The following is a 50,353-nucleotide window of genomic DNA, read 5'->3' as shown; positions in this document are numbered from 1 at the left end:
GGCAGCCGCTCCGGATGCGTTCATTGTCCATATCCCATCCCAGCTGGTGACGGACGTGCAGGCCACCGTGCCGCGCGCGCTGCTCCCCGAGTTCATCGCCGACGTGATCCGCCAGCGCTCGCCGGGGATCGGGCGGATCCGCAACCTGCGGGTGCTGTAGGCGTCCGCGCGATGTGCGGGTCGAATGTCCGCTGATCGACCCGCATCGGACCGATCCTGGCGGTCCACAGCCTTAGTTCGTGAAGGACCTTGTATGAATTTGCCCGCTAGCCTATCCCCTGCAAACATTGCGCTAGAAAATCGCATCGTCCGCAGTCATTTCAGTACGCAAGCCGAAGTGCAGCAGCTACCGTTGCTCGCCTGGCGGGATCGGGTGGGACATGTCATTGATGTGGTGCTGCCCCCGCTCTCTGAGCTCGGAAAACCTTTCCAGGCGTCAATCGATCGCTACCAGGTCGGCGCGGTCATGTTTACCGATTGCCGCTCGGACATGCTGGTGCTCGAGCGCACAATGGCCCGGATTTCGAGGGATAAGCTTCGCGACTTCAGTTTCCTCGTGTTTCTGGAGGGTAATGTCGAGAACGTTTCAGTGCGCGTGTCGGGGCGCGGGGGGGCGCCTTCCCTTGGAAGTATCCTTGCGATAGATATGAGTCAGCCCATTCGCATGAAGCGCAATGCATGCAGGGTGATCAATTTCTTTGTGCCCGGCGAGCTGGTGCAAGAGGTATTTCCCGATCCCGGAGCCATCCACGGCCGTACGATCCATGGTACGACGCCGCTCACGCGGCTCATCATCCAGCACGTTGCGACGCTTGCTCAGAGCATTGGGTGCATGAGCGCTGACGAGGCGGATGGCGCCATACGCGCAGCGGCCCAACTCCTTGTCGCAGCGTTCGGCAAACAGGCCCGGCTGAGCGGCAATGCGAGGTCGGCAGCCCGCGCCGCCATGTTTGGCCAGGTACGGCGCTATATCCAGTCGAACCTGTATGAAGCAGACCTCTCTCCCGAGCGCGTTCTCGACGCGTTGCAGCTTCCCCGCAGGACTCTGTATCGCCTGTTCGAACATGAAGGCGGTCTCGGGAGCTATATCCGTCATCTCAGACTGCGCCGTGCAGCCGATGATCTGGCATGCAACCCGAACATGACGGTGACGAATATCGCCTACGGACTTGGTTTTAAAAGCGCTTCGGACTTCACGCGCGCCTTCCGGCGAGCCTACGAAATGGCCCCGCAGGATTTCCGGGCTTTGGTCGGTACGGTGGCTTAGGCGCGCCGATTTTCTGTCGCCGACGCGAAGGTCGGCGACAGAAAGTGTGGGTACCAGTTCAGATTTCGAAATGCTGTTCCTTGAACAGCATCAGTGCACAAAAACTCACCGCGCATGCCGGGGCGACATACCAGGCTACAGACATTGGATCGCCGGTCCATTTGATCAGACCTGTCACGATGAATTGCGCGGTACCGCCGAACAGGGCGACCTGGAGCGCATGCGACACGGCCATGCCGCTGGCGCGCACCCGCGCAGGAAGGGCTTCGAGCACAAGCAGGGCGACCGCGCCGGCGCCAAACGCCACCATTGTGCTAATGAGCCCGACGCCGCACAGGACAGGCAGCGCGCTGGTCGCACGGGTAATCATCAGAAAGACGGGATAGACCAGAAGGGTCGTGCATCCGCAGGCGACGAGGGCCAATGGTTTGCGGCGACGCAAACTGTCTATCAGACGGCCCGCCAGCGGTGGAATGACGACCAGCAGCAGCGCGGACAACGCGGAAGCCCGAAATCCGGTTGCGGCGGGCATGTGCATCACGCGAGTCGCATAGCTCGGCATGAAGTAGACGATCGCGTAGACCGGTATGCTTTGCCCCATCATCATCAGAATTGCCAGCAGGATCGTCGTCCCATGTTCGCGACGCAGTTCGGTGAGCGGAGGGCCGGCATGGGTGGCGGCGTTGTTGAGAATCGGATCATCGCGAAGCCGGTGGCGAACGTAGAGGCCGACTGGGGCGATCAGAAGACCGATCGCGAATGGGATTCGCCAGCCCCACGAAGCAACAGCAGACGGTGATACCGTGCTGGTGATTAGCAGGCCCAAGCTTGCGCCCAGCAACGCGGCCGTCCCCTGGCTGACGAGTTGCCAACTGACCAGATAGCCGCGGCGTGACACCGGTCCCGCCTCGAGCACGAAGGTCGCGGCGACTCCGATGTCGCCACCAAGGGCGAAGCCCTGCAACGATCGAGCGGCGATGACAATGAGCGGCGCAATCACGCCTATGCTGGCGTACGACGGGCACAGGCCGAGCGCGGCGGTTCCCAGAGCCATCATCCAGCTGGTCCTCGTCATCGCGGCGCGGCGTCCCACGCGGTCCGCGTAGGTGCCGATCATCATCGCGCCAACAGGCCGCATGAAAAAACCGACGCCGAATGTGCCGACGGCCCACAGTAATGAAGTCATCGGATCGTTCGCCGGGAAGAACCGATCGCCGATCACCACCGCGAAAAATCCGAAAACGGTGAAATCGAACATTTCGAGGCCAGTGACAAGCGATGCTGCTACAACGGTTTTGAGAAGCTCGCGGCGATTTTTCTGGTTTCCGGCCGGCTGGGCGCATGCCGCGTCCAGGGGCGTGCACATTTGTTGTTTGGTCATCAACTAAGACGCGTGAGCTTCGGGTTGAACGCGCAATCCTTGCTGCGCGACGCATCGCAAAATACCACGCGCGCCCGATCGTTGCTCGCCTGCGCAAGCGCACTTTTCATTGCGATCTGCGGCCGGTGAGCATGCGACAGGCGCTGTAATGCCCAATGCGGACATTCGCCAACGTTTGCGTCGTGAAAAACAAGCCTTCGTAGAGAGTGGAAACCGCTAATTCGCGCAACACCGAAGTCGATGGCATGGACTGGTTTCGAGAGGAGGTTGTTGCGGCAGATTGCCGAGCGGGCGGTCGAAACGTAGTTGGCGATTGGCTCATGTTGGCCCTGAAACGGACCTTCGGAGATCTCGGCCGACCGGCGGCATGGGAGCGCGACGGCGACATTCGGAGAAACTAGCTGATGGCAGGAATGGAATATAGCTGGAAAGCGCGATTAGCGTGAAATATCTCGAAAACTGGCACGCACGGTAAAGCACACCAAGCGGAAATCGGTAAAACTTGCGGTGCGTTAACGCAAACGAGCCGCGAAGATTAAGCGGCCATACTCAAGAAGCGCGAGGAATTTCCAGCATGAAGAAGCCGACGAGTCATCGTCCCAGACTTAGGCCTGAGGCGTTCGATCTTCCAGGGGTTTGAGGATGCCCGACAATCAGTCAATCCTGTCGCCTTGGTCGGATCGCCTGATATTGCGTCCCTCCTCGCAGCTGGGGGCACGCAGAATCATATGACGTACAGCGACGCCGGGATCGTCCCATCAAGTTGGATTGACCCTGATAATTTGCGCGGCCACAGTCTATGGGCGGAGTTAGAAAGGCAGACCCTTCTGAAAACATGCTGTCAGCAGGTGATTCGCGCGACCGCCGACGCGGCCCGCGTCTCTGACGTCGAGAGTGGCGATTATGTCTGCCTGCAGGGCGACGCCGACTCGCCTCTCATACTGGTTTTATCTGGCCAGCTCAGAAAGTGCTTTGCGTCGGAAGAAGGGGATGAGATCGGGATACGGACTGTCGCGGCTGGCGAGTCAATTGGCGAGGCAGCAATAGTCGGAGATGTGCCCATTCCCGCGAATATCATCGCCAGCCGGAAAAGCACCATTGCCATGCTGAGCCGTGTTCGGGCGCGCCAGTTGTTCGCTGATTCCGAGGTGTCGCGCGCGCTGACCCGCTCCCTGGCCGCGCAGGTTACACGCTTTGCGCACCGTTACGCCCAACAGGGGCTGCCGCGAGCGGCGGCGCGGATCTCTGCCGTGATCGTCTCGGAGATCAGTAGCGCGGATCTCCTTTCGGCGGTTGAACTCCCGAATCATGCAACGATTGCGGCGATGGCTAATGTCAGCCGTGAAACTGTTTCGCGCGTACTGGCCTCACTCGAGCGCCGGGGTGTCATCGTGAAACAGGGACGGCGGATTTCCATCCAGGATCGTGCGGCGCTGCGGACAATCGCTATGGGGTAGTTTTAGCATGCCTGAATTTGCTGGCCGACCAGCGCGTCGCGCGCGCTTGGTCGCACGAGAAGAAAGGTCTATTTCGTGCGGGTCGGTGCGCTGTGGAGCGTCGACGGTGAAGTCGAGCTAGACAAGATATTCTCGCCGCCCAGTGCGGGAGTAATGCGCCCACAAGGCTTCCCCTACGTGCTGCGCGCGGCCTAAAGCGTTTCATCCGTCGGGTCGCCCAATTTGAATGACGCTGTGGCCCGATGACCGGCCGTTCGGGGGGCGCCTCGCGATTGTCTCTTCATGGCCCAGGATTGCGGTAGGGATGCCCATTACTGAGCACCCCCGCACATACATGGACGCCCCCGGTTTGCCAAGCTTTCAATCTGTGACGGCTCAAAGGTAGAGATTGCACTCATACATCCGGACTTTCGGTGCGGCGTTGCCGCTGTCCCTGATGGAATCCGCTGGCCAGGTTCTCAATAGATCCGTGTGCTCGAGGCACGCTGTGCGGGTCAGATTTTCTTGGCCACGGTCTTACCAGTTTTGCCATCAATTCATGATCACCTGAGCAATCGATAGAGCTGGTCCGCTACGGGGTTACGGTGGATTTTTCAAGCCGCTCTGACTACGCGACTGCGATAACCGTCGCGTAGTCAGAGCGGAACTCGCGGTCACTGGACAGCAACGCCCAGATAATTCGGGCGTTCTTGTTAGCCAGGGCAACGGCCGCCACATTGGCGTTACGCCGCTTAAGCAGCCGACTCAGCCAGCCGTCGTCGGGAGTCTCCTTTCGCTGCGCCGCGTAGATCACCGAGCGTGCGCCCTGGATCAGTAGCGTTCGAAGATATGAATCCCCTCGCTTACTCATCCCCAATAGCACCGTCTTGCCGCCAGTGGAGTTTTGCTTGGGCACTAACCCGATCCAGGCACTTACCTGTCGGCCATTTTTGAAACTCTTGGCGTCGCCAATAGAAGCCACCATCGCACTGGCCGTGATCGGCCCTATGCCGGGAACCCTGGCCAGCTTGCGGCTGCCATCGTTCGTGCGATGCCAGATGATAATTTGATTCTCGATCTCATGGACCTGACGATCAAGCTCCTTCAATTGCTCCAGTAGGCGCTGCACAAGCAGACGGAACGAACCCGGCAACTCATTGCTCGCATCCTCAATAAGCTCCAGTACGCGCTTGGCGATGTGGGCGATGCCCTGCGGAATTACAAGCCCGAATTCCGCCAGCAGTCCGCGGATCTGGTTGGCTTGCGCCGTCCGCGCCTTTACAAATCCTTGACGGACGCGATGCAACGCCAGCACGGCCTGTTGCTCGATGTTCTTGATCGGCACGAAACGCATGTTTGGTCGGCCAACCGCTTCGCAGATGGCTTCAGCATCAGTCACATCGTTTTTGTTCGTTTTCACGTAGGGTTTGACGAATTGTGGTGCCATTACCCCTGCCGACGCTTCGCGGACATCCTCACGGACGCCTGCGCATGGCCCGGGGCCGATGTGGTTCGCTATCCCTTCATCGCAGTGGACTTGCACCACTTACTCCTTGCCGGTCTCCCGGCGCACCTGTGTCAAAACGCACGCCGCTTCGACTCAGCGCAAAAAACGGCTTGTCAGAACGCCCTATATCGGCCTCGCGGCACCTCGGAAGGGGTAAAGCAACCCACCAAAACCTAGTGATTTTGAGTTTTGACACGGCCTCGGCCGGTGGAGACAATCAATTTACTATGGACAGCGAAGCGAGTCGAAAGAGCTACCGTGTCTTACACGCGGATCCGCTCGACCTCGTCGAGGCTGATCTCGTCGCGGCGTCGGTCATAGAGCTGCGTGGTGCGCGTGGACGAGTGGTTGGCCATCGCCGCGGCGTTCTCGAGCGTACCGCCGTTCTTCAGATAGGCAGTGATGCCGGTCGCGCGGAACGTGTGATTGCCGATCGCCGTGCCGATGCCTGCGGCCAGCGCGCGGCGCCGCACCATCGCATACGCATTGGCCTGGGGTAGGGCGGTGGTGCTGAGGTGCCCGGTGCCGCGCGCAATCGTGCGGAACAGCGGCCCTTTCGGATCACCGCCAACACCGGTCCCGTCCAGATACGCGTGCAGATACGCTTCCAGCGTGTGATGACACGGCATGGCGTGCGCCTTGCCACCTTTTTCACGCAGACGCACCCACAGGCGCCGCTGCTGCACATAGACATCGTCGACCCGCATCGCCAGCGCGGCGCCCACCCGTGCGAACGAAAACACCATCAGCGCGATCAGCGCCCGGTCGCGCAGGCCAATCGGGGTCGTCACATCGATGCTGTCCAGCAGCTGGCGCGCCTCGGCCGCATCGAGCACCGGCGTTTTCCCTTTTTTCGTGGTGTGGCTGGGACCTCGCACTGATGAGGCCGGGTTGTGCGGCACGATCTGGCCGGTCACGAGCCAGTCGAACAGGTGCCGGATCGCCGCGAGCCGCAGCTTGACCGTCGGCGCCGAGAGCGTCTGCGTCTGCCGTTCGATCCACGCCGCGACATGCAGCGGCTGCACCTCAGTAATTGACGCTACACCGGCAGCGGCGCACCAGTCCAGAAACTCGCTGGCCGCGCGCGCGTACGCGCGGCGCGTGTGCGGATTGCGGATCGCCGACGCAAAGAACTCCATGAAACGGACGCCGGCGCGCCCGCCGGCCGCTACCATGAGCGCTGGCGTGGTGATGCCATTGAGCGTGACGAGCGGGTTCATGATCCTCAGTTACGTTTCGCGCGCCGGGAGCCCGGGTTGCCGTCTTCGCCTGCATCCGGTTTCGGAAGGGCGGCGACGAGCGCCCGGTTCTGCTCGTGCACGCGCACCAGCTCCGCGTTCAGGTCGTCCACGCGCCGCTCAATCTCGGTCGCACGCGTCTCCGCCCGCGTGGCGCGCTCACCGGCCGTCCCCGCGTCAGCCAGCGCCGCCTCGAGTCGCTCCGTCGTCTCCCGCGCGGCCCGCTCCAGCGCCGCGCAACGCGCCCTGGCGACGTCGAGCTCCTCATTCAGCTGATCGGCCAGATCGGCGGCCTCCTGGCGATCGGCCTCAAGCTGGACCCGCTCGGCCTCGAGCGTGTCGCGATCCGCGGCGAGGCGCGCATTGGCGAGCTGCAGCGCGAGGCTCCAGAGTTCGGCGCCGAACTCGTTAAGCCGCTCCGTCAGGGCCGGCGGCGCCGGGTCGGTGACCGGTGCCGCCTTCGCCTGACGCCTCGCCTTCCATTCGGACATCGCCTCCTGGATGGTCGTGAAGCTGCCGCCACCCACCGCCTTGCGCACGGCGGCCAGCGTCGGCGGCTTGCCTGCCTGGTCGAGCTCGTCAGCGACGGCCCAGATCTGGTCTTTGGTGATGGCCATGTTGGTGTCCATTTTCTCGGTGAGAATGTAGTATTTGTACTATACTACAAAATACAACATACTACAACATGCACGTTCCCGCCGCGATGGGATTGCCCCGGTGCCCCGTCAGCGCTGGCCCGGGCCGTACCGGCCGGGTGGCCCCGTCATATATGTGATAAAGGACATTATCACATATAGCCGCGCAAAAAATTGCGATGCGAGCCTGGCACAAGGAAAGCAGGTTCGCACCGCGCGATTCCAGTTATCTCACTGGAATTTGCAGACAGGTGTCAGATGAGACCGAACGTAGTCGCTTCCAGCTGAGCATGAGTCTTAGCTAGCTGAGCATAAAATTTCTTGTCCCATGCCGTCTGACACTCCCATTCGAAAAAGCGTAATTCAACTTCCTGTCTCGTCCGTATAACTTGCAGGGCCGCATTCATGACGACAGATACATCAGAGTCCTTCGCAATCTTCCGTAGGCAATCGTCAGTAAACACTGCAAAACGTGACCGACATCATATTGATGTAATGAATTCAGATGCTCAAAATTGTATGCAGACAACATGAATTCACCTTATACATCTATTCATTAAAAATTAAGCAAAGCGTTATGCTTAAATAAAAGCGCTGATATCTGTTCCAAATCGTACCGACAGCGCTTTTGCAACATTCTTGCTGATATCCCGACGACCAGCCAGAATGTCGCTGATGACGGTTTGTGAAGCGATATCGGCCAGATCCTTCTGCTTAAGATCATGCGTGTCCATGAGGTACCGCAGTACCTCACGGGGTTCTGCGGTCGGAACTTCAACGTGGTGAGTCTCCCATACCTCAATCAGGTCGGTAACTACCCCAAAAATGTCATGCAAGGGGCTTTCTTCCTCGTCCCCCAAATGATCGGCCAGTTCGTTGGCGAGGGCGACCATCTTGTCATAGTCGTCCTCGTTACGAATTGGTTTGATAAAAACCTGGTCCTGTAAAACAGACCAGGTTTTTACTATTTCGGGAACGCCTCCCGAATGGCTATGGATATTCATTTCCGTCTATTTTTCCTTGTCCATTCGTCATATTCCTTGTGCGTGAGCACATGACGGATGAACAATTTTTGCCGGTCAAAATGGACTGTGGCTACTACGCGAAAATTGTTTCCACCCACATCAAATACGTAAAACTGGGTTGGAACGTAGTCAACCGAGCCAAATGTCGTTTTCAAGCCGTTGAGGTCATCGGTCTGGCACTTACTTGCCAGCGTGTACCAAAGCAGCAGAGAACTTTTCGCGGCAGGGTGTTTTTCAATAAAGTCTAGAACCGCTTTCTTGGAGAGGACCCGCATGTTTTTCCTTGTTAAAAATTCGTACGTTGTTCATGGCTTTTCTCCTTGAAGTGGGACGTAGCCCCGGTAATAATGTGCTGCCCATGCAGCACAGGTACCACTATAGGCGCCCAGCAAAAATATCGCAAGATGCAATATTGCTTTTTGCGATATTTTTTTACTTCATCCGGTCGGGCGTCTCTTGGAGGGGCCCCCTGTCTAGGCTCTATCGATCTCGAACCGGTGGGGCCGTGCCTTTGAGTTGACTGCTGTCGCACCAACAAGCGATGAACCTGCGTGGGTGTGTAAGGGAGTATCCTGCCGGAACCAAGCTCAGAGCAGTATTCAAAGGCAAGGAATACTTGGGCGAGGTCAAAAACGGAGCATTCCTGTTGGACGGTGTTGAGCACACTTCGCCATCGGCTGCGGCCTACAGCGTTACCCAGTCATCAGTGAATGGCTGGACTTTCTGGCAATGCTTCCGTCCTGGGGATACCAAGTTGGATTTCAATCGACTCGCTGCGCGTGTGAAGAGAGCATCCGCCTCGCGGATTCGCAAGGATATTGGTCTGGAATTCGATGTCGAGTGTTGGTGGTAGTACTTGTTCGCTTGGTCGAGCACGTACTATCCGTGCGAGCGAGCTATCGCGCATTTGCCCTCTCTTCCACAAGTCGCGTTGCGCCAAATGACCATGTCCAAATGGATGAGCGAGGCAGTAGTTAACACAAAACCTGTTGTCGGGCGTTTCGGGCCGTATCTAACGGCCCGCGATAAACTGTCTGTGGCGGGCGCACAGGGTGGTACCCGCCTCGGCCGGGGCGAAACGTGCGATGGGCTGCCGTCTGCGGGGTTTTGCCGGTTTTTCCTGACACAAGAAAAAATCGGCCTATTCACATGTCAAGGAACACTCGTTCTCAGTCGATTTCGCCAACACTGCAGCCTGCCTTGACGCTTGAGATACCGACAACCGGCCTGCGCGAGTTCATCACTGATCTGGCGAAGCGTCATGGCGTGACGTATGTGAGGGACGGCTATAGCGCATTGGCAGAGGTCATTACGCGGCTGTCCGATGATGAGGCTGTGCCCGACGAGACCGAAAAGCTGGTCATCGCACTTCGCCGCGCAGAGGTCATCGACGGCCCGACAATGGTGACGCTGCTCGGCCGCTACCTGGACGAGCTGCGCGAGCGTAATACCGAATGACTGTTAGCAGGCGGTTCGGGCCGCACCTATCTGCTAGGCCCGGGCTTCAATGAGAATCGACCATGACGAAAGCACCCAAAATCCGCTTCGGCCTGATGAAGGGAAAGATCAAGATCGCTGACGACTTCAATGCGCCACTCGATCCGCTCACCTTCACCGATCACACGCAAGCGACAACCGCCGCTGAATCGGTGACGCTGCACGAGGCGTTCCAGCGCGTGCGTCAGATTTCGCCGGAAGAAGCGGACCGGTTCAAAACCGATATTCGCGAACTCCGCGAATTTTTCCAGACCGAGGCCGTCTCCCGGAGCGTGCCGCTGCTGGTCGAACTGACGGACGGCACGCGCACAATTTCGGTTGGCGTTTCCGACCGCGCGCAGTTCAACGAGCGGTTTGTGCGTGCCTGGCACGGCGAGCACGTCGGAGAGGCCGTGACGTTTGCCACGGAAGCACTGTTACGGCAGGCTCTGGGGCCGGACCTAACCGCGCCGGAAACCTTCGAGTGGGTCCGGCAGTTCATGGACGATGAAATTCCTTACGAGCGGTTCATCGCGGGCCGCGACGCCATGCGCTGAAGAGCTACCGCCTGCGCGTATCGTCCGCGCACGCCAGGGGCGTCACGTCCCTGGTGATGGCCTTGCCCGCGACAGGTTATAGGCCGATTGCAGGTTGAGTAGAGAACGACAATTATCTTGGCGGGCGGCCATCGTAATTGACAATCTACAGTTGAGCCAGCCCTGGGCCTCACTCCCGAAATATCGCTCCAGACGCAGTGCCGTGTCTGCTGCACTCAGTATTCCGGGTTATCGCTTGGTTTAGGCCCCGCCTTGTATCGTGCCGCCGCCGCTTTCGAAATGTAAACGGGAGAATTTTCTTCGACTTCCGATTTCGGCAAACCGTTAGTTTTCATGTCCAGCAATGCCGCCGCCACATCAACAGGCGGCTTATTAACTCCCGATTGCGCTTGAACTGGCGCTACCGCCTGAGCAAGCGCCTTTGGAAGCGTCAGAGGAGCAATTGCCACCTGAACCCCTTGCGCCTGACCTCGCGCCTTTCGCGCCCGCTGCAATGCCTTGCAGAATCCATCGAAACCCATCGTCAAACCGTGTTCCGCCTTGATCGCTTCGAACACCTGTTGCCGAGTCACTCCACGACCTAACGCCACTTCGATTTCGACCAGCATGTTTCGAATCACAGACGATTCGCTTTTCGGTTTCAGGTTCGAAAAATCCATTTCATCCTCGCTTGTCCTCACTCAGTCCCCACTATGTCCCATTTTGTCCCTACAGTGTCCTCACTGGGAATTCTACTTGTCCTCATTTCGTCCCGCAATGTCCTCGATTTGTCACTGGCTTGTCCCTCATGTGTCTCTGATTTGTCTTCAGTGTGCCGTAACCGCGTTGGGGAACAGATCGAGACGTGTTTTTGCCTCCGAATCGCGGCCCAACTGTACCGGCCCTGTACTGTTTTTCGTGGTTCGCAACTGCCCTTAAAGAGCCATACACAATACGCAAGTGCCTTCGGCACGTGCAAAAACCCGCAAACCCACGACCAGCAAGGCTTCTCGCGATTCCAATTCGAAAAAATGACGATAATTTGCGTCCGACAAAAGTCGGACGCAAAATCATTGAATGCCCGTCAGACAAGGGTTTGTTTGGCTGAAAACTGGCAAACGCGGCTTCAATACTTGTAACGTTATGACTAACCACACACGATTCACAGTCCGCTGCACCGTCGCAGAGCGGGCTGAACTCGAAGTCAAATCGGGCGGTGACCTCTCGAAATACGTCCGCGCCACTCTATTCGAGGGCCAGTCGCAGGCTATGCTGGACCTCCAGGCGAGGGTGGAGGAGCTGACCGAAACGGTTCAGGTTCTAAACCACAGGCTGGCCCAGACTGGCGAAGAAGTATGGGAGCTAAGTAGCAGGCAGACCCGCACTGGCGAGGAAATAGGGGAGGCCTTGGCGAAAGCCGCGCCACCCCCGCAGGTGCAACCGATCGCAGTACCGGCCCAGGACAATTCCCGCCTTGAAGGCATGATGCTGGAACTGTTGCTACTGCAACGAGCGGTCCGGGGCCGCCCCGATCTTGACCGCGCACAAGGTACGGTCGAGAAGCAGAATCTGCCGGTTTGGGAGGACAAACCGTTTGTGCCATCAATCACGACCGAGCGCCGGCCGCCGGCAGAGGTTGAGAGGCAGGAGGCACCGGCCAGGCGGGGTGTCGGGCGGCTTTTCGGCGGGAAGTGACGGCATGCCCCGTTCATCCCGGCGAAGAACTACATCAAACCGCTGGGCCTTAGCGTCAGTGCGCTCGCCAAGGCGCTGCCCCTCCCGTTCTCACGCCTGCGTGATGTGGTGGCCGGCAAACGTGCCGTCACGGCGGACATGGCACTGCGCCTGGAGCGGTATTTCGGCAGCGAGGCCCAGGGATGGCTCAACCGGCAATCAGCCTATGACCTGTGCATCGCCAGGCAAGTCGCGGGCGGGAGCATCGCCAGGGACGTAATGCCCCTGGGCTCGCGCGGTCGATAGTGCTCTCCTCGACCGTTCGTTTTGAGGTTATTGGGGAAACGGCCCGGTTGAGCGCTCCCGAACCGGGCCGTTTCCCCAATAACCGACTAAGGATTACGCCAACAAAGGTCATAGTCCAAGGAGAAGTCTAGGGGCGACAGCGCGCAGCAACCCCAAGCCAGGTAAGGGCTACGCGAAAGGTCATAGTCTAGGGGGAGCCAGTAGCGCGCAGCACCCCCACGGTCGAAGGTTAAAGAATCCGGGTAAATAAATAGTCCTTTCCTGGCACCCCTAAGCAGCCGGTCTAGGGCCTTTGCCATTTGCTCATACGCGGTATCTAAGCTCACCTTGAACGTCTTAGCGTAGTCAATGGCGGATAGCTTGACCGTCCAGAAACTCTCGTGGTGAGCGCGCGGGCGTCCGTGGCGTCCGTATTGGCTAAGGCCGCAGATAGTAGGCGCATCTCCGAAAGGTTCAGGTTAAACGCCGACCGCACAATAACGTTCGCTTTTGGACAGGTCGTAACGCGGATCATAATCTAGGGGTTTACCCATATCAGACAACAAACAATTGCTGCCTTCGCCCTTAATATTAAGGGTTTGCTTACCTAGACTGTAGTCACTGGTTACGGACAGGGCTGTTCGTAGCAGGAAGACAAAATTTCGAGGTAAGTCGTCATGAAGTCGCTCATCCAAGCCGTTGTTGTTGCCGCCGTACTTGCTGCTCCGGTCGTGTCGTTCGCTCAGTCGAATGCGCCTGTCACCCGCGCGCAAGTTCGCGCCGAGCTGGTCCAGCTCGAAAAAGCTGGCTATCATCCAAGCGACGGCGACCGCACTACCTATCCCGCTGACATCCAGGCTGCCGAAGCCAGGGTAGCTGCGCAAAACGGCGCGGCAAGCGGTTACGGTGGTGGTGTGAGTGGCTCGTCGGCATCGGGCGCACCCGCAGTAGCTCGCCCTGCATCCAATGACGGCATGAAGCCGGTTTACTTCGGTCAATAAACCGGTGAGGTTCGCGGGTCGCCGGCGACCCGCCCGTTCGCCGGGCTGGATAGCGTCAAGCAGGACGTCCGGTTTACCGACAAACATCTTGGCCGGTCGGCCGAGGTGATTGTCGCTGCGTCAGGGGAGCATGGTTGTCGCTCCGTTCGGGTTGTCAGTGGGTAATTGACGGCGGCGCTCTTTCTGTTTGTCGCTGGCTGTGCGGCGCCGATAGCTTTCGACATTCAGCTCAAAGATCGTCGAGTGATGGACGAGCCGGTCGATGGCCGCCACCGTCATGCCGGGGTCCGGGAAGACGTCATTCCAGCCGGAGAATGGCTGGTTGGCGGTTATCAGAAGACTTTTCCGCTCGTATCTTTCGGCGATCAGCTCGAACAGCACGCTGGTTTCGGCCTGGTCCTTCCTCACATACGACAGATCGTCCAGGATGATCAGGTCGAACCGGTCGAGTTTGGCGAGCGCCGAAGGCAGTTGCAAACTTTGACGTGCGACCTGGAGCTTCTGCACGATTTCGCCGGTCCGGGTGAACAACACGCGATAGCCGGCATCGATCAGGGCATGTCCGATTGCGCTGCCAAGATGACTTTTCCCGCCTCCAGGCGGCCCGAACAGGAGAATCGTGGCGCCTTTCTCAAGCCACGAATCGCCGGTGGCCAGCGCCATCACATGCGCCTTTGAGACCATAGGCACAACACCGAAGTCGAAGGTGGCGAGCGTCTTGGTCGGATCCAGATGTGACTCGGCACGATGACGTTCGATTCTTCGTTTGGCGCGCTCGGCAAGTTCATGTTCGAGCAATGCACCGAGTAACCGCGACGCCTGCCAGCTTTCCTTGTCCGAGCGTTCAGCGAAGTCCGGCCACAACCGGCCGATCGTTGGCAGGCGCAGTTCGTTGAGCATAAGTGCGATACGGCCAGTATCGTAGGCGGCGTTCATGCGAGCACCTCCTCATCGAGCAACGTATCGTAAAGCGCGGCGGACGGCATCTCGACGACAACCACCGGACACTCGGCCTGGCGCGGCGCGAACTCATCGAACAACACCTTCAGATCGGGCAGTTCACCGAGTTCGAGCAAAGCATCGAGCCGCTCGGCCAGTTGCGCCTCAACGCCGTGGTGCCCGGCGAGTTCAAGCAGGCCCACCATGGTCTTGCAGGCGCTACGCGGCGTCAGTGCCTGATCCAGCCGTTCCCAGGTGCGACGATAGGCTTCACGCGGAAACAGATCGTCACGGAACGCGAGACCCCTGAAGGCCTGCGGCTTGCGTTTGAGCGAATCGATGAAGTGCCGGTAGTCGATGCCGCGACCGCGCCGCTTGCTGGTGTGCGTGGCCCTCGTCGTGCTGTGCACGAGCGCGCCGGACAGATAGCAATCGAGCCGGTCACTGTAAAGGCGCACCTTCAGGCGATGGCCGATCAGCCGCGACGGCGCGCTGTACAGGACGCAACGTACGGTGAAGGTTCCGCAACGGGTCACGCGCGCCTCTTCCTCAACGAAGTCGGTGGTACGGTGCTCAGGCAGATCCAGCAGGTGTTCGCGCTCGATCTGGAACGCTGCAGCATTGCGCCGGTTGCGGTGCATTACCACCCCGCGCACGAACTCGTCGTACGCGGCGCGGTCTGCGAAGTCGCGGTGACCGCGCAACTCCAGAGCCTGATCGACCTGATCCTTCAGATAGCGATGCGAGGATTCGACGCTGCCATTCTCATGACCCATGCCACGGTTGTTGCGCGTGCCTTGCATCCCGTAGTGTTCGAGCAGCGCTGCATAGCGAACCGTGAAGTCTTCCTCTTCCTGCAGGTTTCTGAACGCCGCCGACAGACTGTCGGAACGGTGTTCGCGTGGGCAGCCGCCGGCCTGCCAAAGCGCGTTCTGCAGTCCCGTCGCGAGCGCCTGGAAGCTCTCGCCACCATCGACCACGCTGGCGTATTCCCAGCGCGAGAACGCCAGCACGAAGTGATACAGCAGGTGGTTGAACGGGATGCCACCAATCGTTACGCACAACTTGTCCATGTGCGTGAAGTCCGACAGGCCTCGCGCGCCTGGTTGATACGTTTGAGGGAAGAACACTTCCTGGTTCGGCCCTTCGAGCGCGCGCCACTGGCTGACATGCCGCTCGAACGTGCGCCGCATGCTGTCCGGAAAGCGTTCGGGATGGTCCTCCTGCAATTTGCGCAGCAGGGTGATCGCCTTCAGCTTTGGCGCAGCGCGTAGCAATGGCACCACTTCGCTATCCCAGACATCGGCGAACGGATCTGGGCGCGAGCGCCAGTAGCGCCGGGGCTGCTGCGACGGTAGCCCGGCTTCGTGTTCGACACGCCGCGCCGTGCGCTCGCTCATGCCTGACTTCGCCGCAGCAAGCTTCTGCGGATGGTGTTTGCGATGGTTCATGTAGAGGCGGACCTGCAGGTCGGTAATGCGGCTTCCAGACATGGGCTGACCGCCTCTTTTTAGGTTCAGTCAGCCATCCTAAGCCTCGCCGCTCCGGCGCCGCCGGCAGTTCGTCGTCTCCGGCGGCTACGCCGCCTCCGACTCCTCACTACCGGCCAAGATGAATGTCGGTACACCGGACGTAGTCATTGTCGCCGCCCACCGGGCATCGCCCTCTGAGCGCGCAGCACCCCTGCGCGCCTCCATTCAAGGAACTGGCTCGCTATCGCGGCAACGCCCCGGCAGCGGGCCAGTTTCGTATCAACACCTCCGCCGTCGGGCTCCCGATGGCTTCGCCTGGACTTTCACAGTCCGGGCGCTTTTTCGCGTTCATGGCACGAACATGGCCATAACCAAGGATCAGATCTGGGTTGTAGCGGACGAGCTCGACCAGGCTGGCAAGCCGGCGACGCTGGCCGCTGTGCGCAAGGCGGTGGGCGGCGGCAGTTTCACGACCATTCAGGAGGCGATGTTCGAGTGGAAGGCGAAGCGCTAGGCCAAAGAGACGCCGATCACGGCGCCGGCGCCGGAGGCCTTGACGGACAGACTCAACGAGTTCGACGCCGAGCTGTGGGGCATGGCGCTCCAGCTGGCGAATGCGCGCCTGGCGGCCGATCGTGAAGCATGTCGCTGTCGGAGGAATAATCCCCACTTGGGGAAATTACGGGCGGCATTGACAAGGCGAGTGCTGGGCGGCGGCTATGGCTTTGTCCGGACGTCCTGCTTGATGCTGTCCACGAGTGCCGCAATGCTCGGGCGAGCTACTTTTGGCAGCCCCTACCCGTGCGTGCGAAATCACCGCATTACGGGTGGCTGTACATCGCGCTCCAGTCGGCCTTCGACGCGGCCGGGCGTTCTGCTTCCGACGAACCACTGACGACACCACCGTAACCACTTGCCGCGCTGTTCTGTGCAGCCACCTTGGCTTCGGCGGCCCCGGATCTGCGCCGGATCATAGAGTCGTTGTATCTGCTTCATGATGGCTCGCTGTTCATCCTCCGATCGCAAACCGCCACCCACTTAACCGAATGCCACCGCTATCCGTCATCATCGGCGTAGTAGCGCGCTGCGGCCTCGAGCATGCGCCGTCGCTCTGCCCGCACATAGATCGAGGTGGTCTGTAACGACGCGTGGCCGAGAATGGCCTGCACGACATCGGTCGGCATGTCGCGCGCGACGGCTCGCGTGCCGAACGTATGCCGGAAAGCGTGGGCGGAGGTATTGACTAGCTGCACCAGGTCCTCCGCGCTGAAATTGGCCAGCGCAGCAGTGTGTGCGCTCAAGCGTTGCACCGCCATACGCACGAGCCGGCCCAGTGCATCGATTGTGTATGGCACGTCGTCCCCCTCGGCGTCGTGCCGATCGAGCGCCGTGCGGGTCGCCGGAATCCACTGCGGCGCGATTAGCGGTCCCTGTACGCCGGGTTCGTCAAAGTCCCATCCGCGATCCTTCCAGTGAGCCCGCAGCGCGACGATGGTTGCACCGCTCACCGGTACCGTGCGTTGTTTGCGACGCTTGCCGATGATGGTCCAGATTGCAGGCGTCGTGCGACCCGGGTCGGGTGAGGTTCTTTGTGCCGGCCCCGATGACCCACCGCGTGAAGATCCGGGATCGCCACGGACTTCGGCCGGGCGCAGATCTTCGCGCCGCGCCAAGGTGGCCTCGGCGCGGCGTAGCCCGGAATCGCCCATCAGCAGAATTGCCGCGCGGGCGGCCCGCCACTGACGGGCGTCATCCCCGGCGCCGGGCGCTTCCGAACCGGACGCTTCACAGCGCTCGTCGAGTGCTTCACGCACGTGCGCCCACAGTTTCGCCGGCAGCGCCCGGTGAACCTGCATCGACGATTCACGTGTGATGGTAGCCGGTTCATGAACCGCGCTCCAGGGATTGCCCGCCAGATAGCGCACTTCGACCAGCCACGCAAAAGCGGCACGGAGCACCCGCACCGCGTAGGCCTGACTATCAGGCGACAGGCCTTCCGGTGCGAACGGACGCCAGCGACTGCTGCTGCGGGGTCGTTTTGGCCCGGTGAACCACGGCAACGGCGCTTTCAGGAAATCCTTGTACGCCTCGCAGTCCTCGACGGCGAGCGACGAAAGCGCTTTCTGGCGAACTACCACGCTCCACAGGATCAGCCGCTCAAGTTCGCGCGTATAGGCGCGCAAGGTCGTAGGGCGATCGCGATAGCGGTGCAGATACGCGTGAACCGCCGCGAGGTCGTGTTCGGCGCGGATAAATGCAAAGCTCGTCGCCCGGTTGAGGCCGCGGCTGGTGCCATTCCCGCCCGACAACTCCACCGGCACGGCCAAGTGCTCGAAGGGCGCCAGGCGCAGCTCAGCCGGGTCGCCGATCACGATCACTGCATCCTCGGCGCCCCCATCCGCGCCGCGGTTTGCGCCGTTGGGTCCGATCGACGGAACCAGTGACCCTGTGTCGACGTCCGCCGCCACGCTGACACCGAGCGTCGCCTGATGCCGGCGGAGCCACGCGACAATCGTCCTTGCCCGCAGCGCACCGATGCGCGGCACCGACCGCCACCAGCTGCCACCGCGCGCGTTGCAATAGTCGATCAGCGCGCCGAGCGTGCTGATCCCCTCCCCGCTCAGGCGCTGCGCGATCAGCGGTCGGAACCAAAGGTGGACCGGGTGCGTCACGACCGGGACCGCCGCCGCCAGGGTCGACGCCTGCCCGACCATGCGTAACGTTACGGCCGTCAGCTTGGCGCTGCCGTGCTGCCTGATCGACGCCTTCAGGTGATCGGCGAGGACCGGCGAGCCGTGTAGCAGTGCGAGCTGGACCAGGTCGTCCCGCATTGTGCGCAGATAGCGCTCCATCGCGTCGGCACTCGCCGCATGCGGCGAGTGCTCGGGATCGTAATAGAGCCGCGCGATGGTCGTCGCCGGCAGGCGCTGCACGAACGCGCGCAGCGCGGTGAAGTCAGTGCGCGTGTAGGTGCGCGGCGGCGGCAGGGTCAGCTGTTGCGGTTGATTGGCCATGATTGAGCGCGCCCTTTCTTGCAAATCGACGGAACGCCGAAGGGATGAGTCCAAAGGGTGAGTCTTTTCAGGGAGAGACGGTGAGCTTATTCAGGGGCGCGTCTCTCCCGGCCGAGGACAGCCGCTGGTCCCAGCAGTTCTCCCCATTGCACCGGCTATGGCCCGGATATCATGAGGCGCGCCGCGTCCGGATGCGCCGGATTGACCACGGCATGGCATTCCGCCCGGGCCACCACCGACGGCACCAGCAGCACCGCGAATCTCGCCGCTTCAAGCCAGCGGTGACCGAAGCGGCGCGCCCGGTGCGGATCTGATCCGGTGCATCACGGTCATCTGGCGTCGACGCGTTCGACGGCTGACGGGTGAAAGCACAGCGCCGGCCGCCCGATGGTTGTGCCGATCGGCCCTGCGCTCAGGCAATGCCGATAAAAACCGCCAGCGCGCGACTGACCGCCACCATCGTCTCCTCTTCCAGCCGCCCAAACACCGCGCCGATCTTCTCGCGTGCGACCGTCTGCGCCTTGTCGACCATCACCTGGGACGGCTTCGACAGATTGTTGGCGGCGCTGGGCTCGACTTCGATGCGAAACAGCGGCGTGTCACGGAGCTCGCTGGTCACCGGCAGAATCGTGACCGACGGGTGGGCGTCGAATAGGTCGGACTGAATGATCACCGCGGGGCGCGGTTTTCCGTAATCCCCCTGCAGCGCAATCGTCACCAGGTCGCCCCGCCTCATTCCCAACCCTCGCGATCGGCGGCTGCCTCCCAAAAGTCGAGCGTGCCTGCTTCGTGCGGATCCTCGCGCAAGCGCAATGACTGGCGTCGACACTCCTCGGCAAAGCCGGCGCGCCGGGTATCCGGCACCCAGATTTGCACCGGGCGCAAGCCGGCCGCCCGCAGCGCATTGCGGTGGTTGCGCACGCGTTCGATCAAAGACGCCGCCATGGTGCCCCCGGTTGCTGGATACGTTACATGTAACACTATACACGCCTTCGCGGGGGTCGGTGAGGCGCGCCTTTGCATTCGCTCTCCGCCGGCGTCCGGGCGAATTGCGGTCTAAAGGGGGCCAAAATCCTAGCGCCCCGCGCGAGCCCGCGAAAAGCCGGGGTTTACACCGCGATACCGCCGTTCCAGCCATTAACCGCTTCACTGCTAATGACAATTAGCAGTCAAGGCCTTTTCGCTGCCGGGGCTCCGGGCACGGCTCGCGGCGCTTGGGGACACGTCCGAAAGCCCTTCGACACCGCCGGTGGTCGTTGGGCCCCTCCCCTGACGACGTACCCCGAATCCGACAACCGCGTGTCAAGCGCCGGAGCCCAACCTCCCCGGCAGATCCGGGCGCACGCCAACATCAGCCTGGCGTATGGAGCACAGGGCGTGCGGCTGACTGACCGTTAGCTGAATATTTCGACCGGTACCTGCCTCGCCGATGTTGCCATAAGCGCGTCACCGAGCTTCGGGCCGAGACGTCGTACTGTCGTAGGGTCTTGAGGTCGCGTTGAGCTGGTGAATGTGTATGAAACCGACAGCTGATACCTGCGCCCGGGTGCAGCACTCGACACCTTAGCCGTTCCGTATTACCGGCACCTTTGGCGATCCACCTGCCCGACGAACCGCGTCTTTGCGCCTCTGTGGCGTTCGCATAAATTAGGGGCTGGCTGGGGGCCAACGCTCTCTCAGCGGTGTTCGTCCGGCTCCAGCGTCAGGCGTTGCTGCGGATTTTCAACAAACCGGAATTCCAGCGAATGGACCGCCCTGCCACGCTTGATACCCTTCCAGTCAATTACGAGGTCGGCTTTCTCGTTCAGTTCACCGACTGCCATGTCGATGACCCGTCGCTTGATATCGGCGAACCGATACGTTTCTGGCACCTCCAGCGCCGTGCGCAGGTCGTCCACCGTGATCAGAAGCCGGCCCCGATCTTTCTCCCGCATCAGAAGCTCGAGCAGACGCCACGAATAGATGGACTGCAGACCGCGGGCAAATTCGAGCTGGTAACTGACAAACTTGCGCTGTAGCAGAAAGATATGTGGCGTCAGGTCGGGCGAAAAGCAGATCTCGGCCCATCCTTCGCCGTCGTGGTAGGTCGCCTTCCACACCCACCGCAGTTGCACTCTCTTCTTGCCGTCCGTGTAGCTCAGCTTGCGTTCCAGCAGGCTTGCACAAGCCTCCTTCATGCCCTGATACGCAGCCGCAGCCTGCTTTTCACCACTTCGAGGTGCCAATGCACCCACCGCGGCGAACTCATCGGCCCGGATCCTGACAGAAACATACCCATCCGCCTTGCCATGCTGATAAGGGGATTTACGACTGTCTATGCTGCGCAACGCAGTCATCATCAGACGCTTTTCGTTAAGCGATAGCCCGTGCTGCGCATTCACGAGCGCCCTGCTCATCGCCACAGTGCCCTTTATCCGACCGTCGACTTCGAGTATTTCCTCCGGCGATGTACCTAGCTGGATCGCCATGGACTCAATCAGTTCCGCGGCGTCATCAGGTATGCCTTCCAAGGTCTTGCGCAACGGCCGACCCGTCTCCAGCGTGTTACTCAAAACTATTCTCCTGCGTCCAGCCAGAAGTGACTTCACTCAATGGCGTCACCATGGTATAACGGTGACGCGACAGGCGCAAGTCACCGTTGTGGATAACGGTCGGATAATGTCACGCGCAGACCGGATACTGTCCACTTCGGGTCGGAATTTGTCCACCTTCGGCCGGATTATGTCATCTCTGGACCGGAATCTGTCACCTTTCTGCAATTCGCCCCTAGCGCAATCCCTTGCCCTGCAAGGCTTGGCAAGAACACGCAGACCGTTTACAAAAGGTTTTATAAAGGCGTTTACAAACTGTATTACAAAAGGTCTTACAAAAGAGCCTTGATATATATATTTTCGGAAAGGGAAAGACACATCGCGGTTCATACTCAGGTGATTCCTCAAGGATCATCAAGGTAAGGATTTGAATTGGGACATCTTTCGTAGCACTGCCAGCTGGACGCAGAAAACCCACAACCTATGGTGAGGCCATGAACTCTGGGTAACCGCTCCCATTGAAGCGGACAGTTATCGTCATCTCTCTCTAGCCGGGTCGGAATGTGTCACCTTTGGAATTTCGGTCAGGCGTCTCTGGATTGCTGGTAAGTCTTCATGTAGCCAGTGGGCAACGAAGACAGTGTTCGCGCGCGATTCTTTCACCCCACAGGGCGACGCATACACAGCGTCCTGTGCTGCAATCCTGTGAATGGAAGCGCTAGCGGCCCGTAACGGAGGGCGCGGGATGTCTGGCCGGCCCCTGTTTTTGTAGGCACGGCAAACATGTGACTGGCTCGGACGGCCCGAAAGGATTTATATTCCACCGTTCGCTAAATCTTCGTGCCGTTGTCAGACGAAGGTAAAATCGGCCGTCAGCGACGCTAGGCCGACGATCAGCATCGTCACCTACATGCGAAGCCGTGGTACGAGTCGTGGGCCTGCGCCTCTCTTGACCGCGTTGCCATCCAGCAGGCGCGAAAGCGGGCGTCTCTCCCTTTTCTGCATCCGGGGCTTTCTCGAGAAGAGCGTAAGAACGCGTGTCACCCTGCACCCACGCCCACGGCGTGATGTCCAAAGTTTGGACACTTCATCGGAAGTCTTCCATTAGTGTCATGGCCACGATTGTCTCTTCATCTGCTGTTCAGCTGGCAGTGAAAAGTGACGGATTCCGGCCTGGCGCCTGCCCTGGGTCCCGAGTCCAATCGGAAAAACCTGTGTCTTCCCTACGTCAGGTTGTCGGATCGGCCGGGTCGCGTTGCCCAGATGGCGGCCGGAGCCCTTGTGGTTGCCGGTATGCGCGCGTCCAAATTTTGGACACCTCGTCCAGACATCGTCGCGGCGGTTCCGGAACCCGAAGCGGTCATCTTTCGCCGGCGAGCATCGTCACCTGATCAGTGCGGAGCCACCGAATGCGGTGCGCATCCGTCGTGCCGGCTAAGCCGCTTCGCGTTGGGCAATGGTACCGTGGGCGGGCATTTCTGCGGGCCGGAATCTGTCACCTTTCGCCCGATCTCCCGGACCGGGCTGAAAATTTGTCACCCTTTGGTTGGCCGGCCGGCAACCTCGCGCGGCGCAACCGGGCGAAATTGTTGGTGCCGCAGTGCAGCTTTCAACGTTTGCGCTGGCGGCCGTCTCGGCGCGCTGACCCACCAGGCCGAAAGGTGTCACCGTTCACCGGCCCGGCGGCGCCGCGACGAAACAGTCGGTGGGAATAGTCGAGGGCCGCTGAGCAGAGGTGTCCAAACTTTGGACGCTTTATCGCACACCGCGTTGATCTTGTCAGGCTGGAATCTGTCACCTTTGGTTGCTGTCCACTCTGCGCACAAATCGAGAAGCGGACCTGTCTGGCGCGACTGCGTCGACACTGGATATATCTCCGGAAGCGTCGCGCAACGATCCCTCTCAGGTCGGAATTGGTCACCCTTTCGGTAATCGGTGGCGTCCCGCGGCGAAACAGCGGAATGGAGTTCCTGGCGCAGCCTGTGCCGAAGTGCAGTCAAGAGCGCCGATCATCCAAGCGTCGCGGCGGGAGCCCTCGGAAGTCCGAAATTTGTCCCCTGTGGGGAAAAACCGGGGTCGAGCCGCCCAATGTCACTTATAGATGTTCGCGCCTGGATACGCCGCGCGGGGAGCGCAGCTAAAAATTGTCCAAACTTTGGACGTATTTCATCGGGCCCACATCTTGGCACGCCTCATATGATGAGCCCCTTTTTTGTTGGCAACCTCCCGCAGGATGTGCGGAGTTTCATCATCTTGCGCCGCTTTACAGAAAGGCAAGGCAGGACAGTCGGCGGTTGCTGCGCGACAATCCATTCAGGCCGAAGGCCGGGCGGAGCCCAAATGAACGTTCAAAGTGGAGCGTCGACATCGCATCGCGGCGATCCGGTCAGGCCGGAATTAGTCACCTTTCGTCAGGCTGCGGCATTGCGCAATGGATAGCAAGGCCGAGTTGCGCGGCGTCGCCGGCGCAAATGCACCATATTTGGACGGTACGGACGGCGATGCCCGTCAGGGCGGGAATCTGTCACCTCTCGCGCATCGCGGCGAGTAAGTCACCGCTTGTGCAGAGGCCCGCGTCCAGACTTGCATCTTCTCTCAAGTGCATAAGGAGGTCGCGCAGGCCGGGCCGGAATCCGTCACCTTTCCCGGAGTTTGCATCTTTGCTGGTACCGCATCACTGCTTTCCAGAGTCTGGTCCGTATGCCGGTGCGAGAACGGTCTGGTGTTCCTGTCGAAGCAATCGCTCGTCTTTTCAAAACGGCCTTCACCGGTGGTCAGGCTACGCACGGAAAAACGGGGCAGTGGCGGGGGTAGGGAAGTTTGACGGCGTTCCGGCAGGAGCTGCCCCGTACCCGCACGGCGCGCAGTCCGCCGAGCGTACCGCCTTACGGCAGTCAGTAATGGCGCGATCAATCCGAGTGTTCAATGAGTGGCTGGCGTCGTAGCAGGTGGCACAGAGGACCTGCTGGTCATCGACCATTTCACGCAGTGCACCGATACATTCGCGCTCCAAGCGCGTGCATGGTGGACACTCGCGACCATGGGTCAGGGAATCGTGCGCGTACGCAACACCTGACCGCGTCCCGGACGTTCGATTTCTGGGCACGCATACCTGCCGAGCAGGCTACAAATCCGATGAAACACGCACGTCTTTGCCGTCGCATCGCGTTCCGGGACGGCAACCGATGCAGTGACCGCAAGCCCGGATCCGCCTCCGAACATCAGAGCTTGCATGCGGAGCGGGACGAACCGGCGAGTAGGACTGCTCCACCATGCAATACCGGACACGAGGTTCAGCCAGGCAACAAGTGCCAAAATCCCAGGAAGGTTGTCAATGCAACTTGCCCACCCTCCGGCTACTCCCATGCTCGAAATACGCGCCCGGGCTATGTGACAAAAGTGTTGCGTGGGGTCAACCGTTTTTTGGACGATCGACTTTACACGGGGGAGGAGGGCGCGTATCGTGCACGAAAACTGACTGCATCGAACACGAAATGGCAAGCTTTGAACACACGAAAGTAATAGCAATCGCCAACCACAAAGGGGGATGCGGCAAGACGACCACGGTCATCAACCTGGCGGCCGAGTTCGGGCGCCTTGGCCTGAAGGTGCTCGTCGTTGACATGGATCCGCAGGCGAACGCTAGCCTGCATATCGGCAAGACACATCCAAGCCGGGTTGATCTCACCTGTGCCGAGCTCCTGCTGTCCAGCGTAGCCAGCCTGCCGGGGGCTATCCATGAAGAGACCAATATCGAGGGAGTCTCTCTGATTTATGGGTCTCTGGCGCTCGGGAAAACGGAAGACGACCTGAAAGATGCCACGCCAAGGCCCGCGGAAGAGTTACGCAGCAAGCTCGAGCCTGCTGACGGCATTTATGACGTAATCCTGATCGATTGCCCGCCAAGCCTCAAGCTTCTCACAAGCAACGCGATGGCAAGCGCAACGCACATTATCGTGCCCGTCGAGTCCGGCTCCCAATACGGTCTGTACGGTGCCGATGACCTGTTAAAGCACATCGACAAGATCAAGCGCATCAATCCCACAGTAAGACTGCTCGGCGCGCTTCTCATCAAGCACGACGAGCGGCAAACCGTATGCAAGCTCCTTGAGAGTACGGCTTTGACGACGTTCGGCCACCTTCTTCCCGTCAAGATATCCACCAGCACGAAAGTGAATCAGGCCGCCGTGATGCAGCAGAGTCTTCACGCACTTGATCGCACCTCGAAAGTTGCGCGCGAGTTTCGTCAACTCGCCTCCAGTCTGGTGCGAACGCTTGAGCTCAAGGCCTTGGAGGAGGGCGCAAAAAATGGCTAGGAGTCTCAAGGCACAGCTCGCCCAGAAGGCTGAGGAAAATACGCAACGCCATCGTGAAGCAAACTATCGCGACGATTTCGACGTCGGCCGTCAGCACACCAAACTCCCACTCGACTCGATCGACCCCAACCCGTACCAGCCACGGACCAGTTTCCCGGAGGAGGAAATCCGCGAGCTGGCCGTCTCCATCAGTGCGGTGGGCCTGTTGCAGCCGATCAGCGTACGCGCCGTGGGCGAACGGTATGAGCTGATAGCCGGAGAAAGGCGGCTACGCGCACACAGGCTCCTATCCAAGCCAACCATCGAAGCTCTGGTCATCTCTGCGGACGACGCAACCAGCGCGACCCTTGCCCTCGCTGAAAATATTGAGCGGGAAGACCTGTCGGATTTTGAGATAGGGGAGAGCATCAAGCGCCTCGAAGAACACTTTCCCAAAAGGACAAAGCTGGCTGAATCGCTTGGTATACAGCGCTCCGACCTCTACCGGTACCTGTCGTTCTCCAGCCTTCCAGACAGTATCCGTGAGCGCCTAGCCGCCAGACCGAAACTACTGTCCCGCTCTGCAGCCGCAGACATCGTCACGGTACTCAAGGAAACCGGCGATGATGAAACCATCCGGAAGCGCCTCGATGAGGCATGGGCGCTACTTGAGGACGGAAAGCTCGACCAGACGAAGTTTGCGACCTTCCTGCGCCACACGCCGGCAACAGTACTCACCTCGCGCCAGAAACCCACTCATATCCTGAAGCGCGGTGCCAGGGTGGGCACGTTTTCGCATACTCCCAGGGAGTTTGTGATGAAGCTGGCCAGCAACGTGCTGACGGACGAACAGAAACAGAAGATTCAACAGTTTGTCGTGCAGCTTCTGGAATAACAGGCTGATGCGTCCAAACTTTGGACATTTTGGGTGGGATCGTTCTGGATGGCGTCTTTGCGGTGCATCGGCTCGCGGCAAGGGCTTGACCCGTTAGCGCTCCATGTGATCCAGACGAGTCGTAGCCGAACTTAGGTCGGTCGAAATTGGTGGAGGCCAACAGGGTAAGCAGCGAACGGGGCTACGATAGCATCGCTGTGTAAATGTGGCGGGCACCAACAGGTAGTCCAGAGGGGCCTGCGTCCGTTGCCGGTTGTAGAACATCTCAATGTGTTCTCCAGAGCAGCCGGGATCAACGTACTCTATCCCGTAACGCAGGATTGTTGTTAGAACAGCACGGCGACCATGCGAGCCGTAGCTGTGACGGCCTTGGCTGTCCGCGCCGACAGGCGCCCGTAGCAGCCGCCCAGCGCGGTATCCGTCTTGCCGATCGGGACGGCGGCAAGACGTAGCGCAGCAGCGGCCCTGCTGGAGGAGCGGCGCGCGTTCTGAAGGACAACACTTTGCCGGCGGAGATCTTGTTGACCGACGCCCGACACAGCGACACAGCCACGATGTGAAGTGCTTTACCGTCGGCCAGCGCGACATGTCAGTGCCACACCCGGCGACCAGCTTCAGTGCAAGGTCTGGGTCCGTGCATCTTCGCGATGCTCAAGGTCTTTCAGGAAGATGTCGCGGGGCACGTAATTGCACGACTGGCGACGTCATACAGGTTGAGACGTCGTTCCCGTACAACGCATACGACAGGTACGTGCAAATGGCCATGCTGACCGCACAGAAGGCGTTACGGCGCGCCGCTACCTGAACTGGCGCGCTATGTCGAACGCGAAGGGCGTAGCCGGTAGCGGCACCTGAAGCGAAGAGAATCAAGCGTCACACGTCGACGCTTTTCTGTTTGCAGGAGTGCCAGTGTCAAGACCGCTGGGGCCCGAGGGAAAGTGCGGGAGCAGGGCGTGAGGTTCGCGGATGCGTTGAGTCTGCCATGGGGCGGGGGTGCCCGGGCGCATACGATCACCCGAACTTGCGGACGATCTCCTCTGACTCTCCGGCGGTTTTATTGCGCAACTGGATTTCCGCTTCACCTTTGGCGAGCCTTGCGAGCATTACCGTATCAAGAACGACCAGACGTCGGCGCTCACGTTCGACGACCTGGTTTGTCACGAGCGATCCGATCGCACGTGACACTGTTTCGCGGCTCACGTTGGCCATGATTGCAATCGCCTGCTGACTCGGCAGGTTATCGACCGTCATAAGGCCAGTATCGGCTTCCTTCTTCATCGATGCTTCGAGCACTGAATACACTCTGGCATAGGCGCGTGAGAGACCAAGCATCGAGCGATAGCTCGATGCTTGCCTGATCGTGCGGCATAGCCGCTGCATGAGCGCTTCCACCACGGCCGGATTCCGATAGAACAGTGCCTGCGCCTGCGCCTTGGCCAGAAAGCCGACCACCGACTCGGTCGTCGCGATGATCGACGCCGAACGCGGGCCGCCATCAATAATCGACAGTTCACCGAAATAGTCGCCAGGCTCGACAAAGTTGAGTCCCACTTCCCGGCCATCTTCCGAAAGGGCAATCACCTGCAGGCGCCCGGACATCAGCATGAGCAATGAGGAGCCGGCGTCGCCTTTGTGAACGACGACATCGCGCTTGCCGAAACGGCGATACCGGATGGAATGACTGATCTCCTCTATCACATCGTCGGAGACATTACGTAGCAGGGTCTGCTGTTTGAGGAGATTGACGGCTTTTGTCTGGTCCGCACCGCCTCTATCTTTTTTTAACATCTCTCGGAATACGATCTGGTCTGGGGCACGCCGAACAATAAACGTCCTAGACGAGAAACGTTGTGATGACCGTCACATTAATCCTCAAAATTTGAGATGTGATTTCAATCGCATTTCTTTCAACCATTCTATTTGTTCAACTCCCGCGCCTCCTGTGCTCGCTTTAATAAGCTAGATGGATAGGTGAGGGTTCGTGAAAAATATTTCACGCCCTATCCGCTTGGCAGTCAAGCGAGTTCGCCATCGATGGTTTCCTAGGTTACCTGGCGTTATTTTGAAAAAATGTGTGATTGCCGTCACAACAATAAGACGCGTCATGATTAATCATCTATTGCACACAATAGGAGGATGGCTGAGAATTCCATCCCTGTATATGTGTAATTCTGTAACCGTAACAGCTCAGATGCGTTGCTCGTGCTGAAGCGTTTTGGTTAATAAGACGTTAGTATCCATATCTAGGGGTAAATCTACATGACGGTTTCGGTCGATCAAACCATTGCAGCATGCTACGTTGCGTTTTTCGGGCGCAGCCCCGACCAGCAGGGCCTGCAGTATTGGGAACAAGTAGCGCAGAATTCCGGTTTGTCCGGCATTGCGCTGACGGAAAGCATCGCTGCCGGCTTTGCGAATAATCCGAGCTTCGCGTCCACCTACGGCACCCTCGGCAATGCGGCGTTCGTGGATGCCATCTATCAGAACATCGGTGGCACCGCCCCCGATGCAGCAGGTGCGGCGTACTGGACCAACCTGCTCAACAATGGCGAATCCCGCGCCAAGGTCGTCGGCGATTTTGTCTATGGCGTGCTGAACATGTCTGCCGCCGACATTCAGACCGAGGTGACTAACGGCACAATCACTGCCGCCGAGGCGACCGATGCCCTGCAACGTCAGCAATATCTGCTCAACCGTTCGGATGTGGCACTGACCTACACGACCGCGATGGGTGCCGGTTCCGATATGGCGCCGACCACCAACCAGCTCGACCCGGCGTCGCTCGCCAACGATCCGGCATACCAGGCATCGCAGGCTATTCTGAACAACGTCACGGCCGATCCGGCAACGGTTACTGCTGCAAATACCTATTTGTCGTCTGGTACGCCGACCTCAGCCGGTATCATTGCTACGTTTGGCGGCAATGTCGCTACCTCGACGTTCACGCTCACTACGGGTGTGGATAACCTGACGGGCGTCGCCGGTGACAACAACGTCTTCTACGCTGTGCTGGACGCGGCCAACAGCACTCCGTCGTATACGCTGAATGCGGGTGACGTGATTAACGGTGGCACGGGCTCCAACAATACGTTGGATATCGTGGTAACCGGCAACCCGACCATCAATCTCGCGACCGAAACCATCACCAACATTCAGAATCTGGTGATTAACTCTGCCGACGGCTACCTTAACCAGACCATCAACCTGCCCGGCTCCAACGGATTCAGCAGCGTTACGGTGGTGAACCCCGACTATGTGACGGTCCAGGGAATCAACGAGGGAGCGAGCGCTACTGTTCAGGCAGCTGCAAATGGCTCTTCCGCTTATGCCAAGTTTGACTTCAACTCCACCACGGCCACCTCGGTGACCATGAACGATACGGTGACTGGAGCGGCTGGCGTCACCGACTACACGGAAGGCGACTTCTATCACGGTGAGGAGGGTGCAGGGCTCGCCAACGCAACCACCATCAATGCGACGCTGAACGTGCAGAACGCGAGTATCGTGAATGGTGGCGGTGAGGCCGATGGCTACCAGGACATCTACGCGGAGAATGCCGGCAACAAGGGCGCGGCGATTACGGCCAACGTGAACATGACCAACCTGTCCACGGATGGCTCCAACGAATACCACGAAGCAGAAACGGACATTTATCAGACCGGCGATGCCGTCGTGACGGCCAACATCAACATGACCAACGCGTCGGGTTGGGCTGAGGTCGATGCAAATGACAACAATGGTGTCACGGCAGACCCGACCAAGAACGTGGCCAACATCACGCTGAACAACGTCTCCGCCGGGTATGGCGACACCGGTGTCGAAGCTTCTGGCTTCGATACGGTGAATGTGAACGTTACCGGCAATGCGGTGCTCGATGATGGGTTGTACTTCTACGAGAACGATTCGACCGCGACGTCCACCAACTCGCAGACCGTGACGATTAACGCCTCGGCCAACCTGACGTCCGCAGAAACAGAGCTCGACGAAAGCGGCAGCACGCACCTGGTGGTGACCGGTAGCGGCAACGTGAATCTGGGCACGTATGATGGGACGTCTGATACGCTGAGCGCCACCGTCACCAGCACGATTGACGCCTCGGCCCTCACGGGCAACCTGACTGTTGTGCTGGACACCGAAATCAGCTCGTTCATCGGTGGCAGTGGCAATAACGCGCTGCTGGCTACGTCATACGGTTCGATTGCCGCAGGCGCGACCATTGACGGCGGCGTGGGTGGCATGAACACCATCTCGGCATCGCTGGTCAACGCCGGCGACTCGGCCAACATCAAGGACTTCCAGATTCTCGACGTGGACGGATTTGGCAACAGCGCTGGCAACGGTGTGCTTGACGCTTCGCTGCTTTCGAGCTCGGTTAGCGGTGTCGCCATTTCCAGCACGGGGACGGATGGCACGGCCACGCTGTTGAACCTTGGTGCTAACGTGACGGTGACCGATTCGACGGTAAACACGGATTCGGACCTGGTTCTGACTCACGCAGGTACGGGCACGAACTCGCTCGCGGTGAACTTCGAATCGAACTCGACTACCGGCGACGGTGATATTGACTCTATCGTCTCGACCGGCGATACGACCGTCAGCATCTCGTCCGATGGCGTTGCCACGGCTGTGACCGATGACTACAACGTGCTCGGCACGCTGGCAGAAACCGACAACGTATTGACCAAAGTTTCGGTCAAGGGTGCCACGTTCTTCGAACTTGATCATGTCAATACGAATACCGGTGCTATGACTGCAACGGCTGACGTGGCTTCATCGTTGAAGACCATCGATGCGTCGGCGACCACTGGCGGCGTCTCCATTGAGGCGGGTTATAAACAGTCAATCGACGGAACCTACTACACCACGTACACGGGCCTGACCATCCATGGCGGCACGGGTGGTGACGAGATTACCAACGGGGCTGACAATGGCGTGATTGTCGAAGGTGCGACCGCAGCTACCGTGACGCAAGGCTACGATAGCGACACCGGGTTTGCTAATACGCTGACGGTGACGGGCAGCCATGCCACCATCAACGACTCGGCTTCGGCGGCTACCGATGATTTGTTCCTGAACGGCTTCAGCGACAGTGCGACGCTGGGTTCGGGCAAGGGCGTCAGCGTGACCGTTGCAGACGACACCTTTGATACGTCTGGCGCAGCGAAGCTGGGCGACGTGGCGACGGTGACGCTTGGTACCGGCACCGCGACCATTACGGACAACCTGCTCTACAACGCAGTTAATTCGTCGACCACGTCATTGAACACGAACGGCGACATTCTGGCGCTGAACGGCACGCTGCACGGCGAAACGATTAGCTTCGCGAACGTGGCGAATACGGCCACCACGCTTGGCGCAGCGTCGTCGGTTGCCGGTGCCCAAACGTTCGACCAGGCCGTGTATCTGGCTGACCACCAGACGGGTGTTGCGGCCCACACGGTCGTGTGGTTCCAGTACGCTGGCAACACGTACGTGGAAGCAACCGGCGCGACCTCGACGACGGATGCACACGATGCCCAACTCGTCAAGATTGCGGGTACGGTCGACCTGTCGCACGCGACGGTGAGCGCTGCAAACCACGCCATTACGTTTGCCTAAAGCTGACGGTCCGGGGCAACGCCTCGGGGGAGTTCCGGATTAAAAGCTTGACGTGACGACCCCGCTCCTCGCAAGAGGCAGCGGGGTTTTTCACTTGGATAACTAGGTGAAGTTTTCCGCTATCACGTTTGCCGTTTTTTTTGGTTTTTAAACGTCTCCAATTCACATGTCACACGCAGAGAACCCCGGTTCGCGGGCGAAAGCATGATGCCGCGCTGGCTAATTCCGCTGGGCCGCTGGAAGGTCCGCGCTGAATCGACCAGCGGGAAGGCCACCATCGGCGTATCTGGCCGGGCGCTGTCCGACTCTTCGCAACAGGGTGCTGCGTATCACCTCGCGCTCACACCGGACCAGGCTCACGAGCTGATTTCCGGACTCAATCTCGCGCTGCTCGAACTCGAACTGCAGCGGACCGCCGACCTCGCGCGCGCTGCCGAAGGCGCAGGGTAGCCGCTGCCCGTTTGCCGGCCGCCCGCATTCGGAGGGTATCCAACATGCCGCATCATAAGAACCGTACGCGCGACGAAGAAAACGCGAACGCACCTTCGCTTTTGCCGGTACGCTGCGTATTCCACGCCAAACCGAACGCTAATTCCACAGCAAACCGAGCACGGATTCCACAGCAAAGCGAGCGCCGATTCCACGGCAAACCGGGCAGGAATTCCACGACTGCCCGAGCGCGAATTCCACGCGTAACCGAGCAGTAAGGTGGAGGGACCGCGACGCGGATAACCATGGCACGCTCGACGATTTTGTCGGGCGGCCGAATGTCGAATAAAAGGTTATCCATGCGTCAAATCAGGGAAGTGCTGCGCCTGCGTTTCGTATGCGAACGTAGCCAGCGCGAGATCGCGACGACGATCGGCGCTTCGAGCGCGACGGTCTGGGACTACCTGGACCGGGCCCGGCGTGCACAACTGGACTTCGGGAAGGCCATGTCGATGGACGACGCGGCGCTCGAGGCGCTGCTGTTTCCGCCGCCACCGTCGCTGAGTCGGACATGATCTGAACGTGCCGGCTGCATGCCGGCTTTCGCAAAATGGATCCCGTTGACCCGGCCTGCCAGGAAAACATGACTGCCAGCATGGGCGGCGAGGCTTGATGACGCGGACACGCGTGGATACTCCCGGATGCAGGCAAGGTAAGCGGCCGGCAAACGATCGGGCTGCAAGGCGAGGGCCGTTTCCGCTTGCTGCTGCGCGTGCTGCCGTTCGCCACAAGGCTGTCGCGGTGATAAACGTGTTCCGGAGCAGCAACGAATGTTTTGGTTATCCTGAATGACAGCCCACGCTTGCTCAGCCGGTTCAATCCACGTGACCGCCAGAAGCGCAGACCGTTGTACGGACAGCAAAGGCGCACGCGGCAGATCCTTGCGCGTGCGCATCGTGCGATGGGACTCGCGGGCGAATGTCAGTTGCATTGATCGGGCCGTGCTGGTCTGCTGCTACTGTTTTGCCGGGAAGGCGTGGCATGCAGGCCAGCTCTCACGTTTCGTCGTGAGCTTTCGGACTGCCCTCGGGCGTTTGTGCACGGATCCCGCGGCGAATAACCCGAACGGAAGCACGGGCATGGCGGCACAGCAGATTCCTGAAGAGCCGCCCTGACACGATCTCCCGCGCCTGCAATGCGAACGCACCTGAGGGCGCCTGGTCAACTGGCCAGACGCCTGTCCCGATGAACCGGGAAGTGCACACAGGCGTCACGCAAAGGCTTCTTGCCTTCCTTCCCGCCGGACGCTGTGCTCATGCGGCCAGTCTTGCCCTGGCGTCGGGCTGCCCATTTGAGACGCGACGCAGATCGGCTTCTACCATCATCGCGATCAGCTGCTCAAGCGAGGTTTTGGCCTCCCAGCCAATCTGCGCACGCGCCTTCCCAGGGTCCCCAAGAAGGACGTCCACTTCGGCAGGACGGAAGAATGCCGGATCGATCACGACGTGATCCTCCATGTTCAGGCCAACGTGGCTGAAGGCAATCCGGCACATTTCACGTACCGTGGTGGTGCGTCCCGTCGCAATGACATAATCGTCCGGCGTATCCTGCTGAAGCATCAGCCACATTGCCTCGACGTAGTCCCCGGCAAATCCCCAGTCGCGCTTCGCATCGATATTGCCAAGGCGAAGCTCGCTGGTCAGGCCGAGCTTGATGCGGGCGACGGCATCGGTCACCTTGCGGGTAACGAATTCGAGGCCGCGAAGGGGCGATTCATGGTTGAAAAGAATGCCGCTGCTCGCGTGCAGGCCGTAGCTTTCGCGGTAATTGACGGTCAGCCAGTGCGCGTACAGCTTGGCAACGCCATACGGGCTTCGCGGGTAGAAAGGCGTCGTCTCACTTTGTTTTTCCGCTTGGATCAGGCCAAACATTTCACTGGTCGACGCCTGATAGAAGCGTGCCTGCGAATTGACCATGCGCATGGCTTCCAGCAGGTTGGCCGCCCCTAAGCCTGTCACTTGGGCGGTCAGCAGTGGCTGGTTCCACGAAGCACCGACAAAGCTCTGGGCGGCGAGGTTATACACTTCATCGGCCCGGGAAGCCTGCATGCTGCGGATAAGCGAGGACGAATCGGTCAGGTCCCCGTCGATGAGCCTGACATCGGCATCGATGCCCAGCTCGCGTAGCCGCCACAGGGTGTCAGTGGAGCGACGGGCCACAAGCCCCCATACGTCATAGCCTTTTTGCAGCAGCAACTGCGCGAGATAGGCGCCGTCCTGCCCGGTGATGCCAGTAATCAATGCGTATCTTGTTGTCATGATTGTTTCTGGATGCGCTGCTCCAGTCCTTTACGATTTCATGGTGGGGAGTATCAAATGGGATCTGCGGCTGCCGTCCAAGCCTGACTTGTTTCGCACTACAGACGATAGTCTGTCGACAAAAGATTGTCTCGTCAGGCTGGTGATTTTTTTCTCGCCTCTGGTCATGCTGATAGCCGTTCAAAGCGCCGGACCTTTGTCCAGACGGCCCGTTCCAGCACGTAATGGGTAACAAGTGCGAGCAGGGAACTCAGCGCAAGTACGGCAGTGGCCTGAACCGGCCGCACCGCGCCGGGCTGCACATGGAGCGACCACAGGGCGGGAAAATGCCACACGAACACGCCGTACGAGAGGTTGGCGAGCAGCCGGTCAAGGCTCTTCCACACGCCCGTCGGGCGCGCGAGGCGCAGGACCTTCAACACGGGCAATCCCAGCACGAGTCCTAGCGCGACCTCGCGGTTATAGGGGACGGCTGGCCCATGCATCAGCAGCATCAGCAGGTAAGCCGCCATCAGCAGCCAGAATGCGAGCAGGATGGAGTGGAGGCGGGGCTGCCGCATTGCGCCCCCGGCCAGAAAGATGAAGAGCACGCCCGGCAGCAGCCGATAGCCGAAATGGTCCGTATCAAGCCACTGTAGCTGGGCCGCAGCAAAGACGGCCAGGCTGGCCAGCATGACCAGCGCCAACCGTCGTGGTGAGAGGCCCAGCAGCCACGGGGCCACCAGATAGAACTGCAGTTCGACGGCCAGCGACCAGGCTGGTGGCACGAGCACGAAACTGTCGAACCCGGTGTACATGAAGTAGCCCAACGGGATGACGAGGAGGTTGGCCAGCCACTCGAAAAGACCGGGACTGCGTAGCAAAAAGGGCGATTGGGCGCCGGCCCGCCAGAGCACGGCGGCGACGAGCAGGGCGCAAAAATACTGCGGCAGGATGCGCCACAGGCGGTCTGCATAGAAACGGGTTGTCGCGGCAGGCTGGCTCTGCCATTTTTGCCACAGTCCTGCCACGACGTGACCAGCGAGCAGGTAGAAGATGACAACGGCGATCACACCGGGGTTCAGGCCAGCCATGCTGTAGCCAAGATGGCTCAGCAGGACGAGGCTCGCGAGCAGATAACGCAGAGTACCCATCAGACGGCGTGAGGTACAAAACCGAACACGGTGTAGTTCGCGTACAGCCGCTGTGGTTCATCCGTGCACACGCCGGCAAGGGGCTCAGGAAGCGTGTAGAGCACGCCCACGTCACGCAGCCCCAGCCATTGCAGGACAAAGCCCAGATAGTTATCAGAGAGCGGCTTCTGGTGGGTAGGGTCGGTGTAGAAGCCGTTGACGGCCAGCGGGTGGCGCATGTTGATCGTTTCCACGAGTAACACCCCGCCAGGCATCAGGCGTTTCACACAGGCTTCGAGCGTCGGCAGGATCTGCGCGGGCGCCAGGTGTTCAATCACCTGGAACATTGTGATACCGGCAAACTGTTCGCCAGTGTCGCGCAGGAAGTCCTCCGCGCTCGCGTGCACCGCATCGAGCCCGGCAGACGCGGCACGCTGCACCTCGGTAGTGGACAGATCCACCCCGACCGCTGGGACCTGTGCCTCGCGCAGGAAGGCGAGGAATTCTCCTGCACCACAGCCTATGTCGAGCACCCTGCCGCCCGCTCGGGTCGCCTTTTGCAGCAGGGGCAGGTAAGCCTGATACTGCTCCCGCAGGACGGTGCTATGGCCTCCCCCCATCTCACTATAATAGGAGTAGAACGCCTGTTCGCGTTCGACTGGCGACAGCGCGGCGAGCGGGCGGCCGATACGCTGCTCGGCACGTTCGATCCAGTTGGGCGCAGCAACCATCCAGGCAAACTCCAGCGACTCATCGTGAATGAGCCGAAGCAGAGGCCTGAGCTTCGCAAGCTGGCGGTGCGTGTCCTCCCCGGACGCTTCCAGGTGGTCCAGCCGTTGCCCGATGAGCGCGAGCGACGCCTCCATCCGGTCAAGGCGCCCGTTATGTTCGATGACAGCCGATTCGAGCCAGGCCAGCCGCTCTGCATGACGGTTCTGTTCAATGGCGACCGCTTCGAGCCGGGCCAGCCGGTGTGCCAGAAAAGGAAAAGCCTTCAGTGACCGGTAACCCTGGTTCAGCCAGGTCCTGATGCGACGCATGCTGACTCCTTACGCGCAGGGAATGAGAGGCGCGGCCAGCCAGGCCGGGTCGTTCAGCCAGGCCAGAATCGACGGGACAATGTCATCAGCCGATGAGACGGATGATGGCGGCAGACAGGCCGTACGCCATGCATACAGGCCTGGCGTGTCCGACACCGCTGAGCTCGAGCCAAGCCAGGCATCGTCGTGCCCTGTCAGCACGGATTCTTCGGGCAGCGTGGCCGGAATACGCAGCAGCTCACAAACAGCAGCCCGCGCCGTTTTCCAGTGACCGTCCACCCGGTGCACGCACTCAAGCCGCCAGGGCGTGGGCAACGCCTTGACCAGTTGCGGCAACCACGCGGACAGCCGGTCAGCGCTCTGGGCGGTGAGGTCGACGATCAGCGAAGGAGGGCGGCTCATCCGCCGGTTGCGGGTGATGCAGGCTGACAGGGTCGCGATGTCGGCGTCGGCAAGCATCGGGCCGACGTCGATCGCGGCGATGTCGTCAAACAGACGCAGTTCATGCGCGAGCGGTGCATCGCGATAAAACGCTTCGATGCTGTCAAAGTAGCTGCGCGCGACCTGCGCCGGTGTATGTTCGCGGCGCACGTAGTCGCGCCCCTGTTGCGCCAAGTTCGCGCGCCACACAGAATCCAGGAACAGCCGCTCCAGTGCCGATGCCAGTTCCTGTGTTTCGAACCGGTCGGGCAGTCGCACGCCCACTTCGGCGGGCAGCTCTGCGGCGGTTCCGTGCGCATTGAACACCAGTGCCAGGCCATGGGTCAGGCAGTCAAAGACTGCAGCGGAAGTTTCTCCACGCGACAGGGTGCGCAATTGAACACCCACATCCCCGGCGGCCAGCCAGTCGGCATAGTCAGCCGCCTTTGCATATCCCGTAATCGAGATGTTGCGACTGCGTTTAAGTGCAGCCTTGACCTGGTGGTGGTATTCCACGGCAGCTTCCTGGCCAACGAATACCAGACAGGCATCGGGATGCGTGGCGAGCGCACAGGCCTGCCAGGCCTCGATCAGTTGCAGGTTGAGCTTGGTGTTGCCCATGAACCCGAAAGAACACACCACGAACGCATCGGCGGGCACTCCGAGCCTGGATCGTGCATCGGTACGCGATACGCTCGACACGGGCGGATGGGCAAACGGCACGCGCACAAGGCGGCGGGCATAAGCTTGCCCGTAGGTGCTCGATGCGAGATCGACTGCGTACTGCGAATGCACCAGTGCGCCCATGGCGAAGTCCAGTACTGCCCGGTTGGCCGGAAAAGTCATGGCAGCCGATGCGGTATCGCCGTGTGCCAGATCCTGCAGGGCGGTGTAACCGTGCGAGCGCAGCAGACCGGCGCGGAATGCGAGCGGCTCCTGGGCACGAGACTCGGCATAGTTGAGCATGCCGCTCAGGAAGTAGTCATGCAGCATGACCACGCCGGGTATGGCTCTGATCAGCGGCAGCATGTGCGTGTGAAATTCGCTGTTACCGACGTGATACAGGACCCGGTCGTAGCGACCCGCGTGCTGCTGGAACCAGCTGATGGTGCGAACCGGAAAGCTCGAGCGCAGCCAGTCATCTTCGACCTCACCAGCCTGGATGATCAGTTCAATATCGTAATGGCGCGCCAGCTCGGGAAGGAGCCCGGCACTGTAGTCGGCAATGCCGCTTCGCTGCGCTGGAAGGGGTGACAGGTAGGCAAGCCGTGGTCGTCGGAGCGGGACGGACGCCGGTACCGCATGTATGCGGGAGGCCGGCACCGAGGCTTCGAGGGCGGCGAGCGCCCGTTTTGCGCTTGCCTGCCATGAGAACTGCTTTGATCTCGCCAGCCCGTGTTCGCGCAGACGTAGAAGGAATGCTTCGTCCTGCAGCGCGCGCGCCATCGCCGCAGCGATATCCGCGGGCCGGGCAGGATCGAACAGTGCGTCTTCGCGGCCCAGTACCTCGGGAATGCTACTGAGACTGGAGCCGATTGCCGGCGTACCACAGGCCATCGCTTCCAGCACGGGCAGTCCGAATCCTTCGTGCAGCGAAGGAAACACAAACAGCCTCGCAAGGTTATATAACTGCACCAGCTCGTCTTCGGGCACAAAGCCGGTCAGAACCAGCTCATGATCCGAGAGCCCATGTCGGCGGGCAGCGGTCTGCAACCGCTGACGGTCCAGGGGCTGCACGCTGCACACAATCACAAGCTGCAGGGCTGTGCGCATGATGGCAGGCAGCATCGCATAGGCCTGGATGAGGCCCTCGATATTCTTCCGGTAGTCAATGCCCCCTGTATAGAGGACAAACTCACCCCTGATGCCGTAACGCTGCTGCAAGGCAGCGCGTTGTTCCTGCGTCACGTCCAGCGGGCGGAAGTGATCGTCGATGGCAGACGAGATATTCACGACGCGCTCAGGCGCCGAGCCCAGCACGGTGATGGCTTCCTGACGCGAGCTTTCCGAAATGGCCAGCTGCAGCTGCGCGTTCTTTGCAAACTGCAGACGACGGTAGTACCAGCGCCGCGCATTGGGATCGGCCAGATAGACGGATGCGTGCAGGTACGGAATGAGATCGTACAGGGTAATAGCAACCGTCTGTGCGATGCCCGGTACCGGTTCAACCGAACAGACCGCATCATCGCCCAGCCCTTCGAACAGGCTCGCGATATGAACGCAGTCCGGTTTCAGCTGCCGGATGACGTGATTACGGATGCGCTCGGCAGCAAGCAGCCGGGTGAAATGCGTCGGATCGACTTCCGTGCAGGCTGCAGGCAGGGAGATCACGTGTATGTTCTCGCGCCCCACCAGCGGGGCGAACATCTGCCGCAATCCCGTTACGGTTTCCGGGAAGCGGTCAGTCAGAAGCAGGCTGATGCGGTGTGCGTGCCCGCCCTGTGTGGCCATTGCGCGGGCCAGCGCCAGAGAATAACGGCCGATACCACGGTCGCGACTGCCGGTCGTCTGGCAGGCCTGCAGGTCAATGAGAAGATGCATGTTAGTCATGACGGCGTGCGTCCATGGCACGCTGGAAAAGATAGCTGATGTGATCCACTCCAGGCGCTGTCAGGTCGGGCACCATCGGCTGCGTGCCGGGCGTGCCGGGCGTGCCGGGCGTGCCGGGCGTGGCTGAGGCCTGCGGCACGACGGGCATGACCGCTACCGTATCCCCCTCCAGGATGCGACGGACCGCCCAGCGCTTGAGGGCGGGAAATCTGGCGGCCGTATCCAGGACAAGACGGTACAACGCTGGACGTCCGAGGACGAAAAACCTGAACGCCACCAGGTTATTGCGCAATGAGACGCGAAAACGGACACGGGCTCTAGTTATGAACATGGTTGGCTACAACGTCTTGCGTTACGTCAGTGAGCTGCGTGCCATTCGGGCCACGCTGGAGGGTGAGACAGGGCTCGATCCAGTTACACCCGGCAAAAAGTCGATGCGTGCGATTGACCACCTCAAATACGAGTGCAAGGTCCCGCCATTCGTAATTCTTTTCGTGATGATCCTGCCGGCTTGTCAGCGCAGTGGATATGGAATAGGAGCCCGGACCCAGGCGTGCTTCAAACTGGAACTGGAATTCAATCGTTTCGCCCGCCTGCAGGTTCTGCAGGACCTGCTGCTGGTGGTAGGTATTGGTGCCGTAAATGGACTGGCCAAGGCGATCTCGCAGCAGGTAACCGAGCACGAGCTGTTCGACCGGCTGCCTGATGACGACGCGCAGATACAGACAGACCGAGGTGCCCACCTCCACGATTTCTACCGCCTTGCCATGGACATCGCGCAGTTCGAGCGCGACCACTGCAGCCTCACCGGTTCCAGACACGGTCTGCGCCTGTCCGTTTTGCTGGGGCTCCGAGCGGACTGTTTCCATGCCCTGATGGCCGATGATGGCATTGTAAAAATCCATCGCCTCGGCGGGTTCGGCATCCCTGACTATCGTCCCGCTGTGCAGCACCAGTGCGCGATCGCACAGGCTCATGATCGCCGCGCGGTCATGCGAGACGATCAGCAGACTGGTGCCAAGCTCACGAAACCCGGCGATCCGGTCAAAGCTCTTGTGCTGAAAGTAGGCATCCCCGACCGACAGCGCCTCGTCAACGATGAGTACGTCCGGGCGAAATGCGGTGACCGCGGCAAAGCCCACCCGCATCTGCATGCCACTCGAATAGATTCTGACAGGCTGGTCAAAATACTCGCCGATTTCCGCAAACGCTTCGACGTCGTCAATGACGCTGTCGATTTCCTTTGCTGTCCGCCCCATCAGTGACAGGCTGTGCCGCGCGTTCTGCCGGCCGGTCAGCTCAGGGTTAAAGCCCATCCCCAGCTCCAGGATGGAGCCGACCGTACCTGCGATATCAATGCGCCCTTCACTGGGGACAAGCGTTCCGGTAATGAGCTTGAGCAATGTACTTTTGCCTGCGCCGTTCTGCCCGACAATGCCAACCGACACGCCGCGCGCGACCTCGAATTCAACGTTGCGCAACACCCAGTGCTCGCTTTGCGGCTGGATGCGTTTATTGAACCACGAGCGAACACGCTGAAACTCCGAGCGGTACGCCCGGAATGACTTCCCGAGGTTTGAGATGCGGATAACACTCATAGCATGTCAACGATTTCGGGTCTTGCCCGCCTATACAGCAGCATTGCCAGCATGATCAGCACGACCCCTGAGAGCAGCACGGCAAGCACGCCTGGGAGCGCGGGCATGCGATGAAAGACCAGCACGGCCTGGTAAGCGCTGACGATCTGGAACATTGGATTGAACTGGTAAATCCAGCGGTAAGGCTCCGGTATGACCTCGATCGTGTAGACGATCGGTGTGAACCAGAAGGCGAATTGCAGAACGACGGGCATGATCTGCCCGATGTCGCGCATGAAGACGTTCAGCGTGCCCAGAATCAGTCCGAGACCTAATGCGAATGCCACGGTTGCCAGGATCAGCAGCGGCAGAACGAGCATCTTCAGGCTTGGCAGGTGCCCGACAAGTCCGAAGATCACGGTGACCGCGGCCAGCAGAAGCAGATTGCTGACCAGCGCGGACCCGGAGATGATCAGCGGCAGGCACATGGCCGGAAAAGAAATCTTTTTCAGCAGATGCGCATTGGCGGTGAACACACCCAGACACCGGTTGATGATTTCCGAAAAAAGGGACCACGCGACGCTACCGGCGGTCAGATAGATCGCGTAGGAAAAAGGGCCGCTGAGCCCCTTCAGGCGACTTCCCATCAGGGAGGACAGAATCAGCGCGTACATCGATACCTCGAGCAGCGGGTGCAATAACATCCACAAGCCACCGAGCTTGCTGCCGGCAAAGCGCACACGCTGCTCGGTCAGGATCGATGAGAGGACGAAGTCGCGATATGCCCAGGCAAAACGCAATCTCTGGATCATCGCACGCCGCATGTTGCTTTAAAGGCACGTGGTGATCGCAAAGGACCGGCAGTTTCTCGGCTGCCCATGTCGGACATGGCATCACTGATAAAAGAAAAAGTTGTCTTCATTATTCATTCCCGATTGCCGCGCCTCGATGTCCAGGTGTCGTCGCGACCTCAAAACCGCTCCATCGTTCTATTCATGCGCGTCGTATCCATTCCGCCCGACGCAGGCGATATCGCCACGATTCAGGGCCAGACGTCAGGAGCTCATATCAGCCGCGATCGTAGTTACGCCTTCATGTGCAATGCCGAAGGCAACGTGCGGCACGTCCCCGTTTCGCAAGACGACATCACAGCGACAACAGCCATACCGGCCAGACTGAAAGCCGGAAGACCGGAAAACGAGGCGAGCATATACGGTCACTGACTGTCTTTGACGGGTCGCCCCTCAAGCGGCGCTAGTATCTCGCGTCTTTAGTCAAATTCATGTGATCGCCGTCACATTCCATCGCGCGCTGATCGAGCAGAATGTCGCCGTCGTCATCGAAGGGTGTCGGTAACCTAAAACAGATCAGCATGAGGCCGGCCGAAGCAAAGTCGGGAATCGCGGGCACATGTGCAAGCGGATCCGCGTTAAAAGAATGAAAAAAATCAAACTCCCGTCGAACGAAATTGTTCAGGCGCTGCTCGGCTACCGCCGGGTGTTCCGGACAATTGGCGTGTTCAGCATGCTCATCAACCTGTTGATGCTTGTGCCATCGCTGTACATGCTGCAGGTCTACGACCGCGTACTGCCAAGCCGCAACGGTGTCACGCTGGCTATGCTGACACTGATGATGGTAGGCATGTATGCGCTGAGCGCCGCACTTGAATATGTTCGCAGTTTCATTGTCATCCGCATTGGCGCGAAACTGGACAACCACCTGAATACGCGCGTCTATACCGCGGCCTTCGAAACGAACCTCAGGCAGCAGGGCGTCAACGCGGGGCAGTCGCTTAACGACCTGACCACGATTCGTCAGTTCGTGACGGGCAATGCGCTGTTCGCGTTTTTTGATGCGCCGTGGTTTCCCATCTACCTGATCGTTATTTTCATCTTCAACGTCTGGCTCGGCGTCTTTGCCCTGGCCGGCGCGGCGCTGCTGGTTGCGCTCGCGATCGTGAACGAGCGTGTCTCCCGGCGCCCCCTGTCGGAAGCCACTGCCCTGTCGATCCGCTCGAGTTCGCTGGCCACCAGCAACCTGCGCAACGCGGAGGTCATCGAGGCGATGGGCATGCTGCCGAATCTGATGTCGCGCTGGACGATACTGAACACGGGCTTTCTCGCGCGGCAGGCCGAGGCAAGCGAGAAGGCCGCGCTGGTGGGCAATATCACCAAGTTCGTCCGGCTCACACAGCAGTCTCTCGTGCTGGGCATTGGCGCACTGCTTGCCATCGATGGCAAGATCTCGCCCGGCATGATGATCGCTGGCTCGATCCTGATGGGCCGTGTACTCAGCCCGCTCGAAATGATCATTTCTGTGTGGCGACAATGGAGCAGCGCGAAAAGTGCATATGAGCGGCTTGTCGAGCTGCTTGAAGGCAATCCACCGCGCCGCATCGGCATGAGCCTGCCAGCGCCGGCCGGTCGCCTGACACTTGAAGCGGTCAGTGCCGCGCCCCCGGGCGCACGGGTGCCCGTGCTGCAGGGACTCTCCTTTGCGATTGAGCCCGGGGATATCGTCGGGGTGATCGGACCCAGTGCGTCCGGGAAATCGACGCTTGCCCGGCTGATGGTTGGCGTATGGCCTGCCGCGATCGGCACCGTGCGACTTGACGGCGCTGACATCTATCAATGGGACAAGGACCAGCTCGGCCCGCACATCGGCTATCTGCCGCAGGACATTGAACTGTTCGGCGGTTCAATCGCCGAGAACATTGCACGTTTCGGCCAGATCGACGCGGACAGGATCGTCGAGGCAGCGCGCCTTGCGGGCGTGCACGACATGATTCTTCGTTTGCCGCAGGGCTATGACACCCTGATCGGCGATCGTGGCGCCGGGCTCTCCGGCGGCCAGAAACAGCGCATTGGTCTTGCCCGTGCGCTGTATGGCAGCCCCGCGCTGATCGTGCTTGACGAGCCCAACTCCAACCTTGACGAGACGGGCGAAGCCGCGCTGAAACTGGCGATAGAGAGCCTGCACGCCGCTAACAGGACCGTGGTGCTGATCACCCATCGCACCAGCATCATCGCAGCTACAACCAAACTGCTGCTGCTGGTCGAAGGACAGGTGAGACTGTTCGGCCCGACCGCTCAGGTGCTTGCCGCGCTCCAGAATGCGCCCGCACAGCAGGCCGCCGCCAGCAGGCCAGCCTCCGCAGGCAGCACCGAATCCACCACCGAGACCGCAGAAGTCCCGGCCTGATCCGAAGATTCCCATGTTTAATCCTGCTAGCAAGAAGGCCGGCCTGCCCGCCGCCGAGATACTGGGTACGGCGTTGCCGCCGGCCCTCGACACCGACGAATCGCGTTACGTAAAGGTGGGCTGGACCATTGTTCTCGTGGGCGTGGTCGGCTCGCTGCTCTGGGCGACATTTGCTCCGCTGAGCAAAGGCGTGCCGGTGGAGGGGACAGTTGTCGTCACCGGTAATCGCAAGGCAATACAGCATCCTACGGGCGGCATCATCCAGGACATTCTGGTGAGCGAGGGTGACGAGGTGAAGGCTGGACAGATCCTCGTCAGGATGAACGACGTGCAGGCGCGCGCGCAGGCAGCGACGATCCGCGCGCAGTACCTGTCGGAACTCGTGCTGAAGGCGCGCCTCGTGGCCGAAGCGACAAACGCGAAAACGATCACCTTTGCGCCGGAACTCGTGGCGAGTGCTGCGGCACACGACCAGCAGGTCGAGGACGACATGCGTCTGCAGGAGCAGTTGCTGGTCACGCGCCGGCTTGCGCTGCAATCCTCGCTCGGCGCACTGCGCCAGACCGTTTCGGGTTACAGCGCGGAACTTGCAGCTACGAACCAGTCCCGCGCCTACAAGCTCGCCGAACAGAAGACGCTTGGCAGCCAGCTGGAGGGGATGCAGCAACTCGCAGACGAAGGCTATGCGCCCCGTTCGAAACTGCAGGATCTGGAGCGCGAAGACGCGCAACTCGACAGCGAGATTTCCACGCAGGCCGGCGCGACCGGCCAGCTGGCAAGCCAGATTGCTGAAGCACGCCTGCGCGCCGCGCAGCAGCAGGAAGACTACATGAAGGATGTGCGCACGCAACTCACGGACGTGCAGCGCGACACTGAAGCACTGCGCAGCCGCCTGGACGCAGGTGACTTCGAACTCGCCAACAGCGAGGTTCGCTCCCCGGTCGACGGCACGGTGGTCGGTGTGAATGTCTTTACCAACGGCGGTGTCGTTGCAGCCGGTGCGAAGCTGATGGAAATCGTGCCAAGCGGTGAACCCCTGGAGGTCGAAGGCGAACTGCCGGTTAATCTGGTCGACAAGGTCAGGCAGGGTATGCCGGTCGACATGATGTTCACCGCCTTCAACCAGAACAGCACACCCAGAATCCCAGGTACCCTGACGTTCATCTCGGCCGACCGGCTGGTCAATGACCACACGGGCGCGCCTTATTACCGGGTGCGCGCCATGGTTACGCCGCAGGGGATGAAGCTGTTGAAGCCCCTGAAAATCAGACCGGGCATGCCGGTCGAGGTGTTCGTCAACGCCGGGCAGCGCTCGTTGCTCAGCTACCTCCTGAAGCCGGTCATCGATCGCGCGCATACGGCACTCACGGAGGATTGACGTGCAGACTGCGATGACACGTACGCGCGATACGTCGCGCGGCTTCGGCCATGCCATGGCGCAGCGATCCCGACCACGTGGCGTTGCCATTCGCATCGGGGTACTGATTGTCTTTACGCTGGGGCCTGTTCAGGCCTCGCATGCACTTGGCCTCGCCGATGCCTACGAAGCGGCTCTCCAACATGACCCCCTCTACGCTGCAGCGGCACAGGAAAAGGCGGCCGGCGACGCGAACCGCGCGATAGGTCGATCCTATCTGTTGCCGAGCCTCTCGGCCAACTATGCGAACTATCGGGATTGGACGCGCACGACCTATCTCGATTCGCAAAACGGGAACCAGTCAATCAACCAGACCTATCACGCCTATTCCGCCGGCGTATCGCTGCGCCAGCCGCTGATCAACTACGAAGGACTCGCCCGCTACCGTTACGGCAAGGCGGTGGCACTGGCCAGTGACGCGACCTTTGACGATCGCGGCGAGGACCTGCTGGTGCGCGTTCTGACCGCGTACACGGACACCGTGTTCGCATTCGATCAGCTTGCGCTTGCTTCTGCCCAGACAACGGCACTGGACGAGCAGCTCGCGGTCAACGAAGCCATGCTCAGGAGCGGTGAAGGCACGCGCACGGATGTCCTTGAGACAAGGGCGAAGCTCGAACTGGCCCGGTCCGATGTTGCCGATGCGCAGGACTCACTTGACAATGCTGCGCACGCGCTCGATGCAGTGACCGGTGTGCCCCTCTCAGCCGACGTTGCAAAGCTCGACCGGCTGAGCGATGCCTTTCAGCCTTCGATGCCGTCTCCGGCCGGTTTTGAGCAGTGGCGCGATATCGCCCTGGACAGCAATGCCGAACTGATTGCTGAACGACACACGGTTGAGGCGGCCAGGCAGCAGCTCGAAGTGGTGCACGCAGGCTTTTACCCCCACGTCGACCTCGTTGCAAGTATCGGCCAAAACCAGTCAAACACGGTTGACATTATCGGGCAGCGCTACTTTACCAAGGCAGCGGGCATTGAAGTCACTATCCCGCTTTACTCGGGCGGGCTCGTCAGGGCAAGTTCCGAGCAGGCCAGCGCAAATTACCAGAAAACGCAGTTCGAACTGCAGGACGAGACGAACAAGGTGCTGCTCGAGCTACGCAAGCAGTACAACCTGTGCGTGAGCAGCCTTAGCAGGATCCGCGCCCTGCAAAGCGCAGTGGACTCCGCCACGCTGCTGATCACAGCGACGCACAAGAGCGTGCAGGCCGGCACGCGGACCAATTTCGACGTGTTGAGCGCCACACAGCAGCTGTATCAGGCGAGGCGCGATCTGGCGCGTGCGCGCTATCAGTATATGATTGCAAATCTCTCGCTCAGACACGCGGCAGGAATACTGACTGCGCAGGATCTTTACGAGACGGCCCGATGGTTCACGCCCCCGGGTGCGCTTACACCTATTGCCAAAGCCGGTGCGCCGGCGCCGGTAGCGCGCCAGGCGCACGCCATGTGACGGTTCGTCGCTGTAACCTTTTGCGCCGTGGGCGTTGTCGCCAGTTCAGTTTCCAAGAAGCCCGTAGGCCGCACCCAGTGCGAAGGGGTCCTGCAGCGGCTCGGCGTCATGGCGGTCTGTTCGCCCCGACGGCGCGCTGAACACCACGACGTTCGATGCGCCCGCGTCTTCGAGGCATTGGGTCGCAGACGCATTCTCGAGGAGTTCCTTGAGTTCATTGAGCAGCGCGGCTGCGCTTTCGCATTGCAGAAGAAAGCGTCGCGTCGAGGTGCGATCGTCGCCCGCGTCCGATTCCTGCTGCACAACGAAGGAAACGTCCACATGACGTGGCATTGCCGCAGGCTTGATGACCCACGCCGTTATCAGGAGCTTCGGGTCGCCTTTCGCGCCATGTGCCGACCTTCTTTTAGCATTCGACCCGGATGTCATTGGATTATTTGTATTCAGATAGGAACGGCGCGCGAGGCAGCCCTGAAGGACATGGCAACCACTACGCTCGGACGTAATTTATCGCAGGCGTGACATCCAGGCTGTGCGGACGGGCACATTCCTGTGCTGTTTGATGCTGGTTTGACAGCGAAAGCAGGCTTTTTGCGGGTATCGCGACGACCCTTCGCAGGTAATATGCCGGCGCCGGGCAGGGCTAACGAGCGAAAAGAGGACAAAACGACGTCGGTCACAAGATGGACCACGCCTTTCAGCACTCGATAAATCGATACTATCGTCGCCACCTAGAGCGTGGGTCGTGAACGATGGCAACCTGACCTTGCCCCTGTTTGGCGAATCCCATAACCTAGGGAATTACGCAGCCTCGCCTTGTTGGGCTGGAACCAGTTTTTCTCGAACTTCATGGGGCTGCAGGTTACCGCACACATCCGCTTCAAGGGCGGCGCTCACCGGACCCTTAGCCTGCCGTTGCCGCTGAAATCGTGGCAACGATGGATCACCCCCGCCGCGGTGATCGAGGAGATTGACGCACTGCTCAATCACCATACTGTCCTGCAGATCGCGAATATTCTGAACGAACGTGGTGCGCCGTCGGGCACGGGTAGGCCCTTCAATACAAAAATGGTCGCGCGCCTGCAGCGCAACTACTGTTTGAAGCCACGCTATGACCGGTTGCGCGAAGCGGGTCTCCTGACGCTCCAAGAGATGGCCGACGCGCTCCACGTCACGCCGACGAGCGTGAAGATATGGAACCCGTCGCGGACTCATCCGCGGTCACGCCTACAGCGACAAGAACGAGTGCCTGTACGACCCGCCGGGCAGTAACGCGCCCAGAAAGGCGATTGGCGTCAAGCTGTCCTGCCGGCGTCGCCATCCCGACGTCGTTTCTGATCGCCGCGAGGAGGTGTAGTGTGAAGCGCAAGCCTTATCGAGGCAGCTGCTCCGGCGACTCATCGACCGCTGCATACGGAACTGACCCACAAGCTCCTGGCGGTATGGTGTACGAGGCCGGCCGGTGGACGCCGCGAGGTGACGGCACGAAACAACGCCTGCATCAGCATGACTTCCGGCGCAAGCGCGGCTGGGCGGCACGTGATCTCCTCCTGCGGCATCCCGAGAATGCGCACAGGCCCGGTTAAAAAGACGATCCGTCTGCCCGAAAAGCTCGTTACTGCATTGTTTTTCCGCCTACCCATACGAGGCCATCATCGTGGCTGCCCCAGGCGGCGAGCACTAGGTTCTTGATCTCGCGTTAAAATTGCCCTCTTCATTCGTCAGGAGCGTACTGTCATGCACCACCCAGCCGACCTTGCGGAGCACCGCGCCGAATCAGGCCCGGGGGACCGGTCGATCTGCCTTGAAGCTCATGGGTTCCTGAACCAGTCGTATGATTCACTCGACAGCCTGCTGCGCGACATCACGCATTCCAACAGGGAGCAATCAGTGGATCACGCCGGTGCCGCAGACTTGACCTTGATTGGCCTGCCCGAGGGCCTCATATCTTTGGGCCATCTGTTCCTGTAAAGGCGACCCGCTCCCGCGACACGATTCCGATAAAACATGGCTGGTGTCTGGGTAAATGCGCTAGCAGTCGTCGGCGACTCCTCCTACCGGTAACGCAGGCTCAATGGCGCGATCCGTTTCGGCGGGCGATCAAACCTCGAAGGGATTTCATCGACGCCATGTGTGCTCGCGGCGTGACGGTCGCCGCTATCGGCTCAGGCCGGTGGTAAATGTCCGCGGCAAACGCGCTCGGCGCGGACATGCTGTGCCAGCATCCTCACATCAGGGGCCTCCTGTGCGGGCAACGACCCTCGGACAATCAATGCCAAAAGCCATACAGCCCGTCCCGTCCAACTGAAGGGCAAGGCATTTCCCTGCGAAATTGGGCGAGTTCGAGGTGGATACCACCCTCAAGCCCGATCGCCGGGCGAAAGAAACAGGCGCAGCGAAGGCAAACATGCGAACAGCGCCTCCCAGTTGCACGAAAAACGACCGGTTACGTACCTCTCGCCGGACGTGTACGAAAATCAGGCAAAACGAGTTTTGTGCATACCCGAAGGCCAGTTTCGTCCAGAGCAGGGCTGATGCCAGATGAGATGTCTGACAATGCGGCGTGACCGGCAATACCCCAATCGAAGGAAACAGCACGATGGACTATCGCGTCAGCTACGAGCACAGCCT

General features: G+C 60.1%; 41 protein-coding genes and 2 pseudogenes. 20 read left to right on the top strand and 23 right to left on the bottom strand.

What is annotated here, in order from left to right:
* The first annotated feature begins 253 nt into the window (after positions 1-253).
* Entirely contained in the window at positions 254-1,267 is a 1,014-nt protein-coding gene (locus OKW45_RS39615; protein ID WP_429474095.1) for a helix-turn-helix domain-containing protein, read from the top strand.
* A 58-nt stretch (positions 1,268-1,325) separates the two neighbouring features.
* On the opposite strand, the gene OKW45_RS39610 is transcribed toward OKW45_RS39615, so the two are convergent.
* Positions 1,326-2,648, bottom strand: coding sequence for an MFS transporter (locus OKW45_RS39610; RefSeq protein WP_429474093.1), 1,323 nt, complete (start codon positions 2,646-2,648; stop codon positions 1,326-1,328).
* Positions 2,649-3,376: 728 nt separating this feature from the next.
* Here OKW45_RS39610 and OKW45_RS39605 point away from each other — a divergent pair.
* Positions 3,377-4,105, top strand: coding sequence for a Crp/Fnr family transcriptional regulator (locus OKW45_RS39605; RefSeq protein WP_429474092.1), 729 nt, complete (start codon positions 3,377-3,379; stop codon positions 4,103-4,105).
* Between the two features lie 607 nt (positions 4,106-4,712).
* Here OKW45_RS39605 and OKW45_RS39600 read toward each other — a convergent pair.
* The 5 genes and pseudogenes from OKW45_RS39600 to OKW45_RS39580 all read right to left on the bottom strand — a co-directional run.
* Positions 4,713-5,534: pseudogene (locus tag OKW45_RS39600) on the bottom strand (IS110 family RNA-guided transposase); the annotation flags it as partial.
* A 320-nt stretch (positions 5,535-5,854) separates the two neighbouring features.
* Positions 5,855-6,811, bottom strand: a complete 957-nt coding sequence (locus OKW45_RS39595) for a tyrosine-type recombinase/integrase (RefSeq protein ID WP_429474091.1) — start codon at positions 6,809-6,811, stop codon at positions 5,855-5,857.
* Positions 6,812-6,816: 5 nt separating this feature from the next.
* The gene (locus tag OKW45_RS39590) at positions 6,817-7,446 is read right to left on the bottom strand and encodes a DNA-binding protein (RefSeq protein ID WP_429474090.1); all 630 of its coding nucleotides are present in this window, start codon (positions 7,444-7,446) and stop codon (positions 6,817-6,819) included.
* Positions 7,447-8,045: 599 nt separating this feature from the next.
* Complete coding sequence (locus OKW45_RS39585; protein ID WP_429474089.1) at positions 8,046-8,468, bottom strand: helix-turn-helix domain-containing protein; 423 nt, start codon at positions 8,466-8,468, stop codon at positions 8,046-8,048.
* Complete coding sequence (locus tag OKW45_RS39580) at positions 8,465-8,764, bottom strand: type II toxin-antitoxin system HigB family toxin (RefSeq protein ID WP_429474088.1); 300 nt, start codon at positions 8,762-8,764, stop codon at positions 8,465-8,467. Before OKW45_RS39580 ends, OKW45_RS39585 begins: the two co-directional genes overlap by 4 nt.
* Before the next feature lie 266 nt (positions 8,765-9,030).
* Here OKW45_RS39580 and OKW45_RS39675 point away from each other — a divergent pair, with 266 nt between their 5' ends.
* From OKW45_RS39675 to OKW45_RS39570, 3 genes are all read left to right on the top strand, one after another.
* On the top strand, positions 9,031-9,342 hold the full coding sequence (locus OKW45_RS39675) for a DUF4357 domain-containing protein (protein ID WP_503129168.1): 312 nt from the start codon (positions 9,031-9,033) through the stop codon (positions 9,340-9,342).
* Between the two features lie 347 nt (positions 9,343-9,689).
* Positions 9,690-9,947, top strand: a complete 258-nt coding sequence (locus OKW45_RS39575; RefSeq protein ID WP_429474087.1) for a hypothetical protein — start codon at positions 9,690-9,692, stop codon at positions 9,945-9,947.
* Between the two features lie 95 nt (positions 9,948-10,042).
* Positions 10,043-10,522 (top strand): hypothetical protein, encoded by a 480-nt coding sequence (locus OKW45_RS39570; protein ID WP_429474086.1) that lies wholly within the window; start codon positions 10,043-10,045, stop codon positions 10,520-10,522.
* A gap of 215 nt (positions 10,523-10,737) precedes the next feature.
* Here the strand turns inward: OKW45_RS39570 and OKW45_RS39565 are convergent, their stop codons facing one another.
* Complete coding sequence (locus OKW45_RS39565) at positions 10,738-11,181, bottom strand: hypothetical protein (protein WP_429474085.1); 444 nt, start codon at positions 11,179-11,181, stop codon at positions 10,738-10,740.
* A 463-nt stretch (positions 11,182-11,644) separates the two neighbouring features.
* Here OKW45_RS39565 and OKW45_RS39560 point away from each other — a divergent pair, with 463 nt between their 5' ends.
* From OKW45_RS39560 to OKW45_RS39550, 3 genes are all read left to right on the top strand, one after another.
* Positions 11,645-12,196: a hypothetical protein gene (locus OKW45_RS39560; RefSeq protein WP_429474084.1), complete on the top strand. Its 552-nt coding sequence runs from the start codon at positions 11,645-11,647 to the stop codon at positions 12,194-12,196.
* Positions 12,197-12,211: 15 nt separating this feature from the next.
* A complete protein-coding gene (locus tag OKW45_RS39555; protein WP_429474096.1) occupies positions 12,212-12,481 on the top strand; it encodes a HigA family addiction module antitoxin in 270 nt (89 codons plus the stop codon).
* A 656-nt stretch (positions 12,482-13,137) separates the two neighbouring features.
* Positions 13,138-13,461, top strand: a complete 324-nt coding sequence (locus tag OKW45_RS39550) for a DUF4148 domain-containing protein (protein ID WP_429474083.1) — start codon at positions 13,138-13,140, stop codon at positions 13,459-13,461.
* A gap of 120 nt (positions 13,462-13,581) precedes the next feature.
* On the opposite strand, the gene istB is transcribed toward OKW45_RS39550, so the two are convergent.
* Both istB and istA read right to left on the bottom strand, forming a co-directional pair.
* Complete coding sequence (gene istB, locus OKW45_RS39545) at positions 13,582-14,397, bottom strand: IS21-like element helper ATPase IstB (RefSeq protein WP_429470884.1); 816 nt, start codon at positions 14,395-14,397, stop codon at positions 13,582-13,584.
* A complete protein-coding gene (istA, locus tag OKW45_RS39540; protein ID WP_429472120.1) occupies positions 14,394-15,893 on the bottom strand; it encodes an IS21 family transposase in 1,500 nt (499 codons plus the stop codon). Before istA ends, istB begins: the two co-directional genes overlap by 4 nt.
* Positions 15,894-16,233: 340 nt before the next feature.
* Here istA and OKW45_RS39535 point away from each other — a divergent pair, with 340 nt between their 5' ends.
* A complete protein-coding gene (locus tag OKW45_RS39535) occupies positions 16,234-16,386 on the top strand; it encodes a DNA-binding protein (protein ID WP_429474082.1) in 153 nt (50 codons plus the stop codon).
* 541 nt (positions 16,387-16,927) lie between these two features.
* On the opposite strand, the gene OKW45_RS39530 is transcribed toward OKW45_RS39535, so the two are convergent.
* The 5 genes and pseudogenes from OKW45_RS39530 to OKW45_RS39510 form a co-directional block, all read right to left on the bottom strand.
* Positions 16,928-18,886 (bottom strand): site-specific integrase, encoded by a 1,959-nt coding sequence (locus OKW45_RS39530; RefSeq protein WP_429474081.1) that lies wholly within the window; start codon positions 18,884-18,886, stop codon positions 16,928-16,930.
* Between the two features lie 155 nt (positions 18,887-19,041).
* Positions 19,042-19,188: pseudogene (locus OKW45_RS39525) on the bottom strand (RES domain-containing protein); the annotation flags it as partial.
* A gap of 110 nt (positions 19,189-19,298) precedes the next feature.
* On the bottom strand, positions 19,299-19,622 hold the full coding sequence (locus OKW45_RS39520) for a type II toxin-antitoxin system PemK/MazF family toxin (protein WP_429474080.1): 324 nt from the start codon (positions 19,620-19,622) through the stop codon (positions 19,299-19,301).
* Positions 19,619-19,819: an antitoxin MazE family protein gene (locus OKW45_RS39515; RefSeq protein ID WP_429474079.1), complete on the bottom strand. Its 201-nt coding sequence runs from the start codon at positions 19,817-19,819 to the stop codon at positions 19,619-19,621. Before OKW45_RS39515 ends, OKW45_RS39520 begins: the two co-directional genes overlap by 4 nt.
* A 743-nt stretch (positions 19,820-20,562) precedes the next feature.
* Positions 20,563-21,438 carry a replication initiation protein gene (locus OKW45_RS39510; protein ID WP_429474078.1) on the bottom strand — a complete coding sequence of 292 codons (876 nt, stop codon included), beginning with the start codon at positions 21,436-21,438 and terminating at the stop codon, positions 20,563-20,565.
* Between the two features lie 3,473 nt (positions 21,439-24,911).
* Between OKW45_RS39510 and OKW45_RS39505 the strand changes: the two genes are divergently transcribed.
* Both OKW45_RS39505 and OKW45_RS39500 read left to right on the top strand, forming a co-directional pair.
* Positions 24,912-25,733: a ParA family protein gene (locus OKW45_RS39505; RefSeq protein WP_429474077.1), complete on the top strand. Its 822-nt coding sequence runs from the start codon at positions 24,912-24,914 to the stop codon at positions 25,731-25,733.
* On the top strand, positions 25,726-26,607 hold the full coding sequence (locus tag OKW45_RS39500) for a ParB/RepB/Spo0J family partition protein (protein WP_429474076.1): 882 nt from the start codon (positions 25,726-25,728) through the stop codon (positions 26,605-26,607). The genes OKW45_RS39505 and OKW45_RS39500 overlap by 8 nt, the downstream gene beginning before the upstream one ends.
* A 1,011-nt stretch (positions 26,608-27,618) precedes the next feature.
* Here the strand turns inward: OKW45_RS39500 and OKW45_RS39495 are convergent.
* Positions 27,619-28,395 (bottom strand): Crp/Fnr family transcriptional regulator, encoded by a 777-nt coding sequence (locus OKW45_RS39495; RefSeq protein ID WP_429474075.1) that lies wholly within the window; start codon positions 28,393-28,395, stop codon positions 27,619-27,621.
* Positions 28,396-28,866: 471 nt separating this feature from the next.
* Here OKW45_RS39495 and OKW45_RS39490 point away from each other — a divergent pair, with 471 nt between their 5' ends.
* From OKW45_RS39490 to OKW45_RS39480, 3 genes are all read left to right on the top strand, one after another.
* A complete protein-coding gene (locus tag OKW45_RS39490; RefSeq protein ID WP_429474074.1) occupies positions 28,867-32,205 on the top strand; it encodes a beta strand repeat-containing protein in 3,339 nt (1,112 codons plus the stop codon).
* 204 nt (positions 32,206-32,409) lie between these two features.
* Entirely contained in the window at positions 32,410-32,655 is a 246-nt protein-coding gene (locus OKW45_RS39485) for a hypothetical protein (protein WP_429474073.1), read from the top strand.
* 284 nt (positions 32,656-32,939) lie between these two features.
* Positions 32,940-33,209: a sigma factor-like helix-turn-helix DNA-binding protein gene (locus OKW45_RS39480; protein WP_429474072.1), complete on the top strand. Its 270-nt coding sequence runs from the start codon at positions 32,940-32,942 to the stop codon at positions 33,207-33,209.
* A gap of 738 nt (positions 33,210-33,947) precedes the next feature.
* Here OKW45_RS39480 and gmd read toward each other — a convergent pair.
* The 7 genes from gmd to OKW45_RS39445 form a co-directional block, all read right to left on the bottom strand.
* Complete coding sequence (gene gmd / locus OKW45_RS39475) at positions 33,948-34,952, bottom strand: GDP-mannose 4,6-dehydratase (RefSeq protein WP_429474071.1); 1,005 nt, start codon at positions 34,950-34,952, stop codon at positions 33,948-33,950.
* Between the two features lie 164 nt (positions 34,953-35,116).
* Positions 35,117-36,085 (bottom strand): acyltransferase family protein, encoded by a 969-nt coding sequence (locus OKW45_RS39470; RefSeq protein WP_429474070.1) that lies wholly within the window; start codon positions 36,083-36,085, stop codon positions 35,117-35,119.
* Entirely contained in the window at positions 36,085-37,104 is a 1,020-nt protein-coding gene (locus OKW45_RS39465) for a class I SAM-dependent methyltransferase (protein WP_429474069.1), read from the bottom strand. Before OKW45_RS39465 ends, OKW45_RS39470 begins: the two co-directional genes overlap by 1 nt.
* Before the next feature lie 9 nt (positions 37,105-37,113).
* Positions 37,114-40,074 carry a glycosyltransferase gene (locus tag OKW45_RS39460; protein WP_429474068.1) on the bottom strand — a complete coding sequence of 987 codons (2,961 nt, stop codon included), beginning with the start codon at positions 40,072-40,074 and terminating at the stop codon, positions 37,114-37,116.
* Positions 40,067-40,366 (bottom strand): hypothetical protein, encoded by a 300-nt coding sequence (locus tag OKW45_RS39455; RefSeq protein ID WP_429474067.1) that lies wholly within the window; start codon positions 40,364-40,366, stop codon positions 40,067-40,069. The genes OKW45_RS39460 and OKW45_RS39455 overlap by 8 nt, the downstream gene beginning before the upstream one ends.
* A gap of 25 nt (positions 40,367-40,391) precedes the next feature.
* Positions 40,392-41,672 (bottom strand): ABC transporter ATP-binding protein, encoded by a 1,281-nt coding sequence (locus OKW45_RS39450; protein WP_429474066.1) that lies wholly within the window; start codon positions 41,670-41,672, stop codon positions 40,392-40,394.
* Positions 41,669-42,451: an ABC transporter permease gene (locus OKW45_RS39445; RefSeq protein WP_429474065.1), complete on the bottom strand. Its 783-nt coding sequence runs from the start codon at positions 42,449-42,451 to the stop codon at positions 41,669-41,671. The genes OKW45_RS39450 and OKW45_RS39445 overlap by 4 nt, the downstream gene beginning before the upstream one ends.
* A gap of 87 nt (positions 42,452-42,538) precedes the next feature.
* Between OKW45_RS39445 and OKW45_RS39440 the strand changes: the two genes are divergently transcribed.
* From OKW45_RS39440 to OKW45_RS39425, 4 genes are all read left to right on the top strand, one after another.
* On the top strand, positions 42,539-42,874 hold the full coding sequence (locus tag OKW45_RS39440) for a hypothetical protein (protein WP_429474064.1): 336 nt from the start codon (positions 42,539-42,541) through the stop codon (positions 42,872-42,874).
* A 214-nt stretch (positions 42,875-43,088) separates the two neighbouring features.
* A complete protein-coding gene (locus tag OKW45_RS39435) occupies positions 43,089-44,852 on the top strand; it encodes a type I secretion system permease/ATPase (protein ID WP_429474063.1) in 1,764 nt (587 codons plus the stop codon).
* Between the two features lie 13 nt (positions 44,853-44,865).
* Positions 44,866-46,230, top strand: a complete 1,365-nt coding sequence (locus OKW45_RS39430; RefSeq protein ID WP_429474062.1) for an HlyD family type I secretion periplasmic adaptor subunit — start codon at positions 44,866-44,868, stop codon at positions 46,228-46,230.
* Between the two features lies 1 nt (position 46,231).
* The gene (locus OKW45_RS39425; RefSeq protein WP_429474061.1) at positions 46,232-47,722 is read left to right on the top strand and encodes a TolC family outer membrane protein; all 1,491 of its coding nucleotides are present in this window, start codon (positions 46,232-46,234) and stop codon (positions 47,720-47,722) included.
* 45 nt (positions 47,723-47,767) lie between these two features.
* Here OKW45_RS39425 and OKW45_RS39420 read toward each other — a convergent pair whose 3' ends face one another.
* Positions 47,768-48,055, bottom strand: coding sequence for a hypothetical protein (locus tag OKW45_RS39420; protein ID WP_429474060.1), 288 nt, complete (start codon positions 48,053-48,055; stop codon positions 47,768-47,770).
* Between the two features lie 483 nt (positions 48,056-48,538).
* Between OKW45_RS39420 and OKW45_RS39415 the strand changes: the two genes are divergently transcribed.
* Together OKW45_RS39415 and OKW45_RS39410 are read left to right on the top strand one after the other, a co-directional pair.
* Positions 48,539-48,994 (top strand): hypothetical protein, encoded by a 456-nt coding sequence (locus OKW45_RS39415; protein ID WP_429474059.1) that lies wholly within the window; start codon positions 48,539-48,541, stop codon positions 48,992-48,994.
* 465 nt (positions 48,995-49,459) lie between these two features.
* Positions 49,460-49,693, top strand: coding sequence for a hypothetical protein (locus OKW45_RS39410; RefSeq protein ID WP_429474058.1), 234 nt, complete (start codon positions 49,460-49,462; stop codon positions 49,691-49,693).
* The last annotated feature ends 660 nt before the right edge of the window (positions 49,694-50,353 follow it).

Origin of the sequence: Paraburkholderia lebeckiae (assembly GCF_050436225.1) — a bacterium.
Taxonomy (GTDB): domain Bacteria; phylum Pseudomonadota; class Gammaproteobacteria; order Burkholderiales; family Burkholderiaceae; genus Paraburkholderia; species Paraburkholderia tuberum.
The sequence above is the reverse complement of the archived record's forward strand: the minus strand, read 5'-3'. Positions and strand labels throughout refer to the sequence as shown.

What these genes read in the sequence shown, in the direction of transcription:
- OKW45_RS39615 (WP_429474095.1), top strand. Translation starts at nt 254, where the DNA reads ATGAATTTGCCCGCTAGCCTATCCCCTGCAAACATTGCGCTAGAAAAT.
- OKW45_RS39610 (WP_429474093.1), bottom strand. Translation starts at nt 2,648, where the DNA reads ATGACCAAACAACAAATGTGCACGCCCCTGGACGCGGCATGCGCCCAG.
- OKW45_RS39605 (WP_429474092.1), top strand. Translation starts at nt 3,377, where the DNA reads ATGACGTACAGCGACGCCGGGATCGTCCCATCAAGTTGGATTGACCCT.
- OKW45_RS39595 (WP_429474091.1), bottom strand. Translation starts at nt 6,811, where the DNA reads ATGAACCCGCTCGTCACGCTCAATGGCATCACCACGCCAGCGCTCATG.
- OKW45_RS39590 (WP_429474090.1), bottom strand. Translation starts at nt 7,446, where the DNA reads ATGGCCATCACCAAAGACCAGATCTGGGCCGTCGCTGACGAGCTCGAC.
- OKW45_RS39585 (WP_429474089.1), bottom strand. Translation starts at nt 8,468, where the DNA reads ATGAATATCCATAGCCATTCGGGAGGCGTTCCCGAAATAGTAAAAACC.
- OKW45_RS39580 (WP_429474088.1), bottom strand. Translation starts at nt 8,764, where the DNA reads ATGCGGGTCCTCTCCAAGAAAGCGGTTCTAGACTTTATTGAAAAACAC.
- OKW45_RS39675 (WP_503129168.1), top strand. Translation starts at nt 9,031, where the DNA reads ATGAACCTGCGTGGGTGTGTAAGGGAGTATCCTGCCGGAACCAAGCTC.
- OKW45_RS39570 (WP_429474086.1), top strand. Translation starts at nt 10,043, where the DNA reads ATGAAGGGAAAGATCAAGATCGCTGACGACTTCAATGCGCCACTCGAT.
- OKW45_RS39565 (WP_429474085.1), bottom strand. Translation starts at nt 11,181, where the DNA reads ATGGATTTTTCGAACCTGAAACCGAAAAGCGAATCGTCTGTGATTCGA.
- OKW45_RS39560 (WP_429474084.1), top strand. Translation starts at nt 11,645, where the DNA reads ATGACTAACCACACACGATTCACAGTCCGCTGCACCGTCGCAGAGCGG.
- OKW45_RS39550 (WP_429474083.1), top strand. Translation starts at nt 13,138, where the DNA reads ATGAAGTCGCTCATCCAAGCCGTTGTTGTTGCCGCCGTACTTGCTGCT.
- istB (WP_429470884.1), bottom strand. Translation starts at nt 14,397, where the DNA reads ATGAACGCCGCCTACGATACTGGCCGTATCGCACTTATGCTCAACGAA.
- istA (WP_429472120.1), bottom strand. Translation starts at nt 15,893, where the DNA reads ATGTCTGGAAGCCGCATTACCGACCTGCAGGTCCGCCTCTACATGAAC.
- OKW45_RS39535 (WP_429474082.1), top strand. Translation starts at nt 16,234, where the DNA reads ATGGCCATAACCAAGGATCAGATCTGGGTTGTAGCGGACGAGCTCGAC.
- OKW45_RS39530 (WP_429474081.1), bottom strand. Translation starts at nt 18,886, where the DNA reads ATGGCCAATCAACCGCAACAGCTGACCCTGCCGCCGCCGCGCACCTAC.
- OKW45_RS39520 (WP_429474080.1), bottom strand. Translation starts at nt 19,622, where the DNA reads ATGAGGCGGGGCGACCTGGTGACGATTGCGCTGCAGGGGGATTACGGA.
- OKW45_RS39505 (WP_429474077.1), top strand. Translation starts at nt 24,912, where the DNA reads ATGGCAAGCTTTGAACACACGAAAGTAATAGCAATCGCCAACCACAAA.
- OKW45_RS39500 (WP_429474076.1), top strand. Translation starts at nt 25,726, where the DNA reads ATGGCTAGGAGTCTCAAGGCACAGCTCGCCCAGAAGGCTGAGGAAAAT.
- OKW45_RS39495 (WP_429474075.1), bottom strand. Translation starts at nt 28,395, where the DNA reads ATGTTAAAAAAAGATAGAGGCGGTGCGGACCAGACAAAAGCCGTCAAT.
- OKW45_RS39490 (WP_429474074.1), top strand. Translation starts at nt 28,867, where the DNA reads ATGACGGTTTCGGTCGATCAAACCATTGCAGCATGCTACGTTGCGTTT.
- OKW45_RS39485 (WP_429474073.1), top strand. Translation starts at nt 32,410, where the DNA reads ATGATGCCGCGCTGGCTAATTCCGCTGGGCCGCTGGAAGGTCCGCGCT.
- OKW45_RS39480 (WP_429474072.1), top strand. Translation starts at nt 32,940, where the DNA reads ATGGCACGCTCGACGATTTTGTCGGGCGGCCGAATGTCGAATAAAAGG.
- gmd (WP_429474071.1), bottom strand. Translation starts at nt 34,952, where the DNA reads ATGACAACAAGATACGCATTGATTACTGGCATCACCGGGCAGGACGGC.
- OKW45_RS39470 (WP_429474070.1), bottom strand. Translation starts at nt 36,085, where the DNA reads ATGGGTACTCTGCGTTATCTGCTCGCGAGCCTCGTCCTGCTGAGCCAT.
- OKW45_RS39465 (WP_429474069.1), bottom strand. Translation starts at nt 37,104, where the DNA reads ATGCGTCGCATCAGGACCTGGCTGAACCAGGGTTACCGGTCACTGAAG.
- OKW45_RS39460 (WP_429474068.1), bottom strand. Translation starts at nt 40,074, where the DNA reads ATGACTAACATGCATCTTCTCATTGACCTGCAGGCCTGCCAGACGACC.
- OKW45_RS39450 (WP_429474066.1), bottom strand. Translation starts at nt 41,672, where the DNA reads ATGAGTGTTATCCGCATCTCAAACCTCGGGAAGTCATTCCGGGCGTAC.
- OKW45_RS39440 (WP_429474064.1), top strand. Translation starts at nt 42,539, where the DNA reads ATGGCATCACTGATAAAAGAAAAAGTTGTCTTCATTATTCATTCCCGA.
- OKW45_RS39435 (WP_429474063.1), top strand. Translation starts at nt 43,089, where the DNA reads ATGAAAAAAATCAAACTCCCGTCGAACGAAATTGTTCAGGCGCTGCTC.
- OKW45_RS39430 (WP_429474062.1), top strand. Translation starts at nt 44,866, where the DNA reads ATGTTTAATCCTGCTAGCAAGAAGGCCGGCCTGCCCGCCGCCGAGATA.
- OKW45_RS39420 (WP_429474060.1), bottom strand. Translation starts at nt 48,055, where the DNA reads ATGCCACGTCATGTGGACGTTTCCTTCGTTGTGCAGCAGGAATCGGAC.
- OKW45_RS39410 (WP_429474058.1), top strand. Translation starts at nt 49,460, where the DNA reads ATGCACCACCCAGCCGACCTTGCGGAGCACCGCGCCGAATCAGGCCCG.